The organism is Rahnella victoriana, from assembly GCF_004330295.1.
Lineage (GTDB): Bacteria > Pseudomonadota > Gammaproteobacteria > Enterobacterales > Enterobacteriaceae > Rahnella > Rahnella victoriana.
In genome coordinates, this window is record NZ_SJOJ01000030.1 from 1 (window position 1) to 57671 (window position 57671).

At 54.2% G+C, this 57671-nt stretch carries 48 protein-coding genes, 6 tRNA genes and 1 rRNA gene (1 of these 55 running past the window's edge); 44 read left to right on the forward strand and 11 right to left on the reverse strand.

Translation table 11 applies throughout. The features are described from left to right. From rrf to yjfF, 7 genes are all read left to right on the forward strand, one after another. Positions 1-105 (forward strand): 5S ribosomal RNA (gene rrf / locus EYY67_RS20595); the annotation flags it as partial. 102 nt (positions 106-207) lie between these two features. Further along, positions 208-284 (forward strand) — tRNA-Asp (locus EYY67_RS20600). A 53-nt stretch (positions 285-337) separates the two neighbouring features. Beyond that, positions 338-413 (forward strand) — tRNA-Trp (locus tag EYY67_RS20605). Between the two features lie 403 nt (positions 414-816). Further along, entirely contained in the window at positions 817-1773 is a 957-nt protein-coding gene (gene ytfQ / locus EYY67_RS20610) for a galactofuranose ABC transporter, galactofuranose-binding protein YtfQ (protein WP_015699160.1), read from the forward strand. Between the two features lie 110 nt (positions 1774-1883). Beyond that, on the forward strand, positions 1884-3365 hold the full coding sequence (gene ytfR / locus EYY67_RS20615) for a galactofuranose ABC transporter, ATP-binding protein YtfR (protein ID WP_195818196.1): 1482 nt from the start codon (positions 1884-1886) through the stop codon (positions 3363-3365). A 10-nt stretch (positions 3366-3375) separates the two neighbouring features. Beyond that, positions 3376-4395, forward strand: a complete 1020-nt coding sequence (gene ytfT, locus EYY67_RS20620; RefSeq protein ID WP_119822807.1) for a galactofuranose ABC transporter, ATP-binding protein YtfT — start codon at positions 3376-3378, stop codon at positions 4393-4395. After that, entirely contained in the window at positions 4395-5381 is a 987-nt protein-coding gene (gene yjfF, locus EYY67_RS20625) for a galactofuranose ABC transporter, permease protein YjfF (protein WP_119822806.1), read from the forward strand. Before ytfT ends, yjfF begins: the two co-directional genes overlap by 1 nt. Before the next feature lie 11 nt (positions 5382-5392). On the opposite strand, the gene hdfR is transcribed toward yjfF, so the two are convergent. Then, positions 5393-6217 carry an HTH-type transcriptional regulator HdfR gene (gene hdfR, locus EYY67_RS20630; protein ID WP_119822805.1) on the reverse strand — a complete coding sequence of 275 codons (825 nt, stop codon included), beginning with the start codon at positions 6215-6217 and terminating at the stop codon, positions 5393-5395. A 118-nt stretch (positions 6218-6335) separates the two neighbouring features. On the opposite strand from hdfR, the gene EYY67_RS20635 reads away from it, so the two are divergent. Continuing rightward, positions 6336-6674 (forward strand): MaoP family protein, encoded by a 339-nt coding sequence (locus EYY67_RS20635; RefSeq protein ID WP_095924170.1) that lies wholly within the window; start codon positions 6336-6338, stop codon positions 6672-6674. Positions 6675-6699: 25 nt separating this feature from the next. Here EYY67_RS20635 and EYY67_RS20640 read toward each other — a convergent pair whose 3' ends face one another. Continuing rightward, positions 6700-8235: a YifB family Mg chelatase-like AAA ATPase gene (locus EYY67_RS20640; protein ID WP_095924171.1), complete on the reverse strand. Its 1536-nt coding sequence runs from the start codon at positions 8233-8235 to the stop codon at positions 6700-6702. Between the two features lie 366 nt (positions 8236-8601). On the opposite strand from EYY67_RS20640, the gene EYY67_RS20645 reads away from it, so the two are divergent. The 7 genes from EYY67_RS20645 to ilvA all read left to right on the forward strand — a co-directional run bounded on the left by EYY67_RS20645 (position 8602) and on the right by ilvA (position 16678). Next, positions 8602-9840 carry an MFS transporter gene (locus EYY67_RS20645; RefSeq protein WP_131694292.1) on the forward strand — a complete coding sequence of 413 codons (1239 nt, stop codon included), beginning with the start codon at positions 8602-8604 and terminating at the stop codon, positions 9838-9840. A 132-nt stretch (positions 9841-9972) separates the two neighbouring features. Continuing rightward, a complete protein-coding gene (gene ilvL / locus EYY67_RS20650) occupies positions 9973-10074 on the forward strand; it encodes an ilv operon leader peptide (RefSeq protein WP_015699153.1) in 102 nt (33 codons plus the stop codon). Between the two features lie 147 nt (positions 10075-10221). Continuing rightward, the gene (gene ilvG, locus EYY67_RS20655; RefSeq protein ID WP_131694293.1) at positions 10222-11868 is read left to right on the forward strand and encodes an acetolactate synthase 2 catalytic subunit; all 1647 of its coding nucleotides are present in this window, start codon (positions 10222-10224) and stop codon (positions 11866-11868) included. Next, positions 11865-12128 (forward strand): acetolactate synthase 2 small subunit, encoded by a 264-nt coding sequence (gene ilvM, locus EYY67_RS20660; RefSeq protein WP_013577547.1) that lies wholly within the window; start codon positions 11865-11867, stop codon positions 12126-12128. Before ilvG ends, ilvM begins: the two co-directional genes overlap by 4 nt. Before the next feature lie 16 nt (positions 12129-12144). Continuing rightward, positions 12145-13074 (forward strand): branched-chain amino acid transaminase, encoded by a 930-nt coding sequence (locus EYY67_RS20665; protein WP_095924174.1) that lies wholly within the window; start codon positions 12145-12147, stop codon positions 13072-13074. Between the two features lie 203 nt (positions 13075-13277). Next, a complete protein-coding gene (gene ilvD / locus EYY67_RS20670; RefSeq protein WP_095925244.1) occupies positions 13278-15128 on the forward strand; it encodes a dihydroxy-acid dehydratase in 1851 nt (616 codons plus the stop codon). A 5-nt stretch (positions 15129-15133) separates the two neighbouring features. Then, on the forward strand, positions 15134-16678 hold the full coding sequence (ilvA, locus tag EYY67_RS20675; protein ID WP_095924176.1) for a threonine ammonia-lyase, biosynthetic: 1545 nt from the start codon (positions 15134-15136) through the stop codon (positions 16676-16678). 50 nt (positions 16679-16728) lie between these two features. On the opposite strand, the gene ilvY is transcribed toward ilvA, so the two are convergent. After that, positions 16729-17610, reverse strand: a complete 882-nt coding sequence (gene ilvY, locus EYY67_RS20680; protein ID WP_131694294.1) for an HTH-type transcriptional activator IlvY — start codon at positions 17608-17610, stop codon at positions 16729-16731. 186 nt (positions 17611-17796) lie between these two features. Between ilvY and ilvC the strand changes: the two genes are divergently transcribed. Continuing rightward, positions 17797-19272 (forward strand): ketol-acid reductoisomerase, encoded by a 1476-nt coding sequence (ilvC, locus tag EYY67_RS20685; RefSeq protein WP_056772344.1) that lies wholly within the window; start codon positions 17797-17799, stop codon positions 19270-19272. A 268-nt stretch (positions 19273-19540) separates the two neighbouring features. On the opposite strand, the gene ppiC is transcribed toward ilvC, so the two are convergent. Continuing rightward, on the reverse strand, positions 19541-19822 hold the full coding sequence (gene ppiC, locus EYY67_RS20690) for a peptidylprolyl isomerase PpiC (RefSeq protein WP_015690589.1): 282 nt from the start codon (positions 19820-19822) through the stop codon (positions 19541-19543). A 175-nt stretch (positions 19823-19997) separates the two neighbouring features. Here ppiC and rep point away from each other — a divergent pair, with 175 nt between their 5' ends. Beyond that, a complete protein-coding gene (gene rep, locus EYY67_RS20695) occupies positions 19998-22022 on the forward strand; it encodes a DNA helicase Rep (protein ID WP_119822799.1) in 2025 nt (674 codons plus the stop codon). A gap of 86 nt (positions 22023-22108) precedes the next feature. On the opposite strand, the gene gppA is transcribed toward rep, so the two are convergent. Next, a complete protein-coding gene (gppA, locus tag EYY67_RS20700; protein WP_131694295.1) occupies positions 22109-23599 on the reverse strand; it encodes a guanosine-5'-triphosphate,3'-diphosphate diphosphatase in 1491 nt (496 codons plus the stop codon). A gap of 6 nt (positions 23600-23605) precedes the next feature. Continuing rightward, the gene (gene rhlB / locus EYY67_RS20705; protein ID WP_119822797.1) at positions 23606-24898 is read right to left on the reverse strand and encodes an ATP-dependent RNA helicase RhlB; all 1293 of its coding nucleotides are present in this window, start codon (positions 24896-24898) and stop codon (positions 23606-23608) included. Positions 24899-25015: 117 nt separating this feature from the next. On the opposite strand from rhlB, the gene trxA reads away from it, so the two are divergent. The 19 genes from trxA to EYY67_RS20800 all read left to right on the forward strand — a co-directional run bounded on the left by trxA (position 25016) and on the right by EYY67_RS20800 (position 42350). Next, a complete protein-coding gene (gene trxA / locus EYY67_RS20710; protein WP_013577537.1) occupies positions 25016-25342 on the forward strand; it encodes a thioredoxin TrxA in 327 nt (108 codons plus the stop codon). Between the two features lie 414 nt (positions 25343-25756). Further along, positions 25757-27016, forward strand: coding sequence for a transcription termination factor Rho (rho, locus tag EYY67_RS20715; protein WP_013577536.1), 1260 nt, complete (start codon positions 25757-25759; stop codon positions 27014-27016). A 292-nt stretch (positions 27017-27308) separates the two neighbouring features. Beyond that, positions 27309-28394, forward strand: coding sequence for a UDP-N-acetylglucosamine--undecaprenyl-phosphate N-acetylglucosaminephosphotransferase (wecA, locus tag EYY67_RS20720; RefSeq protein ID WP_095924181.1), 1086 nt, complete (start codon positions 27309-27311; stop codon positions 28392-28394). Between the two features lie 48 nt (positions 28395-28442). Then, positions 28443-29495: an ECA polysaccharide chain length modulation protein gene (gene wzzE / locus EYY67_RS20725; RefSeq protein ID WP_095925245.1), complete on the forward strand. Its 1053-nt coding sequence runs from the start codon at positions 28443-28445 to the stop codon at positions 29493-29495. After that, positions 29492-30622: a non-hydrolyzing UDP-N-acetylglucosamine 2-epimerase gene (gene wecB / locus EYY67_RS20730; protein WP_095924182.1), complete on the forward strand. Its 1131-nt coding sequence runs from the start codon at positions 29492-29494 to the stop codon at positions 30620-30622. Before wzzE ends, wecB begins: the two co-directional genes overlap by 4 nt. Continuing rightward, complete coding sequence (gene wecC / locus EYY67_RS20735; RefSeq protein WP_095924183.1) at positions 30619-31881, forward strand: UDP-N-acetyl-D-mannosamine dehydrogenase; 1263 nt, start codon at positions 30619-30621, stop codon at positions 31879-31881. Before wecB ends, wecC begins: the two co-directional genes overlap by 4 nt. Continuing rightward, the gene (rffG, locus tag EYY67_RS20740) at positions 31872-32945 is read left to right on the forward strand and encodes a dTDP-glucose 4,6-dehydratase (RefSeq protein WP_207391109.1); all 1074 of its coding nucleotides are present in this window, start codon (positions 31872-31874) and stop codon (positions 32943-32945) included. Before wecC ends, rffG begins: the two co-directional genes overlap by 10 nt. A 34-nt stretch (positions 32946-32979) precedes the next feature. Beyond that, on the forward strand, positions 32980-33861 hold the full coding sequence (rfbA, locus tag EYY67_RS20745; protein WP_095924184.1) for a glucose-1-phosphate thymidylyltransferase RfbA: 882 nt from the start codon (positions 32980-32982) through the stop codon (positions 33859-33861). Next, positions 33839-34537 carry a dTDP-4-amino-4,6-dideoxy-D-galactose acyltransferase gene (gene rffC, locus EYY67_RS20750; RefSeq protein ID WP_131694297.1) on the forward strand — a complete coding sequence of 233 codons (699 nt, stop codon included), beginning with the start codon at positions 33839-33841 and terminating at the stop codon, positions 34535-34537. Before rfbA ends, rffC begins: the two co-directional genes overlap by 23 nt. A gap of 4 nt (positions 34538-34541) precedes the next feature. Continuing rightward, on the forward strand, positions 34542-35672 hold the full coding sequence (gene rffA / locus EYY67_RS20755) for a dTDP-4-amino-4,6-dideoxygalactose transaminase (RefSeq protein WP_131694298.1): 1131 nt from the start codon (positions 34542-34544) through the stop codon (positions 35670-35672). A gap of 1 nt (position 35673) precedes the next feature. Next, positions 35674-36924 carry a lipid III flippase WzxE gene (gene wzxE, locus EYY67_RS20760; RefSeq protein WP_131694299.1) on the forward strand — a complete coding sequence of 417 codons (1251 nt, stop codon included), beginning with the start codon at positions 35674-35676 and terminating at the stop codon, positions 36922-36924. Then, positions 36921-38003 (forward strand): TDP-N-acetylfucosamine:lipid II N-acetylfucosaminyltransferase, encoded by a 1083-nt coding sequence (locus tag EYY67_RS20765; protein WP_131694300.1) that lies wholly within the window; start codon positions 36921-36923, stop codon positions 38001-38003. The genes wzxE and EYY67_RS20765 overlap by 4 nt, the downstream gene beginning before the upstream one ends. Beyond that, positions 38000-39379, forward strand: coding sequence for an ECA oligosaccharide polymerase (gene wzyE, locus EYY67_RS20770; protein WP_095924189.1), 1380 nt, complete (start codon positions 38000-38002; stop codon positions 39377-39379). The genes EYY67_RS20765 and wzyE overlap by 4 nt, the downstream gene beginning before the upstream one ends. Beyond that, positions 39363-40103: a lipopolysaccharide N-acetylmannosaminouronosyltransferase gene (gene wecG, locus EYY67_RS20775; RefSeq protein ID WP_095924190.1), complete on the forward strand. Its 741-nt coding sequence runs from the start codon at positions 39363-39365 to the stop codon at positions 40101-40103. Before wzyE ends, wecG begins: the two co-directional genes overlap by 17 nt. Before the next feature lie 240 nt (positions 40104-40343). Beyond that, positions 40344-41738 carry a bifunctional threonine/serine APC transporter ThrP gene (gene thrP / locus EYY67_RS20780; RefSeq protein ID WP_095924191.1) on the forward strand — a complete coding sequence of 465 codons (1395 nt, stop codon included), beginning with the start codon at positions 40344-40346 and terminating at the stop codon, positions 41736-41738. A gap of 143 nt (positions 41739-41881) precedes the next feature. Then, positions 41882-41958, forward strand: a tRNA-Arg gene (locus tag EYY67_RS20785). A gap of 65 nt (positions 41959-42023) precedes the next feature. After that, a tRNA-His gene (locus EYY67_RS20790) sits at positions 42024-42099 on the forward strand. A gap of 29 nt (positions 42100-42128) precedes the next feature. Then, positions 42129-42214, forward strand: a tRNA-Leu gene (locus EYY67_RS20795). 59 nt (positions 42215-42273) lie between these two features. Next, positions 42274-42350, forward strand: a tRNA-Pro gene (locus tag EYY67_RS20800). Positions 42351-43077: 727 nt separating this feature from the next. Here EYY67_RS20800 and hemY read toward each other — a convergent pair. Genes hemY through hemC form a run of 4 tightly spaced genes read right to left on the reverse strand, consistent with a single transcriptional unit; the run spans position 43078 to position 47130 of the window. After that, positions 43078-44274, reverse strand: a complete 1197-nt coding sequence (hemY, locus tag EYY67_RS20805) for a protoheme IX biogenesis protein HemY (RefSeq protein WP_119822789.1) — start codon at positions 44272-44274, stop codon at positions 43078-43080. A 3-nt stretch (positions 44275-44277) separates the two neighbouring features. Continuing rightward, a complete protein-coding gene (hemX, locus tag EYY67_RS20810) occupies positions 44278-45429 on the reverse strand; it encodes a uroporphyrinogen-III C-methyltransferase (RefSeq protein WP_095924193.1) in 1152 nt (383 codons plus the stop codon). Between the two features lie 13 nt (positions 45430-45442). Continuing rightward, positions 45443-46192 carry a uroporphyrinogen-III synthase gene (hemD, locus tag EYY67_RS20815; protein WP_095924194.1) on the reverse strand — a complete coding sequence of 250 codons (750 nt, stop codon included), beginning with the start codon at positions 46190-46192 and terminating at the stop codon, positions 45443-45445. Beyond that, a complete protein-coding gene (hemC, locus tag EYY67_RS20820; protein ID WP_119822787.1) occupies positions 46189-47130 on the reverse strand; it encodes a hydroxymethylbilane synthase in 942 nt (313 codons plus the stop codon). Before hemC ends, hemD begins: the two co-directional genes overlap by 4 nt. A 330-nt stretch (positions 47131-47460) precedes the next feature. Here hemC and EYY67_RS20825 point away from each other — a divergent pair, with 330 nt between their 5' ends. The 7 genes from EYY67_RS20825 (at position 47461) to uvrD (ending at position 55892) form a co-directional block, all read left to right on the forward strand. Next, complete coding sequence (locus EYY67_RS20825) at positions 47461-50019, forward strand: class I adenylate cyclase (protein WP_119822786.1); 2559 nt, start codon at positions 47461-47463, stop codon at positions 50017-50019. A gap of 158 nt (positions 50020-50177) precedes the next feature. After that, positions 50178-50384, forward strand: coding sequence for an LPS translocon maturation chaperone LptM (gene lptM / locus EYY67_RS20830; protein WP_119822785.1), 207 nt, complete (start codon positions 50178-50180; stop codon positions 50382-50384). Between the two features lie 98 nt (positions 50385-50482). Beyond that, positions 50483-51307, forward strand: coding sequence for a diaminopimelate epimerase (gene dapF / locus EYY67_RS20835; protein WP_095924198.1), 825 nt, complete (start codon positions 50483-50485; stop codon positions 51305-51307). Next, entirely contained in the window at positions 51304-52008 is a 705-nt protein-coding gene (locus EYY67_RS20840; RefSeq protein WP_131694301.1) for a DUF484 domain-containing protein, read from the forward strand. The genes dapF and EYY67_RS20840 overlap by 4 nt, the downstream gene beginning before the upstream one ends. Beyond that, complete coding sequence (gene xerC, locus EYY67_RS20845; RefSeq protein WP_095924200.1) at positions 52005-52916, forward strand: tyrosine recombinase XerC; 912 nt, start codon at positions 52005-52007, stop codon at positions 52914-52916. Before EYY67_RS20840 ends, xerC begins: the two co-directional genes overlap by 4 nt. Continuing rightward, positions 52916-53632: a 5-amino-6-(5-phospho-D-ribitylamino)uracil phosphatase YigB gene (gene yigB, locus EYY67_RS20850; RefSeq protein ID WP_095924201.1), complete on the forward strand. Its 717-nt coding sequence runs from the start codon at positions 52916-52918 to the stop codon at positions 53630-53632. The genes xerC and yigB overlap by 1 nt, the downstream gene beginning before the upstream one ends. A 97-nt stretch (positions 53633-53729) precedes the next feature. After that, on the forward strand, positions 53730-55892 hold the full coding sequence (gene uvrD / locus EYY67_RS20855; RefSeq protein ID WP_095924202.1) for a DNA helicase II: 2163 nt from the start codon (positions 53730-53732) through the stop codon (positions 55890-55892). Positions 55893-56034: 142 nt separating this feature from the next. Here uvrD and EYY67_RS20860 read toward each other — a convergent pair whose 3' ends face one another. Further along, on the reverse strand, positions 56035-56511 hold the full coding sequence (locus EYY67_RS20860; protein WP_095924203.1) for a WbuC family cupin fold metalloprotein: 477 nt from the start codon (positions 56509-56511) through the stop codon (positions 56035-56037). 418 nt (positions 56512-56929) lie between these two features. On the opposite strand from EYY67_RS20860, the gene corA reads away from it, so the two are divergent. After that, positions 56930-57671, forward strand: the 5' portion of a protein-coding gene (gene corA, locus EYY67_RS20865; protein ID WP_095924204.1) for a magnesium/cobalt transporter CorA. The gene runs 209 nt beyond the window's last position; the window shows 742 of its 951 coding nt (coding positions 1-742); the start codon lies at positions 56930-56932; its stop codon lies off the right edge, out of view.

Below are 57671 nucleotides of genomic sequence, written 5' to 3' on the forward strand. Positions count from 1 at the left end.
TAGCGCGGTGGTCCCACCTGACCCCATGCCGAACTCAGAAGTGAAACGCCGTAGCGCCGATGGTAGTGTGGGGTCTCCCCATGCGAGAGTAGGGAACTGCCAGGCATCAATTTTTATAATAAAGAACGTGTTCCTTTTCCCCTGACAAGGAAAATAACAGGAACAAACATGTATCAGACGCTTTCTGATGTATGTGAAAGAACCGGTGGAGCGGTAGTTCAGTTGGTTAGAATACCTGCCTGTCACGCAGGGGGTCGCGGGTTCGAGCCCCGTCCGTTCCGCCACTTATTAAAAATTATGCCTGCTAAATTAGCAGGCATAATAGTAAGCGTAATTTAGGGGCGTAGCTCAGTTGGTAGAGCACCGGTCTCCAAAACCGGGTGTCGCGAGTTCGAGTCTCTCCGCCCCTGCCATATTGAAACCCTTCGCGAAAGCGAGGGGTTTTTTTTCGTCTTAATTTTGTGAAATCTCCTCCCTCTTCTTATCCTCTTGCCTTTAATACAATCCGTCAGCGATTTCTTGCACCCTTTACGCTCAATTTCCCCTCTTTTACGGGTTATTTTTGGTCATGTTTTGGCTGAATACATGCACTAATTGATTGTTCTCCCCGTATGTGACCTCGCTCATGCTCGCTTTTTCCCAATGTACTAAACCTAATCATCGTCTTATGACGACTACCAGTTCCCGGCACTCTTGTTTTTGTCCTTTTTACGGCCTCAGGTCGTAGCGGATGAGGGCATATGTCGGGTGAATGTCCTGGCCGTACCCTACGGGTCATAACAAAAAGTAGCTCAGACTACACGCGAGGAAAGAGACATGTACAAACGCTTATTTGTGGCAGCAGCAGTAGCAACAGTACTTTGTGGCGCAGCTCAGGCGGCTCCGCTGGTTGTTGGTTTTTCGCAGATCGGCTCTGAGTCTGGGTGGCGTTCTGCGGAAACAAAAGTATCTAAATCAGAAGCGGAAAAACGTGGCATTACACTGAAAATTGCCGATGCTCAGCAAAAACAAGAGAACCAAATCAAAGCGATACGTTCATTCATCGCGCAAGGTGTTGATGCCATATTCATCGCGCCTGTTGTGGCAACCGGCTGGGCACCTGTACTGACGGAAGCGAAAGAAGCCAAGATCCCGGTATTTCTGTTAGACCGCACCATTGAGGTCAGTGATCCCTCCCTGTATACCGCAGCAGTAGCCTCGGACAGCGTTTATGAAGGTAAAGTGGCAGGTGACTGGCTGGTCAAAGAGTCTGCGGGAAAACCTTGTAATGTTGTCGAATTGCAGGGAACCGTCGGTGCCAGCGTCGCGTTAAACCGTAAACAAGGTTTTGCCGATGCCCTGAAAGCTGCGCCAAACGTCAAAATTATCCGTTCCCAATCCGGTGACTTCACCCGCAGTAAAGGGAAAGAAGTGATGGAAAGCTTCATCAAGGCAGAGCAAAACGGCAAAAATATTTGTGCCGTTTACGCGCATAACGACGACATGGCGATTGGTGCCATTCAGGCCATCAAAGAAGCCGGCCTGAAGCCGGGCTCGCAAATCAAAATCGTCTCTATCGACGGTGTTCCTGATATCTACAAAGCTATGCTGGCGGGTGAAGCGAATGCTTCTGTCGAGCTGACGCCTAACATGGCTGGACCTGCATTTGATGCGCTGATTGCGATGAAAAAGGACGGTACTCAACCGAAGAAATTCATTCAGACTCAATCCGCGTTGATCCTGCCGGACATGGCTCAGAAAGAATATGACATGAAGAAAAACATGGGTTATTAAGCCGGTTTACCGGCTTGTCTCACGGGCAAGCCGGTAAAAATTATTCCCTTTTCGCCTGTGGCGAATGCAGCAGGAGTAGTGACGTGACGGATAATCCTGGTTCAGAAACGCTGCTTGAAGTTCGCGGCCTGTCAGTAGAATTCCCCGGCGTGAAGGCGCTGGAAAATGTCGACTTTACCCTCGAACGCGGTGAAATTGTTGCCCTTTTAGGTGAGAACGGCGCCGGTAAGTCCACAATGATTAAAGCCCTCACCGGTGTCTATAAACGCTCAGCAGGCCAGGTATTCCTCAACGGCCAGCCCATCGAGCCTGTCAATACCGCTGATGCCCAGTCGCTGGGGATTGGTACGGTCTATCAGGAAGTTAACCTCCTGCCGAATATTTCCGTTGCTGCTAACCTGTTCATCGGGCGCGAACCTACCCGCTTCGGTCTGGTCAATCAGCGCAAGATGGAACAACAGGCTGACGCGCTTCTGGAGGGGTATGGCCTGCATCTGGATGTCAGTCAGCCACTTTCAGCCTACTCCATTGCAATCCAGCAAATCGTGGCGATCGCCCGCGCCGTCGATCTTTCTGCCCAGGTCTTAATCCTTGATGAGCCGACGGCCAGTCTGGATGCCAAAGAAGTCAGCATGTTGCTCGATATTCTGGTTCAGCTGCGTGATAAAGGTGTGGGGATGATTTTCGTCACCCATTTCCTCGATCAGGTTTATCGGATCAGTGACCGGATCACCGTTTTGCGAAACGGTAAGCGCGTCGGGTCAGAACGGACAGTGGATTTACCACGTATCGATCTTGTCCCCATGATGCTGGGTCACAGTTTTGATGAAAGCCTGCTTAAACGCACGGAACACCGAAATGTGACGGGTGAGCCGTTAGTGGATTTCAAAGACTATGGCCGTCGCGGCGTGGTCGAACATTTTGATCTGAAAGTCAGGCGCGGCGAAATTGTCGGTCTGGCCGGCCTGCTCGGATCCGGACGGACAGAAACCGCTCAGCTGATTTTCGGCATTAAAGGCCATGACAGCGGCAATGCGCGGGTGGATGGCAAAGAGGAAACCATCAGTACGCCGAGAAAGGCGGCGAAACTGGGGTTTGGGTATTGCCCGGAAGATCGTAAAACCGATGGCATTATCGGCGCAGCCACGGTGCGGGAAAACATCATTCTTGCCTTACAGGCTCAGCGCGGCTGGTTGCGTCCGTTGCCAATGAAAGAACAGCATCAGATCGCTGAAAAGTTTATCAAACTCCTGGGCATTCGTACGCCCGGCACTGAGCAGGAAATTCAGTATCTTTCCGGCGGTAACCAGCAAAAAGTGTTGCTGTCCCGCTGGCTGGCAACCAATCCGCGCTTTCTCATACTCGATGAGCCTACCCGTGGGATTGACGTCGGTGCCCACGCAGAAATTATTCGTCTGATAGAAAAACTGTGCGATGAGGGGCTGGCGTTACTGGTTATTTCCTCTGAGCTGGAAGAACTCTCCGGTTATGCCGATCGCATTGTCGTCCTTCGCGACCGTCGTCATGTTGCCGAAATCGAGCAGGCTGATATCTCCGTGCCAGCCATTATGAAAGCCATTGCGGCGCAATGAGGAGATAGCGATGAACAACAGGAGTCTGCAAATGACGGGAAAACCGCGCAAAGTAAGATGGGTATTTCCCAAAGGTGCCACGCAAATTGGGGCTTTCGTCGCCATATTAATCATCGACAGTCTGGTCGCACCGGGCTTTTTCTCTATCCACATTCAGGATGGCCGCCTGTTTGGCAGCCTGGTTGATATTTTTAACCGTGGCGCGCCGGTTGCCTTACTGGCTCTCGGGATGACGTTGGTGATCGCCACCGGCGGTATCGACCTTTCCGTTGGCGCAGTCATGGCGATTGCCGGTGCGACGGCTGCGACTATGACCGTGCAGGGCTATCCGCTGATCATGGTGCTGCTCGCCTCGGTCGGCGTTGGTGCTGTCTGTGGTTTGTGGAATGGCTTTCTGGTGGCGGTTCTGCAAATTCAGCCGATTGTCGCCACGTTGATGCTGATGGTCGCCGGACGCGGCATTGCACAGCTGATTACAGAGGGACAAATCGTCACCTTTGAACATAACGGTTTATCGCAGTTCGGCAGCGGCTCTCTGTTCTATCTGCCGATGCCGGTGATTATCGCGATCGTCATGCTGATTGTGGTCTGGGCGCTGACGCGGAAAACGGCGCTCGGTCTTTTTATCGAATCAGTGGGCATCAACATCCGTTCTGCGTATAACGCCGGGGTAAACGCCCGTTTAGTGCTGATATCCACGTATGTGATTTGCGGCATTTGTGCGGCGGTGGCGGGCGTTATCGTGACGGCTGATATCCGGGGCGCAGATGCCAATAACGCCGGGCTATGGCTGGAACTCGACGCCATTCTGGCGGTGGTCATCGGTGGCGGTTCCCTGTTAGGCGGACGCTTTAACCTGCTTCTTTCGGTTGTGGGTGCGCTGATCATTCAGGGTATGAATACCGGCATCCTGCTCTCCGGCTTCAAACCGGAATTCAACCTGGTGCTGAAAGCGCTGGTGGTGCTGGCCGTACTGGTCGTTCAGTCGCCCCGTGTCTCGCTCAGTAATCTGTTCCGGAGGAAGGGATAATGCTTAAAAGAAATCTGCCGCTGCTGATTACTATCGTGGTGTTTCTGGCGGGATATGCCTATTGCTTCACCCAGTTTCCGGGGTTTGCATCCACCCGCGTCTTTTTTGATTTGCTGACTGATAACGCTTTTCTGGGCATTGTCGCTGTCGGTATGACCTTCGTGATCCTCTCCGGCGGTATCGACCTTTCCGTCGGCTCGGTTATCGCCTTTACCGGGGTATTGCTGGCAAAACTGATCGGGGCCTACGGTATAGCGCCGGGATATGCGTTTGTCATTGTGCTGCTGATGGGGGCCACGTTTGGTGCCCTGATGGGGTGGATCATTGATACGCTGAAACTGCCTGCTTTCATTATCACGCTGGCGGGGATGTTCTTCGTGCGGGGGATGAGTTTTATCGTCTCGGAAGAGTCGTTGCCGATTAACCATCCGGTTTACGATTTCCTCGCTAATTATGCCTGGAAAATGCCGGGAGGAGGCCGTTTCACCTTACTGGCTCTGGTGATGCTGCTGGTGGTGTTTGGCGGAATTATTCTGGCGCACCGGACGCGATTCGGTAACAACGTCTATGCCGTCGGCGGAAGCAATGTGTCGGCTGCGCTGATGGGGGTGCCCGTCCGTCGTACCACGATTTATATCTACATGCTGTCGAGTACGCTGGCCGTGCTGTCTGGCATTATTTTCTCGCTCTACACCTCGGCAGGTTATGCGCTAGCAGCGAGCGGCGTGGAACTCGATGCCATCGCGTCTGTCGTTATTGGCGGAACACTGCTGAGTGGCGGCGTAGGCACGGTGTTAGGCAGTTTGTTTGGCGTGCTGATCCAGGGGCTGATTCAGACCTACATCACCTTCGACGGCACACTCAGTTCGTGGTGGACCAAAATCGTGATGGGTATTTTGTTGTTTATCTTCATCGGATTACAAAAAGGCATGGGCACGTTCTGGACCGCCAGAAGAGCGCGCCATCCGCGGCCTGAACCGTCCTGAGGCCGGACGGTTCAGAGATTAGTGATCAGCGGCGTTTTGAGTAACTGACGGATCAGAACCTGCTGATCGCTGGTTTGCAGCCAGACGGCGTACAACGGCCGGATCACCGGTGGCACATCCTCATGTGCCGCAAGTTGCGGATATTCTTTTGCCCAGTGCGCGGGCAGGAAGGCGCAGCCGCCGGTATTTTCCAGCAACTGACGGGTCAGATGCGCGGAGGTCGTGGTCAGTACCGGTTCCTGATCGCTGTTTTGCAGTTTTTCCTGCTGCGGAAAATCGGCACCCCATTCCAGCTTCACATAGGGCGGATGTTCCCCTCTGGCGGTTTTCTGCGATGAGAAAAGTCGTAACGAGAAATTACCCAGCAACTGACTCGACAGTTCATCCATCTTCGGCGGTTCAGTGGTGATCAGTAAATCCAGTTGTCTTTCATGCAATTGTTTCACCAGCGACTGACGAAGGGCGATGCGCGCTTCCAGTCTTAGTGTGCCGCGCTGAGTGTACAAAGACTGCATCCACGGCGTCAGATAGGCTTCCCACAGCGACGCCGTGGCGCCAATGGACAATTCTGTGTGCTGTAACGAGCGTAGAACCTCTTTTTTCGCCATCTGCCACGTCGACATCAGATTCTCTGCATAAGGCAGCAGACGTTCTCCTGCGGGCGTTAAGCGGATGTTATTGCGATGCCGTGTGAATAAATTGGCGCCAAGTTGGGTTTCCAGTTGTCGGATACGAAAGCTGACAGCGGATTGCGTCAGATAAAGGGATTCCGCCGCCCGACCAAAGTGGCGAGTTCTACTGACCTCCAAAAAGGTTTTCAGTAATTCCGTGTCCAAAACTATCTCCAATATTTTTTGTCGTTAAGATTTAAATGTTTTGTTTTACACAATGTCAAGCCTAACTAATACTCCGCGCCATAACAGCACGACCATGAGAGAATTAGGAGCGTGTCAGATGGCGGAAAGCTTCACCACGACAAATCGTTTTTTTGATAATAAACATTACCCTCGCGGGTTCTCCCGGCATGGCGATTTCACCATTAAAGAAGCGCAAATGCTAGAACGTTACGGCTTTGCTTTTAACGAGCTGGATCTGGGAAAACGTGAGCCCGTTACCGACGAAGAAAAGCTGTTCCTGGAGGTTTGCCGCGGTACACGCGAACCTGTAACAGATGCAGAAAAAGTGTGGAACAAATACATTGTCCGCACGCGTCGTCCGAAGAAATTCCACACGCTGTCTGGCGGTAAACCGCAGGCTGACGCTGTAGAAGACTACACGGAAAGCGATGACTAATGAAACGGGGCGTTGCCCCGTTTTTTTACGCCAGATTCTTATGTAACGTTAACAATAGCCTATCCATGCTGCGATAGCTCAGTGCCTCTGCAATATGCCGTCTTTCAATCGATTCTGCGCCCCCTAAATCCGCCAGTGTTCTCGCGACTTTCAGAATGCGGTGCCAGGCTCTGACCGACAATCCCAGTTTTTGCAGTACCTCCTCCAGAAATTGCGCATCCCCCGGCGTCAACACACACCAGCGTTCAACTTCACTGCTGCTCAGATGGGCGTTGATTTTCCCCGCCCGTGCTACCTGCCTTTCTCTGGCGAGCAATACCCGCTCCCGTACCTGCGCACTGTTTTCCCTGATGGCAGGGGAATGATGTTGCTGGCTCAGAATACCCGGCGGCAACAGCGGGACTTCAATGGATAAGTCAAAGCGATCGAGAAACGGGCCGGAAAGCCGGCTCAGATACCGCAAAACCTGTTGCGGCGGCGTACGGTTATGCACGCCCTGATAGTGTCCGGTCGGGCTGGGATTCATCGCTGCGATCAGTTGCGCTCTGGCCGGATAGCGCACTTTCGCGCGGGCGCGGGAAATGGTGATTTCGCCGGATTCCATAGGCTGGCGCAGGGCATCCAGAACCTGCCGCTGAAATTCAGGAAGCTCGTCGAGAAACAACACGCCGTTATGTGCCAGCGAAATCTCCCCCGGCCTTGGCAGCGAGCCACCCCCGACCAGCGCACTCATTGACGTGCTGTGATGCGGCGCGCGGAAAGGGCGGACGCGGGAGAATTCACCGTCCTCCTCCGGGTTATACACCAGACTGGCGATGGCCGCGGTTTCCAGCTTTTCCTCGTTACTCAGCGGTGGCAGCAATCCCGGCAACCGGCTGGCCAGCATGGTTTTGCCTGTGCCCGGCGGACCGATCAGCAATAAATTATGTCCCCCTGCTGCCGCGACCTCCAGTGCGCGTTTTGACTGTTCCTGACCAATGATATCGGCGAGGTCGGGTTGACGCGCGGGTTCAGGCGGATGAGCGGGGAATTCAATGGGCGGCAGATTATCTTCGCCCTGCAAAAAGGCGCAGACCTGCAACAAATGCCCGGCGACCCGCGCAACACCGGGATCCAGCAACGTCATTTCCATCTGATTATTTTGCGGCAGGATCAGCACCCTGCCTTCTTTTTGCGCTTCCAGTGCCGCCGGAATGGCGCCATTGACGCTGCGCAGGGCACCGGAAAGCCCGAGTTCACCCAGAAACTCGTACTCCTCCAGCTTATCGCCCTGAAGCTGCTCTGAGGCCACCAGAATCGCCAGCGCGATAGACAAATCATACCGGCCGCCCTCCTTGGGTAAATCCGCAGGCGCCAGGTTGACGGTGATACGTTTTGCCGGAAAGGTGAACCCGCAGTTGATGATGGCGCTGCGTACCCTGTCCCGGGCTTCCTTGACGGTGGTTTCCGGCAAACCGACCAGCGTCAGCGCCGGTAACCCGTTGCTGATATGCACTTCGACCGAGACGCCGGGCGCCTGAACACCCAGAGAGGCGCGGGTATACACCACGGCTAATGACATGCTTTTTCCTTTGCTGTGAAATCTCCTGACGGCAGCATGCCTGAGGCCGAAGCCCCTGCGGGAAGAAGTTTGTCGGAATGCGTAATGCCGTGGAAAAATAATCTGTAAGTCAGCGGGTTAACCTGAAAAGTTACGAGAAGCCTCGCACAGACCGCAATACTCCCTAACAGTTTGAGGTCTCTGGAAACAAATTAGCGGGCTAATTAAGTTGCCGGTCATAGCGGCAGCGGTGTTTAATCTGGGTGTATTTAACAATAAATAAACAAATACAAAACACCGATTAACATCTCTCTGCCTGACCGGGAATTTTCCGGAATGCCCCGGTCAGTGCACTGCCTACAGCGATTCCGGAATAGGGACTTACCCATGTTTGGTTGGACTTCCCGGCAGCGTAACGTTGCCATCGCCAGCTTTCTGAGCTGGACCCTCGATGCCTTTGATTTTTTCGTTCTGGTCTTTCTGCTCAGTGATATCGCCACTGCTTTTCAGGTGGATATCAAACAGGTCACGCTGGCGATCCTGCTGACGCTGGCCGTGCGGCCAATAGGCGCGCTGTTGTTTGGTCGTGCGGCGGAAAAGTACGGACGCAAGCCGGTGCTGATGGTCAATATCGCGCTGTTTTCTTTCTTCGAGCTCTGTACTGCGGCGGCACCTTCACTGACTGTTTTCCTGATCCTGCGTGTGATTTACGGCATTGCGATGGGCGGCGTCTGGGGCGTGGCGTCTTCTCTGGCGATGGAAACCATTCCTGACCGCTCACGCGGCATGATGTCAGGGATTTTCCAGGCGGGTTATCCGTTTGGTTATCTGCTGGCGGCGGTGGTGTACGGTTTACTGTTTGATGTGGTTGGCTGGCGCGGCATGTTTGTGATTGGCGCTGTGCCGGTTTTCCTGCTGCCGTTTATCTGGTTCAAAGTGCAGGAATCGCCGGTCTGGCTGGCAGCGCGGGAACGCAACGAAAGCACCGCGCTGATGCCGGTGCTGAAGAAAAACTGGAAGCTGTGTATTTATCTGGTGGTGCTGATGGCGGGCTTCAACTTCTTCAGTCACGGCACGCAGGATCTCTATCCGACATTCCTGAAAGTTCAGCACGGTTTCGATGCACATACCGTCAGTTTAATCGCCATAAGCTACAACATCGCATCAATTATCGGCGGGATCTTCTTCGGTTCACTGTCGGAGAAAATTGGCCGTAAGAAGGCGATTATTATTGCCGCGCTGCTTTCGCTGCCGGTCATTCCTTTATGGGCATTTTCCGGCGGTTCGTGGATGCTGGGGCTGGGGGCGTTTCTGATGCAGTTTATGGTGCAGGGCGCCTGGGGCGTGGTGCCGACTTATCTGACCGAACTGGTGCCCGCCAACACCCGCGCGGTTCTGCCGGGGTTTGTGTATCAGCTGGGTAATCTCATCGCATCCGTCAATGCGACGCTTCAGGCTTCCATTGCTGAAAGCCACGGACACAATTACGGACTGGCGATGGCAATCGTCGCCGGTACTGTCGCCATCCTGATTTCTGTTCTGGTGGCGTTTGGCCGGGATACGCGCGGAAAAGCCATTGCCGGAGCAATAAATAATCAAACGGCAGATCACCGCGCTAAGGTTTGATTTTTCAGATGATTTTTCGTGGATTTTGCAATGCGCTGCAAATAATAACGTAATAAAAGTGTTGTCATTAGACGTCCTACTGTGATAACTCTGTAGGCAATCGTTCGCAATATGAATTTTAGAAACCGAAAAATGAAAGCCCTTCTCCTCGTAGTTAGCCTAGTCGTGATTAGCGTGGTGGTGATTATTATCCCACCGTGCGGGGCTGCACTTGGACGAAGAAAGGCTTATTAAACAAGCCTGAACCTGAAAAGAAACCCCGCACCGAAAGGTCCGGGGTTTTTTTTTGGGTCAGGAATTTCAGAGAACAGTGAAGCGGGGTCGGAAAATGAGCAACAGCATAATATTCTGCACTTGTCGCAAAAAGGCAGGAGAATAAAGATGAACGGAGCACAATGGGTAGTACAAGCGTTGCGTGCGCAGGGTGTAAATACAGTATTTGGTTATCCTGGCGGGGCAATCATGCCGGTATACGATGCACTGTATGACGGCGGCGTGGAACACCTGTTGTGCCGGCATGAGCAGGGCGCTGCAATGGCTGCCATCGGCTATGCCCGTTCTACCGGAAAAGTCGGCGTTTGTATCGCCACCTCCGGCCCCGGCGCGACCAACCTGATCACCGGTCTGGCCGACGCGCTGTTAGATTCCGTTCCGCTGATTGCCATCACCGGTCAGGTCGGTTCTGCTTTCATCGGCACCGATGCTTTCCAGGAAATCGACGTTTTAGGGCTGTCTCTGGCCTGCACCAAACACAGCTTCCTGGTCGAATCGCTGGAAACACTGCCGGAAATTATGGCGGAAGCCTTTGCCATCGCCAGCTCCGGCCGTCCTGGCCCGGTTCTGATCGACATCCCGAAAGATATCCAGCTGGCCGTCGGCGAATTACCGCCGCATCTGGTCGCGGTAGAAGAAACGTTCCCGCATCCGGCCGCTGAACTGCAACAAGCCCGCGCGATGATTGCCGCCGCGAAAAAGCCGATGGTTTACGTCGGTGGTGGTGTCGGTATCGCGCAGGCGGTTCCTGCATTACGTGAGTTTATTTCTGCGACAGGTATGCCCGCGGTAGCCACGCTGAAAGGACTGGGCGCGCCGGATGCCAGCGACCCGTGCTATCTGGGTATGCTGGGCATGCATGGCACCAAAGCGGCGAATCTGGCCGTTCAGTCTTGTGATTTACTGATTGCCGTCGGTGCGCGCTTCGATGACCGCGTGACCGGCAAGCTGAATACCTTCGCGCCAGACGCGGCCGTTATCCATATGGATATCGACCCGGCTGAACTGAATAAATTACGTCAGGCACACGTGGCATTACAGGGTGATTTGAATACGCTGTTACCGGCGCTGCACCAGTCACTGAACATCAACGCATGGCGTGATGAAGTGATGACCCTGAAAGCGCAGGGCGAATGGCGTTACGACCATCCGGGCGAAGCGATTTATGCGCCGCTGTTACTGAAACAAATCTCCGACCGTAAATCTGCCAGCACCGTGGTGACCACCGACGTCGGCCAGCATCAGATGTGGACCGCGCAACACATGCAGTTCACCCGTCCGGAAAACTTCATCACTTCCAGCGGACTGGGCACTATGGGCTTTGGCGTTCCGGCTGCTGTCGGCGCACAGGTTGCCCGTCCCGACGACATGGTGATCTGCGTTTCTGGTGATGGTTCATTCATGATGAACGTTCAGGAACTGGGCACCATCAAGCGAAAACAGTTGCCCGTCAAAATCCTGTTGCTGGATAACCAGCGGTTAGGGATGGTACGACAGTGGCAGGAATTGTTCTTCGACGGACGCTTCAGTGAAACCAACCTCTCCGATAACCCCGATTTTGTCACGCTGGCCAGCGCCTTCAATATCCCCGGCCAACGTATCCACCGTAAAGATCAAGTCGATGCCGCTCTGGACGCCTTCTTCAACAGCGAAGGTCCGTATTTGCTTCAGGTTTCCATCGACGAAAATGAGAATGTCTGGCCGCTGGTTCCACCGGGCGCAGGCAACGAAACCATGCTGGAGAAAATGTCATGATGCAACATAACGTCTCAATTCAGGCCCGTTTCCGCCCCGAAATGTTGGAGCGCGTATTACGCGTTGTCCGTCACCGTGGTTTTCAGGTGTGCGCGATGAACATGACGCCGATGGTTAATGCGGAAAACATAAATATCGAATTGACCGTTGCCAGTCAGCGGCCGGTAGATTTACTGTCTTCACAGTTACGCAAACTTATGGATGTCGCTTGTGTCGAGATCCAGCAACACACATCACAACAAATACGCGCGAATGCGTGAGTAAAGGAACGAGAGAATGACGAAGAAAGCTGATTACATTTGGTTCAATGGCGAGATGGTTCCGTGGGCAGAAGCGAAAGTCCACGTCATGTCACACGCATTGCATTACGGCACTTCCGTATTCGAAGGCGTGCGCTGCTACGACTCCCACAAAGGCCCGGTCGTATTCCGTCACCGTGAACACATGCAGCGTCTGCGCGATTCCGCAAAAATCTACCGTATGCCGGTTTCTCAGAGCGTGGATGAGCTGATGGAAGCTTGCCGCGAGACGCTGCGCAAAAACAATCTGGTCAGCGCGTATATTCGTCCGCTGGTGTTTGTCGGCGATGTGGGTATGGGCGTTAACCCGCCGGATGGCTACAAAACTGATGTGATCATCGCCGCCTTCCCGTGGGGCGCGTATCTGGGTGAAGAAGCGCTGGAACAGGGCATCGACGCGATGGTGTCTTCCTGGAACCGCGTTGCCGCCAACACCATTCCAACGGCCGCGAAAGCCGGGGGTAACTACCTTTCCTCATTGCTGGTCGGCAGCGAAGCGCGCCGTCACGGTTATCAGGAAGGTATCGCGCTGGACGTTCACGGTTATGTGTCTGAAGGCGCAGGCGAAAACCTGTTTGAAGTGAAAGAGGGCATTCTGTTTACGCCGCCATTTACCTCTTCAGCCCTGCCAGGTATCACCCGTGACGCTATTATTAAACTGGCGAAAGACATGGGTCTGGAAGTGCGCGAACAAGTTCTGTCCCGCGAATCCCTGTATCTGGCCGACGAAGTCTTCATGTCCGGTACTGCCGCAGAAATCACACCAGTTCGCAGCGTCGACGGCATTCAGGTCGGCATTGGCAAGCGTGGCCCGGTCACCAAACAAATTCAGGATGCTTTCTTCGGCCTGTTCACCGGCAAAACCGAAGATAAATGGGGTTGGCTGGATCCAATCAACCCACAATAATTACCCGTCATCCTTCAGGCTGCTTCTGCGTTGGCTGCCTTTATTCACCCCGGTCACTTACCTGAGTAAGCTCCCGGGGATTCATTCAGTTGCCGCCTTGCTGCAACCCGAATGATTTAGGGTAATGATGAGGATAAATTAGACATTCAGCAGGTAGCGATATCGCTGCCTGCTAAACAGAAATGATTTGGAGTGAACAGAGCATGCCTAAGTACCGTTCCCACACCACGACGCACGGCCGTAACATGGCTGGCGCCCGCGCATTATGGCGCGCCACCGGCATGACCGATAACGATTTCGGTAAGCCTATTATTGCTGTCGTTAACTCATTTACCCAGTTCGTGCCGGGTCACGTGCATCTGCGCGATCTGGGTAAGCTGGTTGCCGAACAAATCGAAGCGTCTGGCGGCGTGGCGAAAGAATTCAACACCATCGCCGTGGATGACGGGATCGCCATGGGTCATGGCGGCATGCTGTATTCACTGCCTTCTCGCGAGCTGATCGCAGACTCCGTGGAATACATGGTGAACGCGCACTGCGCAGACGCCATGGTGTGTATCTCCAACTGCGACAAGATCACCCCGGGAATGCTGATGGCGTCACTGCGCCTGAATATTCCGGTGATCTTCGTGTCCGGCGGCCCGATGGAAGCCGGTAAAACCAAACTGTCTGACAAAATCATCAAACTCGACCTGGTCGATGCGATGATTCAGGGCGCAAACCCGAACGTCAGCGATGCCGACAGCGAACAAATCGAGCGTTCTGCCTGTCCGACCTGCGGTTCCTGTTCCGGTATGTTTACCGCCAACTCCATGAACTGTCTGACCGAAGCGCTGGGTTTGTCTCAGCCGGGCAACGGTTCATTGCTGGCAACCCACGCCGACCGCCGCGACCTGTTCCTCAATGCCGGTCGCCGTATCGTTGAGCTGACCAAACGTTATTACGAAAAAGACGATGAAAGCGCATTGCCGCGCAACATCGCCAGCAAAGCCGCATTCGAAAACGCCATGATCCTGGATATCGCGATGGGCGGCTCGACTAACACCGTTCTGCACCTGCTGGCTGCCGCGCAGGAAGGCGAAATCGACTTCGACATGACCGACATCGACCGTCTGTCCCGCAAAGTGCCACACCTGTGTAAAGTCGCGCCAAGCACCCAGAAATATCACATGGAAGACGTGCACCGTGCCGGTGGCGTTCTGGCCATTTTGGGCGAACTGGATCGCGCGAATCTCCTGAACCGCGACGTGAAAAACATTCTCGGCCTGACCCTGAACCAGACGCTGGATCAGTACGACATCATGCTGACCAAAGACGAAGCGGTGAAAAAAATGTTCCGCGCCGGTCCGGCGGGTATCCGTACCACCCAGGCATTTTCACAGGATTGCCGCTGGGACACGCTCGATGATGACCGCGCCGAAGGCTGTATCCGTTCTCTGGAACATGCGTTCAGCAAAGACGGCGGTCTGGCCGTGCTTTACGGCAACATCGCCGAAGCGGGCAGTATCGTTAAAACCGCCGGCGTGGATGAATCCAACCTGACGTTCCGGGGTCCGGCCAAAGTGTACGAAAGCCAGGACAGCGCCGTTGAAGCGATTCTCGGCGGCAAAGTGGTTTCCGGCGATGTCGTGGTGATCCGCTACGAAGGGCCGAAAGGCGGGCCGGGCATGCAGGAAATGCTCTATCCGACCACGTACCTGAAATCCATGGGTCTGGGCAAAGAGTGTGCGCTGATCACCGACGGCCGTTTCTCCGGCGGTACCTCCGGTCTGTCCATCGGCCACGTTTCTCCGGAAGCGGGCAGCGGCGGCCTGATTGCGCTGGTGCAGGATGGCGACATCATCGACATCGACATTCCAAACCGCAGCATGGTGCTGGACGTGCCTGCGGCGGAACTGGCAGCGCGTCACGAAGCCGAACTGGCGCGTGGTGATAAAGCCTGGACGCCGAAAAATCGCGAACGTGTGGTCTCCCTTGCGCTGCGTGCTTACGCATTGCTGGCAACCAGCGCGGACAAAGGCGCAGTACGCGACAAGTCTAAGCTGGGAGGCTGACAGACATGGCGGTATCACAACCTCTACCCGACCAGCCGTGCGGCGCAGAATATCTGCGTGCCGTGCTGCGTGCGCCGGTTTATGAAGTCGCTCAGGTGACGCCTTTGCAGGTCATGGAAAAGATCTCTTCCCGGCTGGGTAACACCATTCTGGTGAAAAGGGAGGACCGCCAGGCTGTCCACAGTTTTAAACTGCGCGGGGCGTATTCGATGATCGCCAGCCTGACCGAAGACGAGGCCGCACGCGGCGTCGTCACGGCGTCAGCGGGAAACCACGCGCAGGGCGTCGCATTGTCGGCCACCAAAAAAGGCATCAAATCGCTGATTGTGATGCCGGTGGCGACAGCCGATATCAAAGTCGATGCGGTGCGTAATTTTGGCGGCGAAGTTTTACTGCATGGCGCGAATTTCGATGAGGCGAAAGCCAAAGCGATCACGTTGTCGCAGGAACAGGGCATGACGTTTGTGCCCCCGTTCGACCATCCGGCGGTGATCGCCGGACAGGGCACGCTGGCGATGGAACTGCTGCAACAGGATGCGCATCTCGATCGCGTATTCGTACCCGTCGGTGGCGGTGGTCTGGCAGCCGGTGTGGCGGTGCTGATCAAACAGCTGATGCCGCAGATTCAGGTGATCGGCGTCGAAGCCGAAGATTCTGCCTGCCTGCGCGCGGCAATGGACGCCGGTGAACCGGTGGATCTGGCGCGTGTCGGGTTGTTTGCCGAAGGCGTGGCGGTGAAACGTATCGGCAACGAAACCTTCCGTCTGTGCCGTGAATATCTGGATGATGTGATCACCGTCGACAGCGATTCCATTTGTGCGGCAGTGAAAGATTTGTTCGAGGATGTGCGCGCAATTGCTGAGCCTTCCGGTGCGCTGGCGCTGGCGGGGCTGAAAAAATACGTGCAGCAGCACAACATCCAGGGCGAACGTCTGGCGCATGTGCTTTCCGGCGCGAACGTGAATTTCCACGGCCTGCGTTATGTGTCAGAACGCTGCGAGCTGGGCGAGCAACGCGAAGCACTGCTGGCGGTGACCATTCCTGAGCGTAAAGGCAGCTTCCTGAAATTCTGTCAGCTGCTGGGCGGCCGTTCGGTGACGGAGTTTAACTACCGTTATGCCGATGCGGACAACGCCTGCATATTTGTCGGCGTGCGTCTGACGCGCGGGCATGCCGAGCGTCAGGAAATCATCGCTGAACTGAACCATGACGGTTATCAGGTTGTGGATTTGTCCGACGATGAAATGGCAAAACTTCATGTGCGTTACATGGTGGGCGGGCGTCCGACTAAGCCTCTGCACGAGCGGCTTTACAGCTTTGAATTCCCGGAATCGCCGGGCGCATTGCTGAAATTCCTGCACACGCTGGGCACGCACTGGAATATTTCGCTGTTCCATTACCGCAGCCACGGCACCGATTTTGGTCGTGTGCTGGCGGCGTTTGAGCTGAACGAAGAAGAGCCGGAGTTCGAGCAGAACCTGTCGGCGCTGGGCTATGACTGTCACAACGAAAGTGATAATCCGGCGTTCCGCTTCTTCCTGGCGGGCTGATAAGACAAACGGGACCCTGAAAAGCGTCCCGTTTTTTATTGCCTGAAAACTCAGAGTAACTGCCAGAACGCGTCGATCAGCGGCTCGTTCAGACGTTTTTTCTGCACGCAGACGCCCAGCTCCAGCGGCGCGCCGAGCGTGACGTTATCCAGAACAGAAATACGGTTGCGTACCGGCTCCGGACTGTTATCGACCACCACCGACGGAATAAGCGCGATCCCGCAACCGAGCGCGACCATCGACACAATGGCTTCGTGGCCGGACACCGTGGCGTAAATCAGCGGATTGCTCAGGCGGTTACGTTTGAACCAGATGTCGATACGTTTTCGCGCCGGGCCGTGTTCCGGCAGGATAAACGGAATTTGTGACCAGTCCGGATGTGGCTCGCTGACTTGCGTACGCACCGCGCAAGGCAGCGAAGGGGAAATCAGGATCATCGGGATTTCGCCGATCTGCGTGAAATCGACGCTGCCCGGTAAACTTTCCGGACGACCGGCAATCGCCAGATCCGCTTCAGTGGACTGGACTTTTCCAACCGCATCCGCGGCGTCGCCGGTGGTCAGTTTGATTTCGACCAGCGGATGCTGCGCACGGAAACGGTCAAGGATCGGCGGTAAATGGCTGTAGGCGGCGGTGACTGAGCAGAACAGGTGCAGTTCGCCGCTCAGCGTCGGGCCATGCTGATCCAGCCCGCTGCGCAGTTGCTGGTAATGCAGCAGCGTCTGCTGGGCAAAGTTTTTGAGTTGTTCGCCTGCACTGGTCAGCTGCACCGTGCGGTTATCACGCTGAAACAACGGCTGGCCGAGTTCTTCTTCAAGCCGCTGGATCTGGCGCGACAACGTGGACGGGCTGACATGCATCGCCTTCGACGAACGGCCAAAATGGCGGCTTTCCGCCAGATGTAAAAACAGTTTCAGATCTCGTAAGTCCATAACGGCTATCCAGCTTTTGAGTTTCACAGGAAACAAACGAAGTATATTGCAGAATCTGCAACGTCATCTTCGTAATATATCAATTTAAGCAATGTGTCGCATGACATATAGTGAATTCACGGCGTTCACCGGCTCACCGGTGAAACAAAAAATAACAGCACTTACCTCGATAGAACGGAGCAAGACATGGCTAACTATTTCAACACACTGAACCTGCGTCAGCAGCTGGCACAACTGGGCAAATGCCGCTTCATGGGTCGCGATGAATTCGCGGACGAAGCCAGCTACCTCAAAGGTAAAAAAGTGGTGATTGTAGGCTGTGGCGCACAGGGCCTGAACCAGGGTCTGAACATGCGTGATTCCGGTCTGGATGTGTCCTACACCCTGCGTGCAGAAGCGATTGCTGAGAAGCGTGCTTCATGGCGTAAAGCGACCGAAAACGGCTTTAAAGTCGGCACCTACGAAGAACTGATCCCGCAGGCTGATCTGGTGGTTAACCTGACGCCAGACAAACAGCACAGCGCGGTGGTAAAAGCGGTTCAGCCTCTGATGAAAGACGGCGCAACCCTGGGTTATTCCCACGGCTTCAACATCGTTGAAGTGGGCGAGCAAATCCGTAAAGACATCACCGTAGTCATGGTTGCCCCGAAATGTCCGGGTACCGAAGTGCGTGAAGAATACAAACGCGGTTTCGGTGTACCAACACTGATCGCGGTTCACCCGGAAAACGACCCGAAAGGCGAAGGCATGGCGATTGCCAAAGCCTGGGCAGCAGCCACCGGCGGTCACCGTGCGGGCGTTCTGCAGTCTTCCTTCGTGGCTGAAGTAAAATCTGACCTGATGGGCGAACAGACTATCCTGTGCGGTATGTTGCAGGCCGGTTCTCTGCTGTGCTTCGACAAACTGGTTGCTGACGGCGTTGATGAAGCCTACGCAGAAAAACTGCTGCAATTCGGCTGGGAAACCATCACCGAAGCGCTGAAACAAGGCGGCATCACGCTGATGATGGATCGTCTGTCCAACCCGGCGAAACTGCGTGCTTATGCGCTGTCCGAACAACTGAAAGAGATCATGGCGCCACTGTTCCAGAAACACATGGACGACATTATCTCCGGCGAATTCTCCAGCGGCATGATGGCTGACTGGGCGAACGACGACAAAAACCTGCTGACCTGGCGTGAAGAAACGGGCGCAACCGCGTTCGAAAACGCACCACAGTTCGACGGTAAAATTTCCGAGCAGGAATACTTCGACCACGGCGTTGTGATGATTGCGATGGTGAAAGCGGGCGTTGAGCTGGCCTTCGAAACCATGGTGGCGTCCGGCATCATCGAAGAATCGGCTTACTACGAATCACTGCATGAACTGCCGCTGATCGCCAACACCGTTGCGCGTAAGCGTCTGTACGAAATGAACGTGGTTATCTCTGATACCGCTGAATACGGTAACTACCTGTTCGCTAACGCTGCCGTACCGTTGCTGAAAGAGTTCATGACCACGCTGCAGGCAGGCGATCTGGGCAAATCAGTGGCTGAAACGCAGGTTGATAACGCGCAACTGCGCGACGTTAACGAAGCAATCCGCAATCATCCAATCGAGTCAATCGGCCGCACTCTGCGTGGCTATATGACCGATATGAAGCGTATCGCCGTCGCAAGCTGATCCCCTTCATACTTCAAGTTACAGATGCGTTGGCTGCGTTCGGTCACCCGAATCACTTACTTGAGTAAGCTCATCGGGATTAATGAGCCTCGTCCCTGAGGCTCACCCTGCGGGCCAGCGCGAGCGCTGTTCAAATCGGTTCCCGACCGATTTGTCATTCACTTGCCGCCTTCCTGTAACCCGAATTATTCGGGGCTCCGGGAGATACAAAAAAGGGCACTGCATGAAAATGCGGTGCCCTTTCTTTTGGTTCTGGCAGAAGCAGAACTTAGTTGCGGTACAAAATCTTGATGATGTGGTAACCGAACTGAGTGTGCAGCGGGCCTTGTGGCTCGATCAGTGGTGCAGAGAAAACCACTTTATCGAAAGCCGGCACCATTGCGCCTTGCTTGAATTCACCTAAATGGCCGCCTTTCTTACCTGACGGGCAGGTAGAATGCTTCTTAGCCAGTTTCTCAAAATCGCCACCGTTCTTCAGTTGTTCCAGAAGATCAAGCGCCTGTGCTTCTTCCTTTACCAGGATGTGCATTGCTGCGGCAGTTTTTGCCATGATAAGACCTTTTTTGCGAGAGTGTTTCCAGACGCGTAATGTAACATCTGAAACGGCGCGGGGGGAATCCGGCCTGCGTTCCGGGATAAGAAATTGCGCTGTAAAGCCAGTCAATCTCAGCCGACGTTTCTGCTACAATCGCCGTCCTTGTCCATCAGGTGAGCAAAAATACGCCATGCGATTAAACCCCAGCCAACAAAACGCCGTCGAATTCGTCACCGGACCCTGCCTGGTTCTGGCGGGGGCTGGCTCCGGCAAAACCAGGGTAATTACCAATAAAATCGCACACCTGATCCGTGAATGTGGCTATCAGGCACGCCACATCGCGGCGGTAACTTTTACCAATAAAGCCGCGCGCGAAATGAAAGAGCGTGTCGCGCAAACCCTGGGCCGCAAAGAAGCACGGGGCTTGCTGATCGCCACATTTCATACGCTTGGGCTGGAAATCATCAAACGTGAATTTGCCGCGCTGGGGATGAAATCCAATTTTTCCTTATTCGATGATCAGGACCAGCTGGCGCTGCTGAAAGAGCTGAGTGAAAAATGGCTCGAGAACGATAAGACATTGTTGCAGCAGCTGGTGTCGACGATCTCAAACTGGAAAAACGATCTGGTTGATCCTTCCCAGGCTGCCGGTCTGGCGCGATCAGAGCGCGATCAAATCTTCGCGCACTGCTACAGCCTTTATCACGACCATATGCGCGCCTGTAATATTCTCGATTTCGATGACCTGATCCTGTTGCCGACGCTGTTGCTGCAAAGCAATGAAGAAGTGCGCGAACGCTGGCAGAACAAGCTGCGCTATCTGCTGGTGGATGAATATCAGGACACCAACACCAGCCAGTACATGATGGTGAAACTGCTGGTCGGCAACCGCGCGCGTTTTACCGTGGTGGGGGACGATGACCAGTCCATTTACTCATGGCGCGGGGCGCGGCCGCAAAACCTGGTGCTGCTGAAAGAAGATTTTCCGCAGTTGCAGGTCATCAAGCTTGAACAGAATTACCGTTCCTCGCAGCGTATTCTGAAAGCGGCCAATATTCTGATCGCCAATAACCCGCACGTGTTCGAGAAGCGTCTTTTCTCTGAACTGGGATATGGTGAAACGCTGAAAGTGGTGACGGCCAACAATGATGATCACGAAGCTGAACGTGTGGTCGGTGAACTGATTGCCCATCACTTCATCAATAAAACCGCTTATGGCGATTATGCGATTTTATATCGCGGTAACCACCAGTCCCGCCTGTTTGAAAAAATGCTGATGCAGAACCGCATCCCGTACCGCATTTCCGGCGGCACCTCGTTCTTCTCACGTCCGGAAATCAAAGACCTGCTGGCTTATCTGCGTGTGCTGACTAACCCGGATGATGACAGCGCCTTCCTGCGCATCGTAAATACGCCGCGTCGTGAAATCGGGGCGGCCACGTTACAAAAGCTGGGCGAGTGGGCGAATCAGCGCAACAAAGGGCTGTTCAAAGCCAGTTTTGATATGGGGCTGGGGCAGTATCTGACCGGGCGCGGACTGGAATCCCTGCAACGTTTCACGCACTGGATGGGGTCTGTTTCTGAGCTGGCCGAACGCGAGCCTGTCGCCGCAGTGCGGGATTTGATCCACGGCATCGACTACGAAAGCTGGTTATTCGAAACCTCGCCCAGCCCGAAAGCGGCAGAGATGCGCATGAAAAACGTCAATCAGCTGTTCAGCTGGATGACGGAAATGCTGGAAGGCACCGATCTGGATGAGCCGATGACGCTCACTCAGGTGGTCACGCGCTTTACCTTGCGCGACATGATGGAGCGCGGCGAGAACGACGAAGAGTTGGATCAGGTTCAGCTGATGACCCTGCACGCCTCCAAGGGGCTGGAATTCCCTTATGTGTATCTGGTTGGCATGGAAGAAGGTCTGTTGCCGCATCAGAGCAGCATCGATGAAGACAACGTGGATGAAGAGCGACGTCTGGCGTATGTGGGCATTACCCGTGCACAGAAAGAGCTGACATTTACTCTTTGCCGCGAGCGTCGTCAGTACGGTGAACTGATCCGCCCCGAACCGAGCCGGTTTCTGCTGGAATTGCCTCAGGACGATCTGGCCTGGGAAAGCGAACGGAAAGTGGTCAGCGCCGAAGAACGCATGGTGAAAGGCCAAAGCCATCTGGAGAAAATCCGCGAGCAACTGGCAAAAGCCAGGGGCGGCAATTAGCCAAAAGCCACTGAACATGAGCTATAAAAAAGCAGAGGCTGATCACTCAGGCCTCTGCTTTTTTTTATGGTTTACAGACCAACGCGTTACTGTTCTTCGACAAACAGCGGCCAGTGGACATAACTCTGCCAGTGACTTTCCTGCTCTAATTCTTCTGCGCGCAGCGGATGCTGTTCCAGCCAGCCCTGCGGCACAATCACGCTCAGTTCATCATCATTGGCGCGCAAACGCACCGCAGGCAATGTGTCGTCGCGACGGCGGCTGGCAAAGATAATCGCCAGTCGCAGAATGCGACAAAGACGCTGTGCCTGACGCGGTGGCACGGCGTTTTGCTCATTGAGCAACGGGATGTCCAGAGTGTTGTTCTGGTTTTGCAAAAGCGTCGCCAGCAGTTTTTTCTGTGCCGGTGTGAAACCCGGTAAATCCAGATGACGGATCAGATAAGCTGCGTGATGGGGTGCTTTCTTAAAATCGACACTCAGCCCAATTTCGTGGATCAGGCAGGCGCTGTTAAGCAGTTCGCGTGCCCGTGCATCCAGCTTCCATTCCTGCGCCACCTGCAAAGAAAAGTTCTCGGCGAGCTGTGCCACGCGCTCGGCCTGCTCGTTATCCAGCAGGTAGCGGCGTTGCAGATTACGCAGCGTACGCTGGCGGATATCCTGTTCGATAGGCAAATGCAGCATGCCGTAAACCAGACCTTCGCGCAGCGCGCCGCCCGCCAGTGTCATCATTTCGATGTTCAGCGTTTTGAAAATGGCGATCAGAATAGAGAGTCCGCTCGGGAAAACCAGCGCACGTTCGAGAGTCAGACCTTCAATCTCCAGCTCTTCCAGCTTGCCGCATTGAATGGCGCGCTGTTTGAGTTGCTGAAGTTTAGGTAGCGTGATGCGTTCGTCCATACCTTGCGCGACCATGATTTCCTGCAAGGCCTGCACGGTCCCGGAAGCGCCGACACAAATCTGCCAGCCATTGGCAATCAGCTCTGGTGCCACAGGCAGGATCATATCGATTGCCGCCTGCTCGGCCTGATCGAAGTTTTCTTTTGCCAGATTGCGGTCGGCAAAATAACGTTCCAGCCAGGTGACGCAGCCCATCGACAGACTGAAAAGCGTAGTGGCTTGTGCGCCGACGCCGGTCACCAGCTCGGTGCTGCCGCCGCCAATATCGACGACCAGACGTTTATCCGGGCCGCCCGTTGTGTGGGCAACGCCGTGATAAATCAGACGTGCTTCTTCTTCGCCGGTAATGACCTGAATCGGACAGCCGAGGATTTCCTGCGCTTTGCCCAGAAACTCGTCGGCATTGCTGGCCAGTCGCAACGTTGCGGTGGCCACGACACGGATCTGATCGCGCGGGATATCCTGCAATCTTTCAGAAAACAGCTTCAGGCATTGCCAGCCCCGTTGCATCGCTTCCTGAGAAAGCAGGTTATGTTTATCCAGACCGGCTGCCAGACGCACTTTGCGCTTAATTCTGGCGAGGGTCTGGATACTGCCTGCCACCTCACGCACCACCAGCATGTGAAAGCTGTTAGAACCCAGATCAATCGCTGCATACAGTGAGGTGGAACTTAGCATAGGTTATCAGCCCGGACGTTTACGGTTGCTACGTGGTGCACTGCTGCGACGTGAAGACGAATTGCTGTTGCGACGCGGGCCGTTACCGGTGCGCGTGCGGGCAAGACGTTTTGCAGGAGGCAAATCAGTTAACAGCGCATCGCTGTTGTATTTACTGACCGGAATGCTGTGACCGGTGTAAGTTTCAATCGCCGGCAGATTCAGGGCATATTCTTCACAAGCCAGGCTGATGGAATGGCCACTCAGACCCGCGCGGCCAGTACGGCCAATACGGTGAACGTAATCTTCACAGTCGTCAGGCAAGTCGTAGTTAAAGACGTGCGTCACGGCAGGAATGTGCAAGCCACGGGCAGCAACGTCAGTCGCGACCAGAATGTCCAGCGTGCCTTTGGTGAAGTCTTCCAGAACGCGCAGGCGTTTTTTCTGTGGGACATCGCCGGTCAGCAAGCCAACGCGATGACCATCGGCAGCCAGATGGCCCCAGACGTCTTCACAGCGGTGTTTGGTATTGGCGAAAATAATGCAGCGATCTGGCCATTCTTCTTCAATCAGCGTCTGCAGCAGGCGCATTTTTTCTTCATTTGAAGGGTAGAACAGCTCTTCCTGAATACGGTGACCGGTTTTTTGTTCCGGTTCGATTTCGATCGATTCGGCATTATTCATGTTTTCAAACGCCAGCTCTTTCACACGATAGGAAAGCGTTGCTGAGAACAGCATGTTCAGGCGTTGATTAGCAGGTGGCATCCGGCGGAACAACCAGCGGATATCTTTGATGAAGCCCAGATCGAACATACGGTCTGCTTCATCCAGCACCACCACCTGAATCGCGCCCAGGTCGATGTGGTTCTGTTTGGTGTAATCGATTAAACGGCCAGTGGTTCCGATCAGGATGTCCACGCCGCTTTCCAGCACTTTAAGCTGTTTGTCGTAACCGTCGCCGCCATAGGCCAGACCTAATTTCAGCCCGGTTGACTCAGATAATGCTTCGGCGTCGGAATGGATCTGCACCGCAAGTTCGCGGGTAGGTGCCATGATCAAGGCACGCGGCTGGTTAGTCTTACGACCTTCCGCAGCAGGGTGAGAAAGCAGATAATGGAAAGTAGACGCTAGAAAAGCCAGCGTCTTGCCGGTACCGGTTTGCGCCTGACCTGCAACATCACGCCCAGCGAGCGTGATTGGCAATGCCAATGCCTGAATAGGAGTGCAGTAATGGAAGCCTTTCTTTTCAAGGGCTTCTACTGCCAGCGGGTGCAGGGCGAAGTCGGAAAACTTCTGTTCGGTCAAGTGTGTTTTGCTCATAGTGTGGTAGAATATCAGCTAACTATTGCTTTACGAAAGCGTATCCGGTGAAATAAAGTCAACCTAATGTTGGTTAATGCTACATCAACAAGGTAAAGATAATCCTTTGGAGTAAACATGAGCGATAAAATTATTCACCTGACCGATGACAGTTTCGACAACGACGTATTGAAAGCCGAAGGGCTGGTGCTGGTCGATTTCTGGGCAGAGTGGTGCGGTCCATGTAAAATGATCGCTCCGATTCTGGATGAAATTGCCACTGAGTTCGAAGGCAAGCTGACCATCGCAAAACTGAATATCGATGAAAACCCAGGTACTGCACCTAAATACGGCATCCGTGGTATTCCTACCCTGCTGTTATTTAAAGGCGGCGAAGTCGCAGCAACTAAAGTTGGCGCACTGTCGAAAGGTCAGCTGAAAGAGTTCTTAACAGCTAATCTGTAATTGGTCGGGATGACCAAAGCCAGGTGTTTAGCGGGCTGCCGTGTTTTTCACATTGTCCGCTAGACGCCTGTCAAGAAGCATGCTAAGTTTAGACTTACTGCAAATAGAGCTTACCTGTAGTTTGATTCTTACGTTTTACTCTGTTGTGTCAAAAACATCTGCCTGATAGTTTCTTTGAATAATAATTAAATTGAACTGGCACTGTGCTTGACCATCTAACGGTTTTAACAAAATCGGCTTTAAGACACCTTCAATATCAGCACTGCCCCTCAAGAATCGCCCGCGAGCGACTACCTGCGGCTGGATTTTCGGGCTGTTATTTAAGTGTCATACAATAAACAGGCATGGATGACCCTGCCATACCCATTCACGACAGATGTTCGAGACATACCCCGAGTTTAAGAACCCACCATTATGAATCTTACCGAATTAAAGAATACGCCGGTCTCTGACCTGATTGCACTCGGCGAAAATATGGGACTGGAAAACCAGGCCCGCATGCGCAAGCAAGACATTATCTTTTCAATATTGAAGCAGCATGCGAAAAGCGGAGAAGACATCTTCGGTGATGGCGTACTGGAGATATTGCAGGATGGATTTGGTTTCCTCCGCTCCGGAGACAGTTCCTACCTCGCAGGCCCCGACGACATCTACGTATCTCCAAGCCAAATCCGCCGCTTCAACCTTCGCACTGGCGACACTATTTCCGGTAAAATCCGCCCACCTAAAGAAGGTGAACGTTATTTTGCCCTGTTGAAAGTTAACGAAGTTAACTACGACAAACCAGAAAACGCCCGCAGCAAAATCCTGTTCGAAAACTTAACCCCTCTGCATGCAAATTCACGTCTGCGTATGGAACGTGGTAACGGTTCAACAGAAGATTTGACCGCTCGCGTACTGGATCTGGCCTCCCCAATCGGTCGCGGCCAACGTGGTCTGATTGTGGCTCCGCCGAAAGCCGGTAAAACGATGCTGCTGCAAAATATCGCGACCAGCATTGCGTACAACCATCCTGATTGCGTACTGATGGTTCTGCTGATCGACGAACGTCCGGAAGAAGTGACCGAGATGCAGCGTCTGGTGAAAGGTGAAGTGATCGCTTCCACCTTTGACGAACCGGCATCCCGTCACGTTCAGGTCGCCGAAATGGTGATCGAGAAGGCGAAACGTCTGGTTGAGCACAAGAAAGACGTGATCATTTTGCTGGACTCCATTACCCGTCTGGCGCGTGCCTACAACACCGTGGTGCCTGCGTCCGGTAAAGTCCTGACCGGTGGTGTCGACGCCAACGCCTTGCACCGTCCGAAACGTTTCTTCGGTGCAGCACGTAACGTGGAAGAGGGCGGCAGCCTGACCATCATCGCGACCGCACTGGTCGATACCGGTTCTAAAATGGATGAAGTTATCTATGAAGAATTTAAAGGTACCGGCAACATGGAATTACACCTGGCGCGTAAAATCGCTGAAAAACGTGTTTTCCCTGCGATCGACTACAACCGCTCTGGTACCCGTAAGGAAGAGCTGTTGACCACGTCCGAAGAGCTGCAAAAAATGTGGATCCTGCGCAAAATTATTCACCCGATGGGTGAGATTGATGCGATGGAATTCCTCATCAACAAGCTTGCTATGACCAAGACCAATGACGACTTCTTCGACATGATGAAACGTTCGTAATTTGGTGTAAAAGTCAGACAAACGCCACGCACAGTCGTGGCGTTTTTTGCTTTTGGTAGCTACCATAACGCTACTTTGGCGAGATCATCAGGTTATTCGGATAATAGCTGATGGTTTTTCCATTGCCCTTTCTCTATCGTGTCGGCAAATTGCCCGGCAATAGGGCAACAGATAAGGTATTGCCTGAGACAAAACCATAACTGTCACCATAGGATGTGTTGCAAGGCTATGAAGTTAAAAACTTTTTTGCTCTCAAATCCACGCACCTTATTTTTGCAGAGATCTCTTAACTGTGAATTTACTCAATATGAGTACTGAACTCGTCTTCGTTTTCCTGTTTTCATTCCTGTTTTTATTCGTCGCCAGGAAGATGGCGAATATCATCGGTCTGGTCGATAAGCCCAATTACCGCAAGCGTCACCAGGGGATGATCCCACTGGTCGGCGGCATTTCTGTGTACGCAGGGATCTGCTTTACCTTTTTGATCACGGATTACCGCATTCCTCACTCTTCGCTGTATCTGCTGTGCGCCGGGTTGCTGGTATTTGTCGGTGCGCTGGATGACCGCTACGATATCAGTGTCAAAATTCGTGCTCTGGTGCAGGCCGGTGTGGCTGTTGCGATGATGAGTTGTGCCAATCTTACCTTGCGCAATCTCGGGCATATTATCGGCCCGTGGGAAATGCTGCTGGGGCCGTTTGGTTATCTCTTTACCCTGTTTGCTGTCTGGGCCGCGATAAACGCCTTTAATATGGTGGATGGTATCGATGGCCTGCTTGGCGGCCTGTCTTGCGTCAGTTTTGGCGCGATGGGTATCGTGATGTATGACAGCGGGCACATGGAACTTGCGTTGTGGTGCTTCGCCATGATTGCCGCCACCTTGCCGTATATCTTGCTGAACCTGGGGATTCTGGGGCCGCGTTATAAAGTCTTTATGGGGGATGCGGGCAGCACATTGATAGGTTTCACAGTCATCTGGATCTTGTTGCAAAGCACGCAAGGCGAGTCACATCCGATGAATCCGGTGACCGCACTCTGGCTGATTGCGATCCCCCTGATGGACATGATTGCTATCATGTACCGTCGTCTGCGTAAGGGCATGAGCCCGTTTTCGGCCGATCGTCAGCATATTCATCATCTGATCATGCGCGCCGGTTTTACTCCCCGTCAGGCCTTTGTTTTGATCACCTTATCAGCGGCGATACTGGCTGCTATCGGTGTTATTGGTGAGCATCTTTCCTTTGTGCCTGAGTGGGTCATGCTTATCCTGTTCTTCTTCGCATTCCTGCTTTACGGGGTTTGCATAAAACGCGCCTGGCGTGTTGCGCGGTTTATTAAACGGATAAAAAGACGCTTTCGTCGCTCGACCGTTTGTTAATCTTTCTCTCTTTTATGCAGGGGCAAACTGGCTGTGGATAAACCAGAAATGATAAGAAACCAGAACGAACATACCATCGAGAATGAACTTGATATCCGTGGCCTGTGTTGCACCTTATGGAAAGGGAAATTCTGGATCGCAGGTCTGGCAATACTGTTTGCTTTAGTGGCGCTTGGGTCGACTTACCTGATGAAACAGGAGTGGAGTTCCACGGCGATCACCGATCGTCCTACCGTGAATAACCTGTCGTCCTATTTCTCTCAGGCACAGTTCCTGCGCAATTTAGATATACGTAATGCGCCGCAGTCCGACAACAACCGTCCGCCCATCTCTGAGGAAGCGTACAATGAATTTGTCATGCAACTGGCTGCCTACGATACCCGTCGTGACTTCTGGATGCAGAGCCCGTATTACAAACAGCGTCAGGAAAATGATCCCCGCGCGGATGCAGTGTTGCTGGATGAGCTGATTAACGACATTCAGTTCACCGCCCGTGACGACGCGAAAGTACCCAATGATATTGTCAAACTGACCGCTGAAAACGCCCCGGATGCCAATAAACTGTTGCGCCAGTATGTGAATTTCGCCAGCGCCCGTGCCGCACAGCATTTATATGACGAGCTGGAAGGCGCATGGGCGGCGCGTACGCAGTCCATGAAAGCGCAGGTGAAGCGTCAGGAAGAAGTCGCGCAGACTATTTTCAAACGTACAATGAACAACACTGAGCAGGCGCTGAAGATTGCTCAGCAACAAAATATCACTAAAAGCGTGACGGACACGCCTGCCGAAGAACTGCCTGATTCCGACATGTTCCTGCTGGGAACGCCGATGCTGAAAGCGCGGTTAGAATTATTGCAGGCTTCCGGGCCGGGGTATGATCTGGATTACGATCAGAACCGGGCGATGCTGTCGACACTGAATGTCGGCCCGACACTGACGGCGAAATTCCAGACTTACCGTTATCTCAGAACCCCTGAAGAGCCGGTGAAACGCGACAGTCCGCGCCGGGCCTTGCTGATGATCATGTGGGGCATTGTCGGCGGTTTAACCGGTGCAGGCGTTGCGCTGACCCGCCGTAAAAACAAGAGAAACACATTGTGAAAGTGTTGACGATTTTCGGCACCCGTCCGGAGGCCATTAAAATGGCGCCGCTGGTGCATGCGTTGTCGCAGGATGCGGCCTTTGAATCCCGGGTGTGTGTCACGGCACAACACCGTGAAATGCTCGATCAGGTCTTGAGGCTCTTTGAAATCACCCCGGATTATGATCTCAATATCATGAAACCGGGGCAGGGGCTGACAGAAATCACCAGCCGGATCCTGACCGGCCTGAAGCCTGTTTTAGACGAATTCAGACCCGACGTGGTGCTGGTGCATGGTGATACGACCACCACCTTATCGGCCAGTCTGGCAGCCTTTTATCATCAGATCCCGGTCGGGCACGTTGAAGCGGGTTTGCGTACCGGCGATCTGTCCTCGCCATGGCCGGAAGAGGGCAACCGTGTCTTGACCGGCCATCTGGCAAAGTGGCACTTTGCGCCCACCGAAAATGCCCGGACCAATTTACAGCGGGAAGGCATTTCTGCTGACGGCATTTTTGTCACCGGGAATACGGTGATTGATGCGTTGCTCTGGGTGCGTGACCGCGTCAAAAATGACACTTCACTGGCGCAGCAACTGGCTGAAAACTATCCCTTCCTTGATGCGGCTAAAAAACTGATTTTAGTGACCGGCCATCGTCGCGAAAGCTTTGGCGGTGGATTTGAACGGATTTGCTCGGCGCTGGCAGAAATTGCCCGCCAGCATCCGGACGTACAGATTGTGTATCCGGTGCATCTCAATCCGAACGTCAGCGAACCGGTAAACCGTATTCTGCAAGGCATTGATAATATTATTCTGATCGACCCGCAGGATTACCTGCCGTTTGTGTATCTGATGGATAAAGCCTGTCTGATCCTGACGGATTCCGGCGGGGTGCAGGAAGAAGCGCCCTCGCTGGGCAAACCTGTGCTGGTCATGCGGGAAACCACGGAGCGGCCGGAAGCCGTTGATGCGGGAACTGTCCGGCTGGTGGGAACCGATCCCGCGACAATCGTCGAGGAAGTCAACCGACTGCTGAACAATGAAGATGAATACAACAGCATGAGCCGGGCGCACAATCCTTACGGCGACGGGGATGCCTGTCGCCATATTCTTGACGCACTGAAAAATCATTGGGTAGCACAATGAGTTTTAATACTATTTCTGTCATCGGGCTGGGTTACATCGGTCTGCCGACTGCCGCGGCTTTTGCATCTCGCCAGAAAAAAGTGGTCGGCGTGGACATCAGCCAGCACGCGGTTGACACCATTAACCGTGGCGCGATCCATATCGTTGAACCCGATCTCGACCTGCTGGTGAAGCAGGCCGTGGACGCGGGTTTTTTGCATGCAGTGACCCGTCCTGAACCTGCCGATGCTTTTCTGATCGCCGTCCCGACGCCGTTTATGGGCGATCACCTGCCGGACATGAAATTCGTTGAGTCCGCAGCGCGTTCCGTCGCGCCAGTGCTTAAGAAAGGCGATCTGATCATTCTGGAATCGACATCGCCGGTCGGCGCAACGGAGCAAATGGCCGCATGGCTGGCCGAAGCGCGCCCTGATCTGCGCTTCCCGCAACAGGCTGGCGAACAGGCTGATGTCAATATCGCGTATTGCCCGGAGCGTGTTTTACCGGGGCAGGTGATGGTTGAGCTGATTAAAAATGACCGCGTGATCGGCGGCATGACACCACTGTGTTCGCAACGTGCCAGCGAGTTATACAACATTTTCCTCAAGGGTGAATGTGTCATCACCAACTCCCGTACTGCTGAAATGTGCAAGCTGACCGAAAACAGCTTCCGCGACGTCAACATTGCTTTTGCCAATGAACTGTCACTGATTTGTGATGCGCAGGGAATCAATGTCTGGGAGCTGATCCGTCTGGCAAACCGTCATCCGCGTGTGAACATTTTGCAGCCTGGACCGGGCGTGGGCGGTCACTGCATCGCGGTTGATCCGTGGTTTATTGTGGCGCAAAACCCTGAGCTGGCGCGGATTATCCGCACCGCGCGTGAAGTGAATGACAGTAAACCACACTGGGTGGTGGATCGCGTGAAAGCGGCGCTCGCCGATTGCCTCACGACAACCGGCAAACGTGCCGCCGAGATCAAAATCGCCTGTTTTGGTCTGGCGTTTAAACCGAATATCGATGACCTGCGCGAAAGCCCGGCAGTCGAAGTCACACACCTTATTGCGGACTGGCACGCCGGGGAAACCTGGGCCGTTGAGCCTAATGTTCAGCAACTGCCAGCCTCCCTGAACGGTAAAGTCACCCTGCATACGCTTGATGATGCGCTGAAAGAGGCCGATCTGCTGGTGATGCTGGTCGATCATCAGTCGTTCAAAGCGATCCCTGCCGATCACATTGAGCAATCATGGATTGTGGATACCAAAGGGGTATGGCGTTGAAAAAAATACTGGTCACCGGCGGAGCAGGCTTTATTGGCTCTGCGGTCGTCAGACATATCATTCAGAGCACAGCGGATAAGGTTATCGTTGTCGATAAACTGACTTACGCCGGAAACCTCGATTCATTAGCGGAAGTCTCAGACGATCCCCGTTATGCCTTTGAACAGGTGGATATTAATGATCGGCCGGCGCTGGATGCTGTTTTCTCCCGCCATCAGCCTGATGCCGTGATGCATCTGGCGGCTGAAAGTCATGTCGACCGCTCTATTGACGGTCCGGCGGCCTTTATCGAAACGAATGTGGTAGGCACTTATCAGTTGCTGGAAGCGGCTCGTCAGTACTGGCAGACCCTGCCGGAACCCGCGCGGCAGGCATTCCGTTTCCACCATATTTCTACGGATGAAGTGTTTGGCGATCTGGAAGCAACCGATGCACAGTTCACCGAAACAACGGCTTATGCACCAAGCAGCCCTTACTCTGCGTCTAAAGCGGCCAGCGATCATCTGGTGAGGGCGTGGCTACGCACCTACGGGCTGCCGACATTGGTGACCAATTGCTCCAACAATTACGGCCCGTACCATTTTCCTGAAAAATTGATCCCGCTGGTGATCCTCAATGCATTAGCCGGTAAACCTCTGCCGGTGTATGGCGATGGCGGACAGATCCGCGACTGGCTTTATGTTGAAGATCATGCGCGCGCGTTATATCAGGTTGTGACGGAAGGTGGCGTGGGCGAAACCTACAATATCGGTGGTCATAACGAGCGTAAAAATATTGAGGTCGTCAGGGGCATTTGTGAACTGCTGGAAGAACTGGTGCCGCAGAAGCCCGGTCACCTTGCGCATTACCGCGATTTAATCACATTCGTTAAAGACCGGCCGGGGCACGATCTCCGTTACGCGATTGATGCAGGCAAAATTGAGCGTGAACTGGGATGGAAACCGGCAGAAACCTTCGAAACGGGTTTACGTAAAACGGTGATGTGGTATCTGAATAATCAAACCTGGTGGCAGCGCGTTCAGGACGGCGGCTACCGTGGTGAACGTCTGGGTCTGAAGGACTGATGTTTACTCTGCAAGGTTCAACGGAGGATAAGCGATGAAAGGCATTATTTTGGCCGGTGGCTCTGGCACCCGGTTGCACCCGATCACGCGTGGCATGTCGAAACAGCTGTTGCCGATTTATGACAAGCCGATGATTTATTACCCGTTATCTGTGCTGATGCTGGCAGGTATCCGCGATATTCTGATTATCACTACGCCGGAAGATAAACCTTTCTTCCAGCGTCTGCTGGGCAATGGGGAAGAATTTGGTATCAGGCTGACGTATGCCGAGCAGCCAAGCCCGGATGGCCTGGCACAAGCTTTCCTGATTGGCGAAGAATTTATTGATGGTCAGCCGACTTGTCTGGTGCTGGGCGACAATATCTTCTTTGGTCAGGGTTTCAGCCCGAAACTGCGCTCGGTCGCTGCCCGTGATAAAGGCGCAACCGTCTTTGGTTATCAGGTGATGGATCCTGAGCGTTTTGGCGTTGTGGAGTTCGATGACGATTTCCGGGCTTTATCTATTGAAGAAAAACCAGCGCATCCGAAATCCAAATGGGCCGTCACCGGTTTGTATTTCTATGACAATCAGGTGGTGGATTTCGCCAAACAGGTTAAACCTTCCTCACGCGGCGAACTCGAAATTACCTCCATCAACCAGATGTACCTCGAAAGCGGCGAACTGTCGGTCGAGTTACTGGGCCGTGGCTTCGCCTGGCTGGATACCGGCACCCATGACAGTCTGATCGAAGCCAGCTCGTTCGTGCAGACCGTTGAAAAACGTCAGGGCTTCAAAATTGCCTGTCTGGAAGAGATTGGCTGGCGTAATGGCTGGTTAGACGATGAAGGCGTAAAACGCGCCGCCCGGACGTTGGCAAAAACGGGTTACGGGCAGTATTTACTGGATTTGCTCCATGCGCGTCCACGGCAATATTGAGCCGCTGGGCTGGGAGAGCGATTTCTTTCAGCTTAAAAGCGCCCGCCTGACGCCGGATGCTTCTGCGCCGGAAATCACGCCGCAGAGGCTGGATCAGTATGCGCTGGTGCAGGCGAAAGTGGATGCCGGTGAGACAGACACACTGGACGCACTTTCTGCGCTGGGTTTCCGGCTGGCAGAGGGCGAGACGGACGTTTGTGTGCGGATCGGGCCTTCCGATCTCGGGCTACCGGCGGGACGCCTCGCGGTTCCGGAGGATATGCCCGAGGTGGCCGCGATTGCCCGTCAGGCATTTCGCTTCAGCCGTTTTCGCTCGCCCTGGTATCAGCCCGAAGACAGCGGCCGCTTTTATGCGACGTGGGCGGAGAAAGCCGTATCAGGCACGTTCGACCATCTTTGCCTGTGGGTTGATGATGAGCAGGGCAACAGTCTGGGTTTTGTGACGCTGCGAACGCTGCCCGATGGCGAAGCGCGTATTGGTCTGCTTGCCGTCCGGCCTGAATGTCAGGGACGGGGAGCGGGCAAAAAATTAATGGCGGCTGCGAAAAAATGGTCTGCTGAACAGGGCGTGTCGCGTTTATATGTCGCCACGCAAACCAGCAACCTCGCGGCCTTAAATCTTTATCTCGCCAGCGGTGGCACCGTCACCGGCACGGCATATTGGTTGTACAGGTGAAACGATGATCCCTTTTAACGCGCCACCGGTGGCAGGTACTGAACTTGATTTCATGCGCGAGGCGATGAGCAGCGGCAAATTATGCGGTGACGGCGGATTTACCCTGCGTTGCCAGCAATGGTTCGAAACGCGCTTTAACTGTCCGAAAGTTTTGCTGACGCCTTCCTGTACGGCATCGCTGGAAATGGCCGCGTTATTGCTGGATATCCAGCCCGGCGACGAAGTGATCATGCCAAGTTTCACCTTTGTCTCGACCGCCAACGCGTTTGTGTTACGCCGGGCAAAAATCGTCTTTGTGGATGTCCGCCCGGACACCATGAACATCGATGAAACCCTGATAGAAGCCGCCATCACCGACAAAACCAAAGTGATTGTCCCGGTGCATTACGCGGGCGTGGCCTGTGAGATGGACACCATTATGGCGCTGGCCGACAAGTATCGCCTGTTTGTGGTGGAAGACGCCGCGCAGGGCGTGATGTCGACTTACAAAGGCAAAGCGCTGGGCACGATCGGGCATATTGGCTGCTTCAGTTTTCACGAAACCAAGAATTACACCGCAGGCGGTGAAGGCGGCGCGACGCTGATTAACGACGCGAAGCTGATTGACCGTGCGGAAATTATTCGCGAAAAAGGCACCAACCGCAGCCAGTTCTTCCGTGGTCAGGTGGATAAATACACCTGGCGCGACATTGGTTCCAGCTATCTGATGTCCGATTTGCAGGCCGCGTATCTGTGGGGAAATCTCGACGCCGCTGAGAAAATTAACCAGCGCCGTCTGGCCATCTGGAATGAGTATTATGAGGCGTTGCAGGATCTGGCCGACGCGGGGCGCGTGCAGTTGCCTTCTGTCCCGCAAGATTGCGTGCAAAACGCCCACATGTTCTATGTGCGCCTGAATGATATTGAAGATCGTGATGCGTTCATCCGCCATATGAAAGCGGCGGATATCCTGACCGTATTCCATTACATCCCGCTGCATGCCTGTCCGGCGGGCGAAGAATTTGGTCGTTTTGCGGGCGTCGATCGCTTCACGACAAAAGAGAGCGAGCGTCTGGTGCGCCTGCCTTTGTTCTATAACATGACCGATGACACGCAGCGCGCGGTGATCGCGGCCATGCTGCAATATTTCGCCTGATATGTCGCTGGCAAAAGCGTCAGTCTGGACCGCCGGTTCCACGCTGATTAAAATCGGTGCCGGACTGCTGGTGGTAAAATTGCTGGCGGTGACGTTCGGGCCGGATGGCGTCGGGCAGGCGGGGAATTTCCGTCAGCTGGTGACCGTCCTGGGCGTGCTGTCCGGTGCCGGTATTTTCAACGGTATCACCAAATATGTGGCTGAACATCACCGGGATCCCGCCCGGCTAAACGCCGTGCTGGGCACGTCGTCGTCGCTGATTTTAGGTTTTTCGGCGTTGCTGGCGGCGGTGTTTCTGATAGCGGCCGCCCCGATCAGCGTCGGATTATTCGGGCACGATCGTTATCAGGCCGTTGTCCGTGCCGTGGCGTTTATTCAGATGGGTATTGCCTGCGCCAACTATTTTCAGGCCATCCTAAAAGGTTACCGCGATGCCATGGGCAACGCCCTGGCAGTGATCGGTGGCAGTCTGATCGGTTTACTGGCCTATTTGTTGTGTTTCAAACTGGGTGGCTACGAAGGCGCGCTGGCCGGTCTGGCACTGGTGCCTGCGCTGGTCATGGTGCCTGCCGGGGCAATGCTGTGGCGGCGAAAATCCTTCCCGCTGGCGTATCTGAAACCGGGCTGGGATCGTTTTATTGCCAGCCATCTGGGAAAATTCACGTTGATGGCGCTGATCACCTCCGTCACCTTACCGGTGGCGTATGTGATGATGCGAAATCTGCTGGCGGCGCATTACAGCTGGAAAGACGTGGGGATCTGGCAGGGAGTCAGCAGCATTTCTGATGCCTATCTGCAATTTATCACCGCCTCGTTCAGCGTGTATTTATTGCCGACTTTATCGCGCCTGACCGACAAAAAAGACGTGACGCGCGAAATCGTCAAATCGCTGAAGTTCGTATTGCCCGCCGTGGCAGCCGTCAGTTTTACGGTCTGGCTGTTGCGGGATTTCGCCATCTGGCTGCTGTTTTCTTCTCAGTTTGTGGCGATGCGTGACCTGTTCGCCTGGCAGCTGGTCGGCGACGTTCTGAAAGTCGGCTCGTATGTATTTGGGTATCTGGTGATCGCCAGAGCTTCTCTGCGTTTTTACGTGCTGACTGAAATCAGCCAGTTCGCGTTACTGACCGGATTCTCACACTGGTTGATCCCGATACGGGGTTCTCTGGGCGCAGCGCAGGCCTATATGGCGACCTATGTCGTTTATTTCGCCCTGTGCTGCACCGTATTTGTTATTTATCGTAGACGAGCATGACAACGCTGATTCACGTTTTGGGATCTGACATTCCCCACCATAATGTCACCGTGCTGCGCTTTTTTAATGATGTTCTGGCCGAATGCGCGCCTGAAAAGCTGATTTATCATTTTATGGTGGCGGCAGCGGATGCGTCGGCCTTTGCCGAATTTACGCGTCTGGACATCCGGGTTTATCCGGATAAAAAATCGCTGGCGGACGCGGTGATTGCCCGTGCGCAGGATCGCACCCATCACTTTTTCTTCCACGGGCAATTTAACCCGACCCTGTGGATTGCCCTGCTGACCGGTAAAATCAAATCGCAGCAGGCCAGCTGGCATATCTGGGGTGCCGATCTTTATGAATCTGCCGGAAGCCTGAAATTCCGCCTGTTCTATCTTTTACGGCGGCTGGCGCAGGGGCGGATCGGTCACGTATTCGCCACCCGTGGCGACCTGATTCATTTCCATCAGCGACACCCGCGTGTGCCGTCGTCGTTGCTCTATTTCCCGACGCGGATGGATCCGGCGCTGACGCTTTCAGCCGAACAAGCGGAACCGGAAGGGCCCATGACCGTGCTGGTCGGTAATTCCGGCGATCGCAGTAACCGTCATAGTGAAGCACTGCGTTCGCTGCATCAGCAGTTTGGCGCGGATATCCGGGTGATTATTCCGATGGGGTATCCGGCCAATAATGACGGTTATATCGAACAGGTGCGCACTGAGGCGCTGAAGTGGTTTGCGCCCGAAAACATTGAACTGATCACCGGTTCAATGCCTTTTGCGGATTACCTTGATGTGTTGCGCCGTTGCTCGCTGGGCTATTTTATCTTTGACCGCCAGCAGGGTATCGGCACACAGTGTTTGCTGATCCAGTTCGGCGTGCCGTTTGTGGTCAGCCGTCAGAATCCGTTCTGGCAGGATCTGGCCGAGCAGCATCTTCCGGTGCTGTTTTACGGTGATGCGCTGGATGCCAGAACCGTGGCGGAAGCGCGTCGTCAGTTACTGCATACTGATCGCCACAACATTGCGTTCTTTAATCCGAATTACATCGCGGGCTGGCAACAGGCGTTGCTGCTGGCGGCGGGAGAAACATCATGACACTGGCCCAGCTTGGCGGCCTGTCTGTGGTTTACGGCTTCTCGCTGCTGTTCATCCTGACCCTGACGTATAAAGAATTTCGCCGTGTGCGTTTTAACTTCAACGTCTTGTTTTCACTGCTCTATCTGCTGACGTTTTACTTTGGCTTCCCGCTGACCTGTCTGCTGGTTTTCCAGTTTGATGTCCAGGTCGTGCCGGTGGAAAACCTGTTGCAGGCCATGCTGGCCGCCACCTGTTTCTACGCCATTTATTACGTCAGCTACAAAACGCGGCTCAGGGCAAAGCGTGAGGGGCCGTCACGTCCGCTGTTTACCATGAACCGCGTGGAAACCCATCTGACCTGGATAATGCTGGCGCTGATTGCCATTGTTACCGTTTCCATCTTCTTTATGCATAACGGTTTTCTGCTGTTTAAGCTCAAATCCTACAGCCAGATATTTTCCAGTGATGTGTCCGGCGTGGCGCTCAAACGTTTCTTCTACTTCTTCCTTCCGGCGATGCTGGTGGTGTTCTTTCTCAAACCCGATCCGCGCCGCTGGCTGTTTTTCCTGGTCAGCACCGTCGCGTTTGGTTTGCTGACTTACATTATCGTCGGCGGTACACGGGCGAACATCATCATCGCCTTCGCGCTGTTTTTGTTTATCGGCATTGTCCGTGGCTGGATCAGTTTGTGGATGCTGGCGGCGGCGGGCGTGCTCGGTATCGTCGGCATGTTCTGGCTGGCGCTGAAACGCTACGGCCTGAACGTCAGCGGCCCGGAGGCGTTTTATACCTTCCTGTATCTGACGCGTGACACCTTCTCACCGTGGGAAAATCTGGGGCTGCTGCTGCAAAATTACGACAAAATCAGCTTCCAGGGGCTGGCGCCTATCGTCCGCGATTTCTATGTCTTTATTCCGACCTGGCTATGGCATGACCGGCCGGGCATCGTGCTCAACTCAGCCAACTATTTCACCTGGGACGTGCTGGATAACCATTCCGGGCTGGCGATATCGCCGACGCTGATCGGTTCGCTGGTGGTCATGGGCGGCGTGTGGTTTATTCCGCTGGGCGCGGTGGCGGTCGGGATGATCATTAAATGGTTCGACTGGTTGTACGAAAAAGGCAAGGCGGACACCAACCCCTACAAAGCGGCCATCCTGCAAAGTTTCTGCTTTGGTGCGGTGTTCAATATGATCGTGCTTGCCCGCGAAGGTGTGGATTCCTTCTTCTCGCGGGTGGTCTTTTTCTGTGTTGTTTTCGGTGCCTGTCTGGTCGCCGCAAAATTACTGTACTGGATGTTTGACGCTGCCGGGCTGATCCGTGCCAAAATGCCGGCCGGAAAAAACCTCATGGAGCCTCTGGCCGTAAGGACAATGAATGAATCAGGAGAATAACGTTCCACAATACGATATTCGTGGAATACGCCTTTGGGGCTTTCGCAGTATGGCCCATTTTCTCGATTATCTTTTTGCCGGTCATCAGGTCAAAACCGGCGCACTGGTGGCGATGAATGCCGAAAAACTGCTGACCGTCGAAAGCAACCCGGAAATGAACGCGCTGATCAGTCAGGCGGAATATAAATATGCCGACGGGATCAGCATCGTGCGGGCCATCCGCCGTAAATACCCGCAGGCCAGGATTTCGCGCATTGCCGGTGCCGATCTCTGGGAAGGGCTGATGCAGCGCGCAGGCCGCGAAGGCACGCCGGTCTTTCTGATCGGCGGCAAAGCGGATGTGCTGGCGCAGACGGAAGCGAAACTGCGCGCGCAGTGGAACGTCAATATTGTTGGCAGTCAGAACGGCTATTTCCCGCCGGATCAGCGTGAGGCGTTATTCGAACGGGTGAAAAGCAGCGGCGCTGCCATTGTGACGGTGGCGATGGGCTCGCCAAAGCAGGAAATCCTGATGCGCGATTGCCGCCTTGTGCATCCCGACGCCCTCTATATGGGGATTGGCGGAACTTATGATGTCTTCACCGGCCATGTGAAACGCGCGCCAAAAATCTGGCAAAAAATGGGGCTGGAATGGTTCTACCGCCTGATTTTACAACCGAGCCGTTTGCGCCGTCAGCTTAAGCTGCTCAAATTCGTTCGCTATTACTACACCGGTCGCCTGTAAAACTTGCGCCGCGCGGGATTTTAAGCGCGGCGTTGTACCTCTCATTTCATTTCGCGCGTTACCGCCGTTTGCATCCCGTCTTGTCTGGCAATGCGTATCTTTCTTCATTGTGGTTTGCAACTCATCCTGAAATGCGGAACCATAACGCCGTTTTTCCGCCTTCAGCGGGGGAATATCACAATAAAAATAACATTCCGGTCATTCCGGAAGGCAAATGCAAACACGAGAAATTGAGGATTTATGGCGAATCAAGAAGAAAAGGGTGGGCTACACCGGGGGCTTGAGGCAAGGCACATCGAGCTGATAGCACTGGGCGGCACCATTGGTGTCGGATTGTTTATGGGCGCGGCGAGTACCCTGAAATGGGCGGGGCCGTCGGTCTTGCTGGCCTATATTCTGGCCGGGGTGTTCGTCTTCTTTATCATGCGTTCTATGGGTGAGATGCTGCATCTGGAGCCGGTAGCCGGTTCGTTTGCTGTCTATGCCCATAAATATCTGGGGCCGTATTACGGCTATCTCACCGCATGGAGTTACTGGTTTATGTGGATAGCGGTGGGGATTTCAGAAATCACCGCCATCGGCGTCTATGCACAATACTGGTTCCCCGAGTTGCCACAGTGGATCCCCGCACTGGCCGCCGTCGCCATTGTCGCCGCGGCCAACCTTGCCGCGGTGAAACTGTATGGCGAAATGGAGTTCTGGTTCGCGCTGATCAAAATCACCACCATCATTGTGATGATCGTGGTCGGGCTGGCCGTCATCTTCTTCGGCTTTGGCAACCACGGTGAAGCCGTCGGCTTTGCCAATCTGACCGCGCACGGTGGCTTCTTTGCCGGCGGCTGGAAGGGTTTCCTGTTTGCGCTGTGTATTGTCGTGGCGTCCTATCAGGGCGTGGAACTGGTGGGGATCACCGCCGGTGAAGCGAAGAACCCGCAGGTGACGCTCAAACGTGCAATCAACAACATTCTCTGGCGTATCCTGATTTTCTACGTCGGTGCGATTTTCGTTATCATCACTATCTTCCCGTGGAACGAAATGGGCACTCACGGCAGTCCGTTTGTGCTGACCTTCGCGAAGATTGGTATTGCTTCAGCGGCCGGTATTATTAACTTTGTGGTGCTGACCGCTGCTCTCTCCGGCTGCAACAGCGGCATGTACAGCTGCGGACGCATGTTGTATGCGCTGTCGCAAAACCGTCAGTTGCCCGCGTTGTTAAGCAATGTGTCGAAAAGCGGTGTGCCGGTGTACGGTATTGCGATCACCATTTTGTGTCTGCTGGTCGGTTCGTGCCTGAACTACATCATCCCGAATCCTGAAAAGGTGTTTGTGTATGTCTACAGTGCCAGTGTCCTGCCGGGCATGGTGCCGTGGTTTGTGGTGCTGATCAGCCAGCTGCGTTTCCGCGATGCACATAAAGAGAAACTGAAAAACCATCCGTTCAAATCGATTCTCTTTCCTTATACCAACTATCTGACGCTGATTTTCCTGGCGTGCGTGCTGGTCGGTATGGCGATTAATCCGGATACGCGGGTTTCTTTGCTGGTAGGCGGTATTTTCATCGCGGCGGTGTCGCTGATATACTTCGGCCTCGGCATGCACAAGCGTGCCGCGCAGACGGCAGAAAAAGCAAAATAACGTCGTAAGTCATGGGTGGGGAAGGCAAGACGCTTACTTTTAATGCGTATTGGATAAAGCGTAATCAAACGCAATATTTCTGATAAAAAGCACTAGACAGCCAGACGTTAAAACCGTAGTATCCCCACCCGCAACGGCGCTAAGCGCCCGTAGCTCAGCTGGATAGAGCGCTGCCCTCCGGAGGCAGAGGTCTCAGGTTCGAATCCTGTCGGGCGCACCATTTAGTATGCGCTAGAGTTGCGGTGGAATGTTGAAGTCAGACAGTTCACGTTAGTTAGAGATATGGTGGCTATAGCTCAGTTGGTAGAGCCCTGGATTGTGATTCCAGTTGTCGTGGGTTCGAGTCCCATTAGCCACCCCACTCTAAAAATGGTTTTGTGATTGTGACATGCGATGGTGGCGGAATTGGTAGACGCGCTAGCTTCAGGTGTTAGTGTCCTTCGGATGTGAGGGTTCGAGTCCCTCCCTTCGCACCACACACAAAATACATTTAAATGATGCAGTTAGCGTCAGAAAGTAGTAAGATGCACGACATCGGCGAGTAGCGCAGCTTGGTAGCGCAACTGGTTTGGGACCAGTGGGTCGGAGGTTCGAATCCTCTCTCGCCGACCACATTCTAAGAAACCTGCTTTTTAAAGCAGGTTTTTTTTCGTCTGTAGTAAACCTTTCATTTTCTCTCTCCCTGCTTTTGTTGTTTATCCGCGACATCCCCGTTTTCTTTTGTCTCTGACGGGAGACATTTATCTCTTTGAAAATCATGTGTTAATTGAGCTGACAGTTCTGATGTCGTTTACAGACGACAGATCGCCGGGGGCAGGAGAGGGATAAAAGCGGTCAGCCAAAAGAGTTATCTCTGCAGCGTAAAATAAAACCCTTTATAATCAACGAGATTAAATATTTTTCAGCGGGTATTGCCATAGTGGCACGTCTCCTGCAATATTCCCGCCGTAGATGCTCATTCCACCTATTATGTTTGCTCCGGCTTCATAAACCTGGGAATGATGCAGAGCCAATTTACAGTGCCTATTGTCATCCTGACCGATAACGCTGATGCGCTATCATCCAGAAGGCAAAACGTTGAGTGAGGCACTAAATCTGTTGTCCTGGACCTGATTGTTTTATACACCTGCATAACCGGCAGGTGTTTTTTTTTGCCCATACCCGTCATCCTTTGAGCTGCAGAGGTGCTGGCTGCTCTGAGTCACCCGAATCACTGACTTAAGTCAGCTCATCGGGATTGCTGCGTTAGCCGCCTTTCTGCAACTCAAATGATTTAGGGTATACGTATTGATGACATAAAAAAGGCTCCCGAAGGAGCCTTTCGCAGACAGCAATTTTCTTACGGTTGCTGTGAATTATTCAGCGTCAGCATCAGCCCTTCACGGCGCATCTCCGCCGCTTCAGCCGGTTTGTGCAGTTTATCCAGCGCATCAGCCAGCCAGGCATAATCATAGGCGTCAGGGCGTTGTTTCAGCGCCTCACGGAACGCATCGCTTGCCTGCTGCCATTCACCGTGCTTCATCAGTAACTGACCCAGCGTGCTGCTCAGCAGCGGCGTTGTGCCATTCTGTTTGATCAGCTGACGCAGCGTTTTTTCCAGTTGTTCAGGATTACCCGAACGCAGTTTCGGCATCAGTGCCACCAGACGATCGTCATACTGGCGTTTGAGTCCGTCGAGGATCACTTCCTGCGCCAGATCCTGATCGTTGCATTCAATCAGATGCGTCGCCATCGCCACCTGCAACGCCACTTCATGACGGGTTTTACGGCTCTGATCTTTCCACCAGCGTTTCAGGCCTTCGCTGCCTTCTTCCGCCATCAGCTGATTCATCATGCCGATATAAGCCTGCTCCTGCAGCACACGGATTTCATCGTCGGTATGAATATCGGCTTTCGCCATCGACGGTAAAATCTCCAGCAGCGAGCCGTACGCGCCGGTCAGAAGATATGCCTGCTCCGCCAGACGTAAGACTTCCGGATGGCGTGGCGACTGCCCCAGCAACCGGTCCACGCCATGACGTGCGGCGTGAACTTCGCCACGGGCCAGCTGAATACGGACACGGGTAATGTCGACCGGCATCTGATCGGTATCCGCAATTTCTGCGGCACGTTCCAGATACTGATTGGTACGGATATCATCGCCGCGCTGCTGTGCCGCTTCTGCGGCCAGTAAATAGTTCACCACCGGTTGTTCTGCGTGATCGGCATTGCGCGCCAGCAGTTTTTCCATCTGACGATGGTCGCCTTCTGCCAGTTTGAGCATCGCGGCGTTCGTTTGCTTACGCGCTTTAGAGCTTTTACGCCCGGCAAACCAGCCACGGGTACGAGCACCGGTACGCATGACGCGGCGCAGGATCCATTCAATGAAGAACAGCACCAGAATCAGTACGATCATCATGATGACCAAACCGGTGACGCTGGTCTCGATGTTGTAATTGTCGGTCTGGATCAGGACGTAGCCCTGATGTCCGGCCAGTATCGGGCCGACGATGATGCCGGCAAAGACAATCAGGAATAACACGAAAACTCGTAACATGCGTTATTCCCCCTGCGTGGCGGCGGCGGGCTGCTGAAGCAGGTTACGCACGCGGGTCTGCATCAGTTTTTCCAGCATCGGCTGGCTTTTCAGCTCATCCGGCACATCCATTGAAACAGACTGCTGGCTGAGATTATCCAGATCTTCAAGGAAGGCTTTGGTCGACGGATCGGTCGTATCGAAGTAGGCGCGAACCCAGGTCGAGACACTTTCCAGCGACTGTTTATACACTTCATCCTGATGACGCGGCACGGCCTGCGCGGCGATCAGCAGACGCGAGCGGATATTCTCGCGCAGATACACATCCTGATTCGGTGCCAGCAGCGGTTCGGCACTGGAATCGCGGCGGCGGATGGTGATGAAGTCATCCATAAAGTTGTGCCAGCTTTTGGTCAGGTTCTGACGCCATTCGGCCAGCGAACCGGAGAGGCTGGAGCTGTCATTATCCATCGGAGAATCATCCGTATCATTGTCGGCCAGACGCAGGTTATCCACCTGATTCGACAACTGATTCAGCTTAAGGATGATGCCGTCGAAATCGACCTGTGTGACAGCCGAAAGGCTGCCCACGTCTTCGTTCAGCGCACGACGCACGTCAATCAGGCTCGGATCGTTCATATCTGCCAGGCTGGCATCGGCACTTTTCAGCAGCGCAGCAGCGGTGGTCACATCCTGATCGCTCCATAATTTGCGACCGGCCAGTTTCACCAGATAATCGGCCTGCGCCAGTAACCAGGTTTTGGCATCGCTGCCGGAAATGCTGGCGACTTTATCCTGTAATTCGTTCAGCTGGCGACTGAGTGAAGCCTGCTGCCGGTCTGCTTCCTGCTGACTTTTCGATTGCTGAGCAAGCAGGGCGGCGATTTGCTGTTTGTCCTGTTGCTGGGTTTTTTGCAGTGCATCGAGTTGTTCAGAAAGTGACTGGTCTGCAGCGGCCTGCGCCAGCGATTGCTGGTGGCCGTGATAGTAAAGACCTGCACCCAGTGCGATCACCAGGACAATGGCGATGGCACCTAATACCGGTGCGGTGCGCTGCTTTTTGCGCAACGTTTTCAGCTCCTGATCCCGGTCGGAAGCGTCTGGCTGGGGGCTCTCAACCGCCGGGGAGATCACAACGTTCTCATCCGGTGCGGAAGGATTTTTTTGTTCCGTCATTTTGGCACATCCCTTAGTCAGGTAATTGTAATGCGCGGATCAGCGCATCATTGTCTGCATTCTCAGCAACCCGAATCGCGCTCCAGCCAAGCTGGCTGGCGAGGGTTGCCAAACGTTCGCTGACCACCACCAGGTTACAGCGCAGTAACCATGAATGTCGGTAGTATTCAGGAACTAACTGGTACAGCTGTTGCAGCATTTCTCCGCTGGTGACGACCAGCGTGTCAATTCCGGCGCGTTGCCACTGGGCACTTTGTTCGCTGGCATCGTAGTAAACCGGGCTGCGCTGGTAACATTCGCAGTAGGTCACCTCCACACCGCGTTCAGCCAGTGTCTCTGCCAGCAATTCGCGTCCGCCATTACCGCGTAATATCAGTGCTTTTTTGCCCTGAATGCGCTGCAATGACGGAAGATTCAGTAATGTCTCGCTGGTTTCGCCATCCTGAGGATAGAGAACCGGCAGGCTGCTGGCCCGGTGAAAAAGCAGGCCCGTGGTGCGTCCGATCGCGTAATAATTTAACGTGTCCGGCCAGCGTGTCGCGGACTGACGCAAGGCGCGGTCAGCGTAATTCACCGCGTGTTGCGAGAGCACAAACACCAGATCCTGCTGATTTAATGAGGATAGCAGGTTCGGCAGCGATGCGAGCTGGTTCCCCGGTGCAAATTCAATCAACGGGGAATGGAAGGCGACCCGACCCAGAGTACGCAGCCGGCTGACCAGTGCTTCTCCTGCCGGAGAGGGGCGGGTGACCAGAATGGTCATTTAGGGGCGTTCCCCTGATAGACCTCATGCAGAATTTCACGCGCGCCGTTGGCCAGCAGCTCTTCTGCCAGATCCACACCCATGCTGTGCGCATTGGCGGAAGGACCACGGCGTTCACCGCATACCATCAGGCTGCCGTCCGGTGCGCCGACCAACGCACGCAACCACAGCTCGTCGCCTTCCAGTTCTGCATAACTGCCAATCGGCACCTGACAGCCGCCTTCAAGGCGCATATTCATGGCGCGTTCAGCCTGCACACGTAATGTGGTTTCACGGTGTGCCAGCGGGGCGAGTAACTCGCGGGTGATATGATCGTCGAGACGGCATTCGATGCCTACGGCACCTTGTCCGACAGCGGGCAGACACTCTTCCGGCGTCATCGCGCAGGTAATGCGGTTTTCCAGACCCAGACGTTTCAGGCCAGCGACAGCCAGAATAATGGCATCGTATTCGCCATTATCGAGTTTGGACAGACGGGTGCCAACGTTGCCGCGCAGATCGCGGATCACCAGATCCGGACGTTTCTGACGCAACTGGCACTGACGGCGCAGGCTCGAGGTGCCGACGATACTGCCTTGCGGTAAGTCTGCGAGACTGGCGTACTGACCGGAGACGAATGCATCACGCGGGTCTTCACGCTCACAAATAGTGACCAGTCCCAGACCTTCAGGGAACTCCACCGGCACATCTTTCATCGAGTGCACGGCGATATCGGCACGGCCATCAAGCATCGCCAGTTCCAGCTCTTTGACGAACAAACCTTTACCGCCCACTTTGGCCAGCGGGGTATCTAAAATGATATCGCCCTTGGTGACCATTGGGACCAGTTCCACCTGCAAACCGGGGTGACAGGCCATCAGCTGGCTTTGAACATATTGTGCCTGCCACAAAGCCAGAGGGCTCTGGCGGGTGGCAATTCGAATGATTTTGTCTAACATGTTTGTTACCGTTTAACTGTCTCTGTGACCATCCTACCACTGACAATAGAAAGCTGTCAGCGTAAGAAGCCATTCGTCAAGGAAGGTTAACGGGAGTCTAAGAGATTTGTTCCGTTTCGGAACAGACGGTAAAATCCAGAGAAGCGGAAGAGTAATTGTGGTGCGTTACTTTCTTTACGGTCAAACAGCAAGGTGTTAAATTGATCACGTTTCCAGCAATTATTCGTCAACTATTTGCACAATCACGGTTGTTCAAAGCATAAGCATCACCATAAATGACGGATTTGGAACGGGGTTCTTTCCAGACACTGTATAATCAGGCGAAACGTCTTGTACCTCTACATCGAGACATTGAAGCAAAGATTGGATGCGATCAACCAGTTACGGGTCGATCGTGCGCTGGCTGCCATGGGTCCTGCGTTTCAACAGGTCTATCAGCTGCTTCCTGTCTTTTTACATCAACATCACCCTCTGATGCCGGGATACCTTGAAGGTAAGGTTCCGCATGGTATCTGTGTTTTCACGCCTGATGAATCCCAACAAACCTACCTGACTGACCTTGAAGAGAAATGGGGCAGCGCACTTGAGCCTCTGGTGAAAGGTGAATTACCGATCACCGGCGTCTATTCCATGGGCAGCACATCCTCCATCGGTCAGAGCCAAAGCTCCGACCTGGATATCTGGGTCTGTCATCAGTCCTGGCTCGACAACGAAGAACGCAACCGCTTACAGCAAAAATGCACCCTGCTGGAAAAATGGGCCGCCTCGCTGGGCGTGGAAGTCAGCTTCTTCCTGATCGACGAAAACCGCTTCCGCCATAATGAAAGTGGCAGTCTGGGCGGTGAAGACTGCGGTTCAACGCAGCACATCTTATTGCTCGACGAATTCTACCGTACCGCCGTGCGTCTGGCCGGTAAGCGTATTCTGTGGAATATGGTGCCGGGTGAAGAAGAAGCGCATTACGATGAATATGTGCTGTCGCTGTATGCGCAGGGCGCGCTGACGCCGAACGAATGGCTGGATCTCGGTGGCCTCAGTACCCTGTCCGCCGAAGAGTATTTCGGTGCGAGCCTGTGGCAGTTATATAAAAGCATCGACTCGCCTTATAAAGCGGTGCTGAAAACGCTGCTGCTGGAAACCTATTCCTGGGAATACCCGCAAACCCAATTGCTGGCGATGGATATCAAACAACGTCTGCATCAGGGCGAGATCGTCTGCTTCGGGCTTGATTCCTATTGTATGATGCTCGACCGCGTGACCCGCTACCTCACTCAGATTGAAGACACCACCCGCCTTGATTTAGTCCGCCGTTGCTTCTATTTAAAAGTGTGCGAAAAACTGTCCCGTGCACGGGCGTCGGTCGGCTGGCGTCGTGAAATTCTCAGCCAGCTGGTGGCTGAATGGGGATGGGACGAAGAGCGTCTGGCGATCCTGGATAACCGGGCGAACTGGAAAATCGAGCGTGTGCGCGAAGCGCATAACGAACTGCTTGATGCCATGATGCAAAGCTATCGCAACCTGATCCGCTTTGCCCGTCGCAACAATTTAAGCGTCAGTGCCAGCCCGCAGGATATCGGCGTGCTGACCCGTAAGTTGTACGCCGCGTTTGAAGCGCTGCCGGGCAAAGTCACGCTGGTGAACCCGCAGATTTCGCCTGATTTGTCCGAAAGCGATTTAACCTTTATTCATGTACCGATTGGCCGTGCCAACCGCACCGGCTGGTATCTGTATAACCAGTCGCCGTCGATGGATTCTATCGTCAGCCATCAGCCGCTTGAATATAACCGCTACCTGAACAAACTGGTGGCCTGGGCCTATTTCAATGGTCTGCTGACCTCCACCACGCGGCTGCATATTAAAAGTGGCAGCTTGTGTGATATCGCCAAACTGCGCGAACTGGTGGCGGATGTCTCGCATCACTTCCCGTTGCGTCTGGCGGCACCGACGCCAAAAGCGTTGTACAGCCCGTGCGAAATTCGTCACTTAGCGATTATCGTCAATCTGGAACACGATCCGACCGCAGCCTTCCGTAATCAGGTCGTGCATTTTGATTTCCGTAAACTGGATGTGTTCAGCTTCGGGCAGAATCAGGAATGCATGGTCGGCAGCATTGACCTGCTCTATCGCAACTCATGGAATGAAGTGCGTACACTGCATTTCAGCGGTGAACAGGCGGTGCTGGAAGCACTGAAAACCATTCTGGGCAAAATGCATCAGGATGCCGCGCCGCCGGAATCGGTGGAAGTGTTCTGCTACAGCCAGCATTTACGGGGTCTGATCCGTACCCGTATCCAGCAGCTTGTGACCGAATGCATTGAGCTGCGCCTGTCGAGCAAGCGTCTCGAGCCGGGCCGTTTCAAGGCCGTGCGCGTAGCCGGACAAACCTGGGGGCTGTTCTTCGAGCGCCTGAGCGTTTCTGTGCAAAAGCTGGAAAATGCGATCGAATTCTACGGTGCGATTTCCAACAACAAACTGCATGGTCTGTCAGTGAAATTGCAAACCGATCAGGCGCATCTGCCGGCGGTGATTGATGGCTATGCCAGTGAAGGGATCATTCAGTTCTTCTTCGAAGACAGCGCGGACGACATTGGTTTCAACATCTATATTCTGGATGAATCGAACCGCGTCGAGGTCTATCACCATTGTGAAGGCAGCAAAGAGGATCTGGTGCGCGATGTCAGCCGCTTCTACTCGTCTTCTCATGACCGGTTTACCTACGGCTCAAGCTTCATCAACTTCAACCTGCCGCAGTTTTACCAGATTGTTTCCCTCGATGAGCGCATTCAGGTGATCCCTTTCCGCAGCAATGCGTTAACGGCGACCTGCGCCACATTGCCTGAAAGCGACGCGGAACCTTCCCGGCTGAAACAGCAATTCCAGTTGCATTAGAAAAGGCGTCCGTATCGCGGACGCGTGGCAGATTATCCGGCTTTCCTTCCCTTTGAACCCTGAAAATGTGCCCGTGGGATTTATCGATTCCTGTTGCTTTTCATGATCCACCTGCGATTATAGAGAGCTTGGTCGCATGAATTACGGGCATTCATAAAATGAAAAACGCTTTACGCTGGTCTCTGGCCGCGACAATACTCTTTTCTCTTACCGGTTGCGGGCTTAAAGGGCCGCTGTATTTCCCTAAAGCGGATAAAACATCTACCCAGAAAACCAGTCAGGTTCCGGGTACCAGTAACGATGGTTCATCCCAGCAGCAGGGCGTTTCACCAGAAGATCTCGCCTCGAGCCCTGATAATGACTAACTGACGAAAATTGTCAGAGGTGCCGGCTGATGATCGCCGGTCCATATCAAGCAGGGATCATCGCGACTGGATTTGACCAGCGGTAAATGGAGTCAGTTATGCAGTTCTCCAAAATGCACGGCCTGGGCAACGATTTTATGGTTGTTGACGCCGTGACTCAAAATGTCTATTTCTCGCCTGAATTGATTCGCCGTTTGTCCGATCGTCACCGTGGTGTGGGTTTTGACCAGCTGCTGGTGGTGGAACCGCCTTACGATCCCGAACTGGATTTCCATTACCGTATTTTTAATGCGGATGGCAGCGAAGTGGCGCAGTGCGGCAATGGCGCGCGCTGTTTTGCCCGCTTCGTGCGGATTAAAGGTCTGACGAATAAACGCGATATCCGCGTCAGTACGCAGACAGGTCGCATGGTGCTGACCGTCACGGAAGATGAAGACGTGCAGGTCAATATGGGCGAGCCGGTCTTTGAACCGCAGCAGGTGCCTTTCCGTGCAGCGAAACCGGAAAAGACCTATATTCTGCGGGCGGAAGAGCGCACAGTATTCTGCGGCGTGGTGTCGATGGGAAACCCGCACTGCGTGTTACAGGTTGAGGATGTTCTGACGGCAGACGTCGAGGTTCTCGGGCCGATGCTCGAAAGCCACGAACGTTTCCCGGAACGTGTGAACGTAGGATTCATGCAGATTGTCAGCCCGGAAAGCGTGAAGTTACGGGTGTACGAGCGCGGTGCCGGTGAAACCCAGGCGTGCGGAAGTGGCGCCTGTGCGGCGGTTGCGGTCGGCATTCAGCAAGGTTTACTCGCAGAAGAAGTTCAGGTGGAACTGCCGGGAGGCAGCCTCGACATTCGCTGGAAAGGGCCGGGTCATCCGCTCTATATGACCGGACCTGCCACTCATGTTTACGACGGATTTATTCATCTATGAACAATCTTGATGACCAGATTGAACCGGTGATAGCACTCGACGACGACAGCGTGATGCAATATCTGCTGCAAAACCCGGATTTCTTTATTCGCAATGCCCGCAGCGTCGAGCAACTGCACGTACCGCATCCGGTGAAAGGCAGCACCTCGCTGGTTGAATGGCAACTCGGGCGTCAGCGTCATCAGATCGCGCAGCTTGAAGAAGAAATTACCTTATTGATGGAGCAGGCCTCGATCAACGAATCGCTGTTCGGGCGGATGATTGAGCTTCAGGCCATGCTTGCGGCGGCCAGCAGTTTGCAGGATATGCTCAACCGCCTGCAACGCTGGGCGCGCAGTCTGGGGCTGGCGGGCGCCAATGTGCGTCTGTTCAGCGAAGGCTGGCGCATCGGTGCGCCGTCTGACTTCACCCATCTTGCGGTGAGCCGCAGCGCGTTTGAATCGATGCGTATTCAGCGTCTGGGTGAAACCCCGCATTATCTCGGCAGCCTGAACGGCCCGGAATTACTGCTGTTATTACCGCAGGCGAAAGCCGTGGGTTCCGTTGCTCTGTCGCTGATGGGCGAGCAGGGTGAGCTGGGCGTACTGATTTTCAGCAGCCGTGACCCGCAGCATTATCAGCCGGGAATGGGCACCGTCTTACTTGATCAGCTGGCTAAGATGCTGCCCGGCCTGCTGGAACGCTGGATCGAACGGGTATGACTCACACCGAATCGCCTCTGTATCCTGCGGTCGAGGCGTTTCTGCGTTACCTGCACGTCGAACGTCAGCTCAGCCCGCTTACCACCACCAATTACAGCCGCCAGTTAGAAGCCCTGATCGCCCTCTCCGGCGAGATCGGCATTTCCAGCTGGCAGCAACTCGATGCGCCAAAAGTCCGCATGTTACTGGCACGCAGCAAACGCGCCGGTTTAGGGGCGTCCAGTCTGGCGCTGCGCATGTCTTCACTGCGCAGCTTTCTCGACTGGCTGGTACGTCAGGGCGTATTGAGCGCCAACCCCGCCAAAGGTATTTCTACGCCGCGCGCCCCCAAACATCTGCCGAAAAATCTTGATGTCGATGAAGTGAATAAACTGCTGGAAATCGACCTCAACGATCCGCTTTCCGTGCGTGACCGTGCGATGCTGGAAGTGATGTACGGCGGCGGATTGCGTCTTTCGGAACTGGTGGGTATCGACTGCAAACATATCGATATGGCCTCCGGCGAAGTGCGCGTGTTGGGGAAAGGCAGCAAAGAACGTAAAGTGCCGATTGGCCGGACGGCCGTCACCTGGCTTGAACACTGGCTGGCGCGGCGCGCTGATTTTAATCCGCAGGATGATGCGATGTTTTTGTCGAGCAAAGGCAGCCGTATTTCGGCGCGAAACGTCCAGAAACGGTTTGCCGAGTGGGGCGTGAAACAGGGCGTGAACAGCCATATCCATCCGCATAAACTGCGACATTCTTTTGCCACGCACGTGCTGGAATCCAGCGGCGATCTGCGTGCGGTACAGGAACTGCTGGGCCACGCGAATTTGTCCACCACCCAGATTTATACCCACCTCGACTTTCAACATCTGGCGACGGTTTACGACGCCGCGCATCCCCGCGCTAAACGAGGAAAATCCTGATGAAGTTCTATCGTCCGCTGAAACGCATTGAAGCGATCACCTTCGATTTAGACGACACGCTGTATGACAATTACGACGTTATCCGCCGTACCGATGCTGAAACGCTGAAATCGATTCAGGGTTTCCATCCGGCGCTGGCCGACATGGCACCGGACACCATCCGCCTGATGCGCGCAGAACTGCTGGCAGAGGATGCGGAGATTTATCATGACGTCACCGAATGGCGTCGTCAGGCGGTGTTGCTGGCGATGAAGCGCGCAGGTCTGAGCGAAAGTGATGCCACGCTGGGCACAAAAGCCGCGATGGAAACCTTTGCCCTGTGGCGCAGCCGGATTTATGTTCCGGGTGAAAACCATGACGCGCTGGCGGCTCTGGCAGAACGCTGGCCTCTGGTGGGCATCACCAACGGCAATGCCGATCCGACCGCGTTTGGTTTGTCGCAATATTTGCAGTTTACCCTGCGTGCCGGTGAGCATGGCCGCGCCAAGCCTTATGCCGACATGTATAAAAAGGCCTCGCTGAAACTGGATATTCCGCTGGAAAATATCCTCCACGTCGGCGATGACCTGACGACAGACGTCGCCGGTGCCGTGCGTTGCGGGATGCAGTCATGCTGGATTAATTTGCGTGAAGGCAACCTGATGCACATTAAGGATGCCCGTCTGTTGCCGCATATTGAGATTTCGCAGTTGGCATCGCTGACAGCATTGCTATAATCCCTTCTTAAATTACTCTGTATAAATTCACAGTAGAAATGCATTCACGGCGATAATCTTCGCGTGAGTGCTTTTCTCATCCTGACAAACGGTGCCTATGGACGTTTCTGACCTGCTCGACAGCCTGAATGAAAAACAACGTGAAGCCGTGGCCGCGCCGCGCAGCAATCTGTTGGTGCTGGCCGGGGCAGGCAGTGGCAAAACCCGCGTGCTGGTTCACCGCATTGCGTGGCTGCTGGCGGTCGAAAAGTGCTCGCCGTATTCCATCATGGCGGTCACCTTTACTAACAAAGCGGCGGCAGAAATGCGCCACCGTATCGACCAGCTGATTGGCACCAGTCAGGGCGGCATGTGGATCGGTACCTTCCACGGTCTCGCGCACCGTTTGCTGCGTGCGCACCATTTAGACGCCAATCTGCCGCAGGATTTCCAAATTCTCGACAGCGACGACCAGATGCGTCTGATCAAGCGCCTGATCAAAGCGCTGAACATCGACGATAAACAATGGCCGCCGCGTCAGGCGATGTGGTACATCAACGGCAAAAAAGACGAAGGTCTGCGCCCGCAGCATGTCGAAACCTACAACAACCCGATTGAAGCAACCTGGCTGCGGATTTATCAGGCCTATCAGGAAGCCTGTGACCGTGCCGGGCTGGTGGATTTTGCCGAACTGTTGCTGCGCGCCCACGAACTCTGGCTGAACAAGCCGCATATTTTACAGCATTACCGCGAACGCTTTACCAACCTGATGGTGGACGAATTCCAGGACACCAACAGCATTCAGTACGCGTGGATCCGTCTGCTGGCGGGCGATAACAATAACGTGATGATCGTCGGCGACGATGACCAGTCGATCTACGGCTGGCGCGGGGCGCAGGTCGAAAACATCCAGCGTTTCCTGAAAGATTTCCCGAATGCGGAAACCATCCGTCTGGAGCAGAACTACCGCTCGACCAGCACCATCCTGAAAGCCGCCAACTCGCTGATTGAAAACAACAACGGTCGTATGGGGAAAAACCTGTGGACCGAAGACGGCGAAGGCGAGCCGATTTCACTGTATTGCGCCTTCAACGAACTGGATGAATCGCGCTTTGTGGTTAACCGCATCAAAACGTGGCAGGACAACGGCGGCGCGCTGAAAGACTGCGCCATTCTGTACCGCAGCAACGCCCAGTCGCGTGTGCTGGAAGAAGCCTTATTGCAAATGGCGATGCCGTACCGTATTTACGGCGGGCAGCGGTTCTTCGACCGTCAGGAAATCAAAGATGCGCTGGCGTATTTGCGTCTGATGTCCAACCGTAATGACGATGCCGCATTCGAGCGCGTGGTGAACACCCCGACGCGCGGTATCGGCGACCGTACGCTGGATGTGGTGCGCCAGACCGCCCGTGATCGTCAGCTGACCATGTGGCAGGCCACGCGCGCGCTGTTGCAGGAAAAAGTGCTGGCGGGCCGTGCCGCGTCTTCACTGCAACGCTTTACCGAACTGGTTGACGCACTGGCGCATGAAACGGCGGATATGCCGCTGCATGTGCAGACTGACCGGGTGATCAAAGATTCCGGCCTGTTCATCATGTATGAGCAGGAGAAAGGCGAAAAAGGTCAGGCTCGTATTGAAAACTTAGAGGAACTGGTGACGGCGACGCGTCAGTTCAGCTATCAGGATGAAGACGAAGACCTGATGCCGTTGCAGGCGTTTCTGTCTCATGCCGCGCTGGAAGCGGGCGAAGGGCAGGCGGATGCCAATCAGGATGCCACGCAGCTGATGACGCTGCACTCGGCCAAAGGGCTGGAGTTCCCGCAGGTGTTTATCGTCGGGATGGAAGAGGGCATGTTCCCGAGCCAGATGTCGCTGGAAGAAGGCGGACGTCTGGAAGAAGAACGCCGTCTGGCCTATGTCGGTGTGACCCGCGCTATGCAGAAACTGACCCTGACCTACGCGGAAACCCGCCGTTTATACGGTAAAGAAGTCTCGCACCGTCCGTCACGTTTTGTCGGTGAATTGCCGGAAGACTGTGTCGAAGAAGTCAGGATGCGCGCCAACGTGTCACGCCCGATGAGTAACCGCAGCGTCGGCACGCCAACCAGCGTCAGCGACACCGGCTTCAAACTCGGCCAGCGCGTTATGCACCCTAAATTCGGCGAAGGCACCATCGTCAACATGGAAGGCAGCGGCGAACACAGCCGTCTGCAGGTGGCGTTTCCGGGGGAAGGGATTAAGTGGCTGGTCGCCGCCTACGCCCGCCTCGAAGCCGTCTGATTTTTAACTCCCTCCCCTGCGAAGGGGAGGGTTGGGGTGGGGTATTAAGGTCAAAAACCAACGTTTAAGCGCGCTTAATCTCCTGTTTTGTCTGTAAAACCCCCTCCCATCCTCCCCCTTCGCAGGGGGAGGAGCCGAAAGGTCAGAGGCTAAAAGTTTCACCCACTTCGGCTTTCGCATACCATTCCAGCGTTTCTTTTACGCCTGCTTCGCCTTCCGGCGGGGTGCCTGGCAGATAATCTTGTTCCTGTACCGGCTGATACGCGCCGTGTTTCACTTCAAAAATCACACCGCCTTCGTCGAGGGATAACACGCTGTGCCAGGTATTGGCCGGGATTTCCAGCAGACGGGTTTCTGCACCGAGCCACAGGCGTTCGGTGACTTTACCGCTGATATCGTAAATCAGCACCAGAAAGCGGCCGCGCAGCGCGGTCAGCATTTCCCACGTATGCGGATGGCGGTGAATACGCACGTACGTGCCGGGTTCCATGGCGATCGCCAGACGCTGGACTGCGTCTTCCGGTGCCGGGTGGATATTCAGATTCTGACGCAGTCGCGGCGAATTCGCCGCCTGCGTGATCAGGTCACACAAGGTGTCTTGGTTTATCTGCTTAATCATGTTGGGTTCTGAAAGTGTGAGGAAATCCGGGCATTGAGTGTAGCCAAAAAAGCGCCTTCCGATAAGCCGCAAAAGGTGAACCGGTCAGCCTGAATTTTATGCATAAATGTTGCCAGTATAGATTTGTTCGCGGTTGACAGTCTTTTTACTCCCGGCGTAACATGCGCGCACTATTATCAATGAGGAACTTCGCCTTGGACACACCCAGTAGATACTGGCTCAATAACCTGTTCATCAGGTACCACTTCTAAGGCCCTCCTCTTTGCTGATGGCCTTAGTGGTTGTCAGCGACCCCCGTTCTGTCGCTGTGAGTCAGATCTGAACATGGTCTGAATTACGCCGGTGACACGTCTCACCCCGTGATTTTCTGTGCTTCAACGCGTTGTCCACTTTCCGTCATTCTTGGGAGAACGGGCACATGCTGAGTGCTTTTAAATTAGAAAACAGCCGCTTATCCCGTTTAGAGCTGGACGAGTCAGACGATCTCAAAACCTCATTGTGGGTTGATTTGGTTGAGCCGGACGATCAGGAACGTGAGCGTGTTCAATGTGAATTAGGGCAAAGCCTGGCGACACGTCCTGAACTGGACGACATCGAAGCCTCTGCACGTTTTTTTGAAGACGAAGACGGTCTGCACATTCACTCCTTCTTTTATTACGAAGATGCCGACGATCATGCCGGTAACAGCACCGTCGCCTTTACCGTGCGCGAAGGCCGTCTGTATACCCTGCGTGAACGCGAATTACCGGCGTTTCGTCTCTACCGTATGCGTGCCCGCAACCAGAAACTGGTCGATGGTAATGCCTATGAACTGCTGCTGGATCTGTTCGAAACCAAAATCGAACAGCTGGCGGATGAAATCGAAAATATCTACAGCGATCTGGAAAAACTCAGCCGGGTGATCATGGAAGGGCATCAGGGCGACGAATACGACGCCGCGCTTTCCACGCTCGCCGAGCTTGAAGATATCGGCTGGAAAGTCCGTTTGTGTCTGATGGATACCCAGCGCGCCCTCAACTTCCTGGTGCGTAAAGCCCGCTTACCGGCAGGTCAGCTGGAGCAGGCGCGTGAAGTGTTACGCGATATCGAATCCCTGCTGCCGCACAACGAATCCCTGTTCCAGAAAGTGAACTTCCTGATGCAGGCGGCGATGGGCTTTA

Bases quoted from the DNA above. Each gene is read 5' to 3' on its own strand.
- ytfQ (WP_015699160.1), top strand. From the start codon at position 817: ATGTACAAACGCTTATTTGTGGCAGCAGCAGTAGCAACAGTACTTTGT.
- ytfT (WP_119822807.1), top strand. From the start codon at position 3,376: ATGAACAACAGGAGTCTGCAAATGACGGGAAAACCGCGCAAAGTAAGA.
- yjfF (WP_119822806.1), top strand. From the start codon at position 4,395: ATGCTTAAAAGAAATCTGCCGCTGCTGATTACTATCGTGGTGTTTCTG.
- EYY67_RS20635 (WP_095924170.1), top strand. From the start codon at position 6,336: ATGGCGGAAAGCTTCACCACGACAAATCGTTTTTTTGATAATAAACAT.
- EYY67_RS20640 (WP_095924171.1), bottom strand. From the start codon at position 8,235: ATGTCATTAGCCGTGGTGTATACCCGCGCCTCTCTGGGTGTTCAGGCG.
- EYY67_RS20645 (WP_131694292.1), top strand. From the start codon at position 8,602: ATGTTTGGTTGGACTTCCCGGCAGCGTAACGTTGCCATCGCCAGCTTT.
- ilvL (WP_015699153.1), top strand. From the start codon at position 9,973: ATGAAAGCCCTTCTCCTCGTAGTTAGCCTAGTCGTGATTAGCGTGGTG.
- ilvG (WP_131694293.1), top strand. From the start codon at position 10,222: ATGAACGGAGCACAATGGGTAGTACAAGCGTTGCGTGCGCAGGGTGTA.
- ilvM (WP_013577547.1), top strand. From the start codon at position 11,865: ATGATGCAACATAACGTCTCAATTCAGGCCCGTTTCCGCCCCGAAATG.
- EYY67_RS20665 (WP_095924174.1), top strand. From the start codon at position 12,145: ATGACGAAGAAAGCTGATTACATTTGGTTCAATGGCGAGATGGTTCCG.
- ilvD (WP_095925244.1), top strand. From the start codon at position 13,278: ATGCCTAAGTACCGTTCCCACACCACGACGCACGGCCGTAACATGGCT.
- ilvA (WP_095924176.1), top strand. From the start codon at position 15,134: ATGGCGGTATCACAACCTCTACCCGACCAGCCGTGCGGCGCAGAATAT.
- ilvY (WP_131694294.1), bottom strand. From the start codon at position 17,610: ATGGACTTACGAGATCTGAAACTGTTTTTACATCTGGCGGAAAGCCGC.
- ilvC (WP_056772344.1), top strand. From the start codon at position 17,797: ATGGCTAACTATTTCAACACACTGAACCTGCGTCAGCAGCTGGCACAA.
- ppiC (WP_015690589.1), bottom strand. From the start codon at position 19,822: ATGGCAAAAACTGCCGCAGCAATGCACATCCTGGTAAAGGAAGAAGCA.
- rep (WP_119822799.1), top strand. From the start codon at position 19,998: ATGCGATTAAACCCCAGCCAACAAAACGCCGTCGAATTCGTCACCGGA.
- gppA (WP_131694295.1), bottom strand. From the start codon at position 23,599: ATGCTAAGTTCCACCTCACTGTATGCAGCGATTGATCTGGGTTCTAAC.
- rhlB (WP_119822797.1), bottom strand. From the start codon at position 24,898: ATGAGCAAAACACACTTGACCGAACAGAAGTTTTCCGACTTCGCCCTG.
- trxA (WP_013577537.1), top strand. From the start codon at position 25,016: ATGAGCGATAAAATTATTCACCTGACCGATGACAGTTTCGACAACGAC.
- rho (WP_013577536.1), top strand. From the start codon at position 25,757: ATGAATCTTACCGAATTAAAGAATACGCCGGTCTCTGACCTGATTGCA.
- wzzE (WP_095925245.1), top strand. From the start codon at position 28,443: ATGATAAGAAACCAGAACGAACATACCATCGAGAATGAACTTGATATC.
- wecC (WP_095924183.1), top strand. From the start codon at position 30,619: ATGAGTTTTAATACTATTTCTGTCATCGGGCTGGGTTACATCGGTCTG.
- rffG (WP_207391109.1), top strand. From the start codon at position 31,872: ATGGCGTTGAAAAAAATACTGGTCACCGGCGGAGCAGGCTTTATTGGC.
- rfbA (WP_095924184.1), top strand. From the start codon at position 32,980: ATGAAAGGCATTATTTTGGCCGGTGGCTCTGGCACCCGGTTGCACCCG.
- rffC (WP_131694297.1), top strand. From the start codon at position 33,839: ATGCGCGTCCACGGCAATATTGAGCCGCTGGGCTGGGAGAGCGATTTC.
- rffA (WP_131694298.1), top strand. From the start codon at position 34,542: ATGATCCCTTTTAACGCGCCACCGGTGGCAGGTACTGAACTTGATTTC.
- wzxE (WP_131694299.1), top strand. From the start codon at position 35,674: ATGTCGCTGGCAAAAGCGTCAGTCTGGACCGCCGGTTCCACGCTGATT.
- EYY67_RS20765 (WP_131694300.1), top strand. From the start codon at position 36,921: ATGACAACGCTGATTCACGTTTTGGGATCTGACATTCCCCACCATAAT.
- wzyE (WP_095924189.1), top strand. From the start codon at position 38,000: ATGACACTGGCCCAGCTTGGCGGCCTGTCTGTGGTTTACGGCTTCTCG.
- wecG (WP_095924190.1), top strand. From the start codon at position 39,363: ATGAATCAGGAGAATAACGTTCCACAATACGATATTCGTGGAATACGC.
- thrP (WP_095924191.1), top strand. From the start codon at position 40,344: ATGGCGAATCAAGAAGAAAAGGGTGGGCTACACCGGGGGCTTGAGGCA.
- hemY (WP_119822789.1), bottom strand. From the start codon at position 44,274: ATGTTACGAGTTTTCGTGTTATTCCTGATTGTCTTTGCCGGCATCATC.
- hemX (WP_095924193.1), bottom strand. From the start codon at position 45,429: ATGACGGAACAAAAAAATCCTTCCGCACCGGATGAGAACGTTGTGATC.
- hemD (WP_095924194.1), bottom strand. From the start codon at position 46,192: ATGACCATTCTGGTCACCCGCCCCTCTCCGGCAGGAGAAGCACTGGTC.
- hemC (WP_119822787.1), bottom strand. From the start codon at position 47,130: ATGTTAGACAAAATCATTCGAATTGCCACCCGCCAGAGCCCTCTGGCT.
- lptM (WP_119822785.1), top strand. From the start codon at position 50,178: ATGAAAAACGCTTTACGCTGGTCTCTGGCCGCGACAATACTCTTTTCT.
- dapF (WP_095924198.1), top strand. From the start codon at position 50,483: ATGCAGTTCTCCAAAATGCACGGCCTGGGCAACGATTTTATGGTTGTT.
- EYY67_RS20840 (WP_131694301.1), top strand. From the start codon at position 51,304: ATGAACAATCTTGATGACCAGATTGAACCGGTGATAGCACTCGACGAC.
- xerC (WP_095924200.1), top strand. From the start codon at position 52,005: ATGACTCACACCGAATCGCCTCTGTATCCTGCGGTCGAGGCGTTTCTG.
- yigB (WP_095924201.1), top strand. From the start codon at position 52,916: ATGAAGTTCTATCGTCCGCTGAAACGCATTGAAGCGATCACCTTCGAT.
- uvrD (WP_095924202.1), top strand. From the start codon at position 53,730: ATGGACGTTTCTGACCTGCTCGACAGCCTGAATGAAAAACAACGTGAA.
- EYY67_RS20860 (WP_095924203.1), bottom strand. From the start codon at position 56,511: ATGATTAAGCAGATAAACCAAGACACCTTGTGTGACCTGATCACGCAG.